This is a genomic window from Acetonema longum DSM 6540 (assembly GCF_000219125.1).
GTDB classification, from domain to species: domain Bacteria; phylum Bacillota; class Negativicutes; order Sporomusales; family Acetonemataceae; genus Acetonema; species Acetonema longum.
Genome location: NZ_AFGF01000102.1, coordinates 1 through 48,790 on the forward strand (window position 1 = coordinate 1; position 48,790 = coordinate 48,790).

Sequence of the window (48,790 nt, forward strand, 5' to 3'; positions counted from 1 at the left end):
AAGCGTATGCAAGACAGAGATTTATTGCGGCAGGCCGCAGCGGCCCGGATGTTATCTTATTCTCCTTATTCTGGCTATCAGGTAGGCGCAGCTCTGCTCTGTGAGGATGGTACGGTGTATACTGGCTGCAATGTGGAGAATATTTCCTACGGAGGCACTATTTGCGCTGAACGGACGGCTGTAGTAAAAGCTGTAAGTGAGGGCCGGCAAAAGCTTGTCAAAATTGCCGTTTCCGTATCCGGTGAGGAGCCAGGCATTCCGTGCGGCATATGCCTGCAATTCTTAAGCGAATTTGTGGATTCGGAATTTTGGCTGATTTGCGGCAATTGCCGGGATGAATATACCGCCTATTTGTTTAAAGAAATTATGCCCGCCGTATTCCGGTCTGCCGCCGTTCAGAAAGTGGGCGAATAGGGGCGGCGATCATTTTTATCATGTTGGAGGGGGATACTGTGGAATCGATCGCAAAACGCATTGATCATACCTTGTTAAAACCGCAGGCCAGCCGGGAACAGCTTGTCGCACTGTGCCACGAGGCCGTAACCTATGGATTCCGATCAGTCTGCGTCAATCCTTGCCGGGTGCGGGAAGCAGCCAAGCTGCTTAGAGGAAGTTCCACATTGGTTTGTACGGTCATTGGCTTTCCCCTGGGGGCTGCTACCATCCGGATGAAGGCGGCGGAGGCGCTGGAGGCAGTGGAAAGCGGCGCCGGCGAAGTCGATATGGTGATGAATATCGGCGCGGCAAAAGACGGCGACTGGAACTATGTGCAAGAAGATATTGGCGCGGTGGTACAGGCGGTAGCCGGCCGGGCGGTCGTTAAGGTGATCATTGAAACCTGCTTGCTGACAGAAACGGAAAAAAGACGGGCTTGCTCAGCCATTTTGGCGGCTGGGGGGGATTTTGTCAAAACGTCTACCGGGTTTGCCGGTGGCGGGGCAACAGTGGAGGATGTCCGGCTGTTAAGAGAGTGCGTGGGAGACAAGCTGCAAGTTAAAGCGTCCGGCGGGATCGGCAGCTACGAAGGCGCCCGGGCCATGCTGGAGGCAGGGGCCGACCGGCTGGGAACTAGCGCCGGCGTAGCGATTATGAACGGTGCTGCCGGCAGTAATGCTTATTAATACCGGAGAAAACAGGAGGGACTACGATGAGCGAGCTGTATCATGTTGGGCTGACACCGGAACAAGGGGCTAAGTATGCTATTTTGCCCGGCGATCCGGGACGGGTGGAAAAAATCGCGCAACTTTTGGAAAATCCTCAGTTTGTCGCCTGTCGGCGAGAGTATAAGACCTATGCCGGAACGCTGGCAGGGGAGAGGGTGCTGGTTACCTCGACCGGCATTGGCGGTCCGTCAGCCGCCATTGCTGTGGAAGAATTATATATGACCGGAGTACGGAATTTTATTCGTGTCGGCACCTGCGGCGGCATGCAGCACCAGGTAATGAGCGGCGATATGGTGGTGGCCACGGCGGCTGTCCGGATGGAAGGGACCTCGAAGGAATATGTGCCGATTGAATATCCCGCCGCCGCCGATTTTGATGTAACCTGCGCGCTGGTTGACGCGGCCCGGCATTTAAATAAACCCTTTCATACAGGGGTGGTTCAATGCAAGGATTCTTTTTATGGACAGCACGATCCCGGTCGGATGCCAGTCGGCGTCGAACTGCTCAATAAATGGGATGCCTGGGTTAAGGCCGGCTGTCTGGCCTCAGAGATGGAATCGGCCGCACTTTATACGGTGGCCGGCATATTGCGGGCCCGAGCGGGCTGCGTGCTGTCGGTAATTTGGAACCAGGAACGGGAAAAAGCCGGTCTGTCCAATGAGCCTTGCCATGATACCCAGGCGGCGATTGAGGTGGCGGTTGAAGCGATACGTATTCTGATTTCTTACAACAGGCAGGATAGTCAGTGACAGCGGGACCAATCTTTTTTCTAAAGTGGACATATGTCCTTTTTTTTGCAGCGGGCTTGATCATACAATGATAAGTAATAGAGGCAAAAACTAATCCACGGAGGAGGAGAAACGATGAGTAAGAAAGGCTTGTTTTGGCTAACTCTTATGCTGGCCCTGACCCTTGTGCTCGCTGGCTGTTCCGGCAAGCAGGATGCGAAAGCTCCTGGGACAGGCAATCTGATGGTAGGGATGGTAACCGATGCCGGAAGCATCGATGACAAGTCCTTCAATCAAGGGACCTGGGAAGGTATCGTAAAGGCCGGTAAGGATTTTGGCTTTACGCCGAAATATCTAAAGCCGGGCGGCACTACCACGGCTGACTATGAAAAGGAAATCGCCAACTTAAGCGATGCCGGCTACAGTTTGATCATAACCCCCGGCTTTAAATTTGAAAATGCTATTTTTACGGCTCAGGAAAAATACCCTGATAAGAAGTTTGTCCTGATGGACGGTGTACCCCGTTCCTCTGATGGTTCCAATGTAAAAGTGGGACCCAATACGGTGTCCATTAACTTTGCCGAACAGGAAGCCGGCTTTATAGCCGCTGTGGCCGGGGCACTACAAATCAAAACCGGTGAGTTCGGTTTTATCGGCGGTATGGAGATTCCGCCGATAAAGCGGTTTAACTGGGGATTCCAGCAAGGTATCGCTTATGCTAATGCCAACCTGGGGACGAAGATCACTTTGAAAGCGGAAAATGTAATTTACCAGGGTACGTTTCATGATGTGGCAGCCGGTCAGCAGTTGGCGGCTCAGATGTATGACAAGGGCGTCAGCGTTGTCTTTGCCGCAGCCGGCGGCGTAGGAACCGGCGTCATCAATGAAGCGGTGACCCGGACCAAGGCAGGTAAAGAGGTATGGATGATTGGTGTTGATGTTGACCAGTATGCCCAAGGCTACTACGATGCGGACAAAACCAAATCGGTTGTCCTGACGTCGGCGATGAAATGTGTAGACCAGGCTGCTTATGATATGGTGAAAGGCGTGAAAGAAGGGACTTTCCCCGGCGGTAAGACCCTGACCTTTGACGTGAAAAACAATGGGGTCGGGATTCCGGCTGCCAATCCTAATTTGACTGGGGATGTCACCACGAAGGTGAAAGAGGTCTTTGCCGGGATGCAAAGCGGCAAAATCATCGTAACCGATAAGGGAGACGGCCTGATTCGCTAAGTGAGTGAAGAAAAAGATCGATAATCCAAAGAAACTGATTCAGCGTAGAACAGGTCCGAACCGGAGAGAACGCGGCTTGCTGTGAGCGGCTCTTCTGTCCGGGCCTGTTTTTATGGATCATATATGAGTTACAAGGGGGTAAAGCGATGGAGTATGTCGTAGAAATGCGAGATATACGCAAGGAGTTTTTAGGAATTGTAGCCAATGATGCTATCACGCTGACTGTCCGCCCCGGTGAGATCCATGCGCTTTTAGGGGAAAACGGCGCCGGAAAATCAACCTTGATGAGTATTTTGTTTGGCCTCTGCCAGCCGGACCGCGGTAAAATCTTTATCCGCGGCCAGGAAGTGAAGATAGCTAACCCCAATGTGGCCAACGACCTGGGCATTGGCATGGTGCATCAGCATTTTAAACTGGTCCATAACTTTACGGTTACGGAAAATATCATTTTAGGGATGGAGCCGCAGCGGTTCGGCGCCGTTCATATCAAGGCGGCGGCCGAGCGGATTCAGGAGCTCTCCCGGCATTATGGACTGAATGTTGATCCCGCCGCTAAAATCGAAGATGTTTCGGTCGGAATGCAGCAGCGGGTGGAAATCTTAAAAATGCTCTACCGCAATGCCGAAGTGCTAATTTTTGATGAACCCACAGCTGTGCTTACTCCCCAGGAAATAACCGAATTAATAAAGATTATGCAGAATCTGGCGGCTGAGGGTAAGTCGATTATTCTCATCACCCATAAACTCAAAGAGATTAAAGCCGTAGCGGACCGCTGCACTGTCATCCGGCGGGGGAAGTATGTCGGTGTTGTTGATGTGGCGACTGCCAGCGAACAGACAATGGCGGAAATGATGGTAGGCCGGCAGGTTTCCTTTATCGTTCCCAAGGGCGAATACCGTCCCGGCAAGGTGCTGCTCAAGCTGGAAGGTCTGACTGTGCTAAATCATGCCAGGACGGCGGCGTTAAAAAGTTTTTCCTTGTCCGCCTATGGCGGGGAAATTGTTGGTGTCGCCGGAGTGGATGGCAATGGCCAGACTGAGCTGGTTGAGGCGATCACCGGGCTCAGAAAGGTCGAAACGGGGCATATCTGGCTTGACGGGAAGGAGATTACCAATTTATCGGTTCGCCAGCGCATTGACGCCGGGCTGGCCCATGTGCCGGAGGACCGGCAAAAGCGGGGGCTGGTGCTGGACTATAGCCTGGAGGACAATATCATCCTGGAAATTTACGGCCGGGAACCCTTTGCCAAGGGGTGGCTCTTGAACCGTCCGGCCATCCGGCAATATGCGCAGGAAGTTATGCAGCATTTTGATGTGCGGTCAGCTCAGGGCGTCGTGACGGCCGCCCGTTCGCTGTCGGGCGGCAACCAGCAAAAAGCGATTATCGGACGGGAAATCAGCCTGAATCCCCGGGTGCTGATTGCTGTACAACCGACCCGGGGACTGGATGTCGGCTCCATTGAATACATCCACCGGCGGCTGATAGCGCAGCGGGATGCGGGGTTTGCGGTGTTATTGGTATCATTGGATCTTGATGAAATCCTGAATCTGTCCGACCGGATTGCTGTTATTAGTCATGGTGAGCTGATTGGTACGGTGAATGCAGACCAAACCGATGAGATCAAAATCGGGCTGATGATGGCCGGAGTCGGCAAGGAGGGACAGGAAACATGAGTTTTCATAAGCAAAAAGAAGGGATTACGCTGCTGGCAACCATTTTGCTGGGTCTGGCGGCCGGTGCGCTGTTTATGATGCTTGCCGGACATGACCCCCTGTCGGGCTATAAATTTTTGTTCCGGGGCGGCCTGATGAATCTTGAGCGGGTGGGCAATACGCTGGCAACGGCGACGCCTCTGATTTTTACCGGTTTGTCGGTGGCTTTTGCCTTTAAGACCGGTCTGTTCAATATCGGAGCGGCTGGGCAGATGTTGTTCGGCGGGTTTTGCGCCACAGCGGTGGGGCTGACCTGGTCCCTCGACAAACCGGCTCTGCTCTTTGCCATGACCCTGACGGCCATGCTGGCCGGTGCTTTATGGGCAGCCTTGCCGGGCTGGTTCAAAGCCCGCTTTAATGTGCATGAAGTGGTTTCCACCATTATGTTTAACTGGATGGCCTATTGGCTGGTATATTACCTGGTACCGCTTTACTTTAAGGGTTCCTTTGAAACGGAATCCCGCAATATTCCGTTGGCGGCATCGCTCAGGACGCCTTGGCTGTCCCAAATGTTTGACGGATCTTATATGAATATCGGTCTGGTCCTGGCCTTGGCAGCTGTTGCGTTTTGCGCCTTTTTACTGCAGCGGACAACACTTGGCTTTGAACTGAAAGCGGTAGGATTTAATCGTTTTGCCGCCGAATATGCCGGCATTCACGCCGGCCGGAGCATTGTGGTATCGATGATGCTTGCCGGCGCACTGGCCGGACTGGGCGGCATGACCTTATACTGCGGCTATGCCACCAATATTCAGATTGGTGTATTGCCCTCTCAGGGAATTGACGGGATTGCCGTGGCGCTGTTGGGGGCCAATTCACCCTGGGGAGTGTTGGCGGCAGCCATCTTTTTCGGAGTGCTGTATTCGGGCAAAGGGTTCATGAACGCTATGACCAGCATCCCGCCGGAAATTGCCGATACCATCATTGCCACTATCATTTACTTTGCAGCTACCAGCGTACTGCTTGAGAAATTCTTGAGCCGGCTGTGGCGAAAACAACAAAGCGAGGAGGGCGCATAAGATGTGGGTGGTTGTTCAGCAAATCGCACCCTACGCAGTGGCTTATACGATTCCGCTGCTTATCACGGCTCTTGGCGGCCTGTATTCAGAACGAAGCGGCGTGGTGAATATCGGTCTGGAGGGACTGATGGTGGTCGGGTCTTTTGCCGGGGCTCTGACCATTGCCACCCTGCAGGGAACCATGCACGGCGAGGTGCTCTGGCTGGGCTTGCTGGCGGCTATGGCGGCTGGTGCGCTGTTTTCGTTCTTACATGCCTTTGCCAGCATCAGCCTCAATGCGAATCAGGTCATTAGCGGTACGGCGATCAACATGATTGCCGGAGCCTTGACGGTATTTGTCGGACGCAATCTAACAGGCAGCGGCAACATCCAGATTGTCGGTTTTACTCGTTTTTCCGTTCCGGGTCTCAGTGATGTGCCTGTCGTAGGCAAGCTGTTTTTTACTAACACCTATCCGACCACCTGGCTGGTGTTATTGATCCTGCTGATTTCCTACTATGTTTTGTATAAAACGGTATTTGGCCTGCGGCTCAGGGCTTGCGGCGAGCATCCTCATGCGGCCGATGCGGCCGGCATCAATGTGTACCGGATACGCTATCTTGCTGTGGCGATTTCCGGCGCCATGTCAGGTTTGGGTGGCGCCATTATTCTGACAACCTATTCCGGCGAGTTTAACGGAACCGTGTTTGGACTGGGCTTCTTGGCATTGGCCGCACTTATATTCGGCCAATGGAAACCCCTGGGTATTCTGGGGGCAACAGTTTTTTTTGGCTTTGCCAGCACCGTGGCGAATGTGGCGCAGGTCTCGCCCGTGCTTGCCCAAATACCGGGTCTTATCTTAAAGATATTTCCCTATGTGATTACCCTGCTGGCACTGGTGCTGTTCTCCAAATCCTCGCAGCCGCCGCGGGCCTCGGGTGAACCGTTCGAACATGGTAAACGCTGATCCGGCATAGTTGCTCTCCATAAAAAGCATCGCTAATGAAAATGGATGCCCTCAGGCGTCCATTTTTCATTTCTGCTTCAGGGAGCGTATCAATTGCGAACAGAGGACTATTTTTGTTGGAATATATTTTGGCCAAGGCAAATATCTATGTAAAGAAAGGACGGGAACAAGAATGGTTATGAAGCAGGCGGAAGGTCTTTTAGAGCAAACAATTTTCCCCATTTTGTCTTCTCGTATTGCCGGTCTTATTCGTTCGGTTCCGCCGCCTATGCTGGACCGAATGACCGAGATTCGCATTCGTACCGGCAAACCCTTGTGCATTCTGACCGAATCGTCCGATAAAATGCTGACCCCCGATGGGAGCGTGACGGTGGATCCGGCATGTGCCTATTACTGCAGCCGCGAAGATATCGCCAAATCCTTGCAACTGGTCAGCCGCAATTCGCTGTATGCTTATGAGCAAGAGCTTCAGATGGGCTATTTTACCGTGGAAGGCGGTCACCGGATTGGGGTAGCCGGACAGGCTATTTTAGAATCCGGCCAATTAAAAGCCCTGAAAAATATCAGTTCGCTGAATATCCGGATTGCCAGGCCGATACCGGGAGCTGCCAATATAATCATGCCGTATGTGATTCAAGGCCATAACAAGGTATATAATACCCTGATCATTTCACCGCCCCGCTGCGGTAAAACCACTGTGCTGCGAGATTTGACGCGACAATTGAGCAGCGGCGTAAGCCAGTACGGATTTGCCGGAGTGCAGGTGGGACTGGTGGATGAACGTTCAGAAATCGCCGCTTGCTATCAGGGAGTACCTACCGTGGAGGTAGGGCCTCGGGTCGATATTTTGGACGGCTGTCCCAAAGCGATCGGGATGCTGATGCTAATCCGGTCTATGTCGCCTCAGGTAATTGTGACTGATGAATTGGGCAGTGAGGAGGATGTGCGAGCGGTCAATGAGGCTTTGCATGCGGGTGTCAGCGTAATTGCCAGCATTCATGGCCAAAATGCAACGGATATACTGCACAGGCCTTGCAGCAGTGAGCTGATCCGTGCGAAGTATTTCGACAGATATGTGGTCCTTACCGATAAACCCCAAGTAGGTACCGTAGGGGATATTATCGCCGCCGCTACTGGGGAAATCCTCTACCGGCAGGCAAAGGGAGTGAAAGCATGTGGCTGAAACTGACGGGCAGTGTGTTAATCGTTGCAGCCGGTTCTCTCTTTGGCTTTGAATTAGCCAAACGATATATCGAGAGGCCGAAACAGATTCGTCAGTTAATGAATGGCATACGGTCCCTGCAATCTTATATTCATTATGCGGCTATGCCCCTGTCTGAAGCATTTTCCCAAGCTGCCAGAGGGGTGGCGGCGCCGGTTTCGGATTTGCTGACGGCAACAGGGGCGATCATGCAAAAGGATACCTACCTTACTCCTCAGGAAGCTATTACCCTGGCGGTAAAAGAAATGCGATGCCGACTGGCGCTGAATAAGGCGGAGGTGGACGATTTGATCCTGTTTGCCGCCAATCTGGGTTTCATGAACCGGGAAGAGCAGCAAAAATATTGCGGTATGATCCTGAGTCAGCTGGAAAAGTACGAACAGGAAGCGTTGAAAGTCAAAGAGCAAAACGTTACTATGTACCGGTATCTGGGAGTGTGCGGCGGATTAACGCTGGTGATTCTGATTCTGTAAAAGAAAGGAGCCTTGCATTGTGGGATTTGGCTTGGATTTGCTGTTTAAAATTGCCGGTGTCGGTATTTTAGTTTCAGTCTTCCATACTGCTTTAAAGCAGGCCGGAAAAGAAGATATGGCGCATCTGTGCACTCTGGCCGGATTTACGATAGTTCTTTTATGGGTGGTGCAGCTGCTGGGGAGGTTATTTAATACGGTGCAGGATGTGTTTAAGTTGTTTTAAGAGCTCGGAAAGTAGCGCATTTCGGCTTTCTGCCCGCTGCGGGCTTCATTTGCTTTACCCGAAACGCGCCTTACTTTCGGCTACTTCGCGATGCTTTGCATCACTTAGGAGTGCGGGGTATATTATGGAAATCCTTCAAATCGTCGGGCTGGGATTTGTAGTCACCCTTTTGATCTTGATCATTCGCCAGCAGCGGCCAGAATTAGCCGTCCAGTTAAGCCTGACGCTGGCAACTGCTATTTTCCTGTTGATACTGGCTAAAATTCAGGTGATATTAACCGTTTTCCGTGACCTGGCGGAAAAGGCCAACATCAATCAAACCTACCTTACCACCATGCTGAAAATTATCGGCATTGCCTATCTTACTGAATTTGGTTCCCAAGTTTGTAAGGATGCCGGTGAGGGTGCCGTAGCCGCTAAAATTGAATTTGCCGGTAAAATTTTGGTGATGACGATGGCCATTCCGATTATCGCGTTGGTTATAGACAGCATTGTCCGCTTGATCCCATAGGGACCTTTGAAAAGGCCTAGCATCTGGACCTTTTTGAACGGTCCCGGATGGAGGCCGTAGGTTGGCATGGATTCCTGCATTAAAGGTGGACTGTGATGAAAAATGTCATTGTCATAATAGTCATGTTGCTTTGTTTTTATGGTGGCAGCGCCGCTGCCCAGACGCCAAACGACGCCATTCAGGAAGAATTGTTTGAGGGGCTTTCGGTGGAGGCGGTGAACCGGTTTATTGATCAGATTAACCGGGAACTGAATCAGGATCTGCCTGGTGTCAACCCGGATACCCTTCGCAAAATCGCCGATCAGGGCCTTTCTTTGGATTGGAACAATCTATGGCGGGAGATCGGGCGGCGATTCTTCAGTGAAATTTCTCAAAACCTGAATCTGATGGGGAAACTGCTGTTTTTAGCTGTGTTATGCGCGCTGCTGCAGAATCTGCAGAGTTCTTTTGAATCCTCCACTGTATCGTTATTGGCCTATGGTATTTGTTTCATTTTCCTGATCACTTTGGTATTGGCGGCATTTTACCAGATCACTGCCGTTACCCGGAGCAGTGTGGAGTATATGGTTGGTTTTATGCAGGCTTTGCTGCCGTTAATGATGTCCCTTTTGGCCGGGGTGGGGGCCCTGACTTCCGCCGCTTTGTTTACGCCGTTTATGCTGTTTGTGATCAGTTCAGTCAGTGTGGTGATTAAAGATATTGTGTTGCCGCTGCTTTTTCTGGCGGCGGTGGTTGACTGTATTAACTACTTATCGGATAAGTATCGAATCAGCAATCTGGCAGGATTAATCAAACAAGGGGGCATGATCGTCCTGGGACTGACCATGGTGCTGTTTATCGGTATCATTACAGTCCAGGGAGTGATCGGTGGGGTAAGCGACGGGCTTACCCTGCGGACAGCAAAATTTGCCACGGCAACCTTTATTCCGGTAGTCGGGAAAATGTTTGCCGATACCGTGGAGCTGGTCATGGGAGCTTCACTGGTATTAAAAAACGCGATCGGCGTTTTGGGCGTGCTGGTGATTGCCACCTTATGCTTTATGCCGATTTTAAAATTAGTGTCCTTAATCGTGATTGTGAAAAGCACCGGTGCTCTGATTCAACCCCTGGGCGCGGAAAAAATGGCGCAATGCCTGGAGAATTTGGGAAACAATCTTTTGCTGGTTTTGGGAGCGCTTTTGACCGTAGCTCTCATGTTCTTTTTATCAATCACCATGATTATTGGAGCGGGGAATATTACGATGATGATGCGATAGGATGTGTAATAGATGGGATGGATTACTGACTGGATCAAGAATATTGTATTTGTTACTCTCTTTGCCACGTTTTTTGAATTGCTGCTGCCCAGCAGTAAGATGAAACAGTTTGTGCGGGTCGTACTGGGATTGTTCATCATGCTGGCCATCATTAATCCGGCGATAGAATTAGTGCGGGGAGGCTTTGAGGCCGATGACATTCCGGCTCTCGGTTTGGTTGAAACCAATGCGGCACAGGTTAATACGGCTGCTCAGGCCATAGTCAGTCAAAGGGAGAAACTGGCCAGGGATATTTATATACGGGATTTGGCGCAGCAAATCCAGGCGATTGCGGAAACGGTAGACGGCGTCGCCAAAGCAAAAGTCCGCCCGGTATGCGATTTTCCTGATAATGGAGTTGCCAACCTCAGGGAAATCAGGGTATATGTGCATACGGGCGCGCGGCAGAAAGGAACCCACATCAATGCCATTGTGATCGGTCAGACTGAAAGGCCCGGGAAGGCGGCCATATCGGAGCAGATAATTACTCGGATTCAAACCAGGCTCTCGGAACTGTATCAGGTAAAACCAGGGCAAATTACAGTAATGCCACTTGAGGAATAAGGAGGAATTTTGGTGAGTAGCGGCCAGTCATGGATAGCCGGGGCAAAAAAATTTGGTTCGGAATTGGCCCGGGCCGGTGTATGGAATTTTAAACTGATCGCCTTGGGCATTCTGGGAGTGGTTCTGATGTTGCTGGGAGGGATATTTCCGGCGGTTATGCAGCCGGCGCCCGCCGGACAGGAGGTTAAGCCTGGCGGACAGGCGCCTGCATCTGTATCCCGCGGTTTTGAAGAAGGACTTGAGGTCAAGCTGGCCAATTTATTGTCCCAAGTCAGAGGGGCGGGAGCTGTAGCCGTGAACGTTACTCTGGAAAGCGGCAATATGCAGGAATATGCTAAAAATGTGGTCAAAGAGACTAAAATAGTGCAGGAAAAAGACAATGCCGGCGGCATTCGATCTACCACTGAAAGCAAAGAAACGGAAAATATTCTGGTCAGCAGGGAGAATGGTATAGACCGGCCGGTGATGGTCCGGGAAACAAAGCCGGTGATCCGTGGTGTGCTGGTGATTGCTGAAGGTGCCGGCGATTCCTATGTTAAGGCCAATTTGACCCGGGCAGTGGAAGCCAGTCTGGGGATTCCGTCCTATAAAATAACAGTTTTACCACAAAGAAAGTGAGGGTGAGTCGCGTGATGCTGGTTATTGCCCTGAAAAAGATCCGAATGGCGCTGATTGCAATAGGTATAGTGGTACTGGGTATTTTGCTGTTTCAGTTAGTGACGTCTTATCAGAATCGGCTCCCATCCAAAGTGGACCGTACCAATGCCATGGAAGTGACTAAACCCATTGTCACCGAACAAGCTGTTATCGCCATACCTGATTTTTTTACCGAGTATCGTTTGGAAAGGGATAAGATCCGCAGCGAGCGATTTGATCTTTTGAAGGATATGATGAAAACAGCTCAAAATGAAGATGCAAAGCAAAAGGCGCAGGATGCGATCATGAAACTGGTATTAGAAAAGCAGCGGGAATATGAGATGGAAAATATGATTAAGGCTCGGGGGTTCCAGGATGCTTTAGTTTTAGTCCAGGACAACTCCGTCAATGCTGTTATCAAAACCGCATCCTTTTCCCGGGAAGATGTACTGCAAGTGGCCGATGTCATCAGGCGTGTGACCGGCGTAAAATCTGAGGATATTACGATCAGCGCCAAGCCTTAAAGCTTTAAGGCTTTTTTCTTCCAATTTTTCATATCGTCTAATTGAGGCTCGGATACCGGGATTAGGATGGATATTTGTAAGAATGGAAAAACTTTGATATAATATAAAAGCCATATACAGGCTGTGCTGTCCTGGATTGAGGGCAATTTATCCGAAATAAGGAGGTTAGCCGGTGGAAAAACGTGAACGCGTGGAAAAAACCGAACATAATGATGTTGGTTCGATACGGATAGCTGATGAAGTAGTTGGCATCATTGCCGGATTGGCGGCTATGGAAGTAACCGGAGTGGCCGGAATGAGCGCCGGCTTGGTGGGTGGAATCGCCGAAATGCTGGGCAAAAAAAATCTGTCTAAGGGAGTGAAAGTAGAGGTAGGGGAAAGGGAAGCCGCGGTCGATTTATTTATTATCGTTGAATATGGCGTTCGCATCCCTGACGTGGCTCTGCGCGTGCAGGAAAATGTAAAACGAGCGATTGAATCCATGACAGGGCTGGATGTGGTGGAAGTGAATATCCATGTGCAAGGCGTAGGCTTTATTCAGGACGGAAGAGAAGAAGATATCCGCGTACGTTAGAAAGGGGTAACAGCTGGCGATGGGCATCTTAGACCGGATCATTTTGACGATTTATACATTTCTTTTAACAGTCTTATCCCTGGGCGTAATTCTACTGTCATTACGCCTTATTCCTTTGCAATGGGTATGGACAAGCGTTGACCAGATCTATGGACATTGGGAAACCGGCCTGATGGGAGCAGTGTTCTTTTTAGTGAGCGTACGGTTGCTGCTGGCCGGTGTTCGTTCACAGCGATCCAGACATGCCATCCTGCATCATACAGATCTGGGCGATGTCCATATTTCGATTTACTCCATTGAAAACCTGGTGGAGAAAACGGCGCGTCGCATCCGGGGAATTCGTAACGTTAACGTTACGGTAGGATACGGCAAACAGGGACTGGAAGTGGATGTCAAGGCGGTGGTTAGCCCGGACAGCAATATTCCGGCAGTAACCCACGAAATGCAGCAGCAAATCTATGATGCGATTAAAAATACCGTAGGGGTAGATACTGTTGATATCAGAATCATTGTCAAAAATATTTCCAATGATTTTCGCTCAAGACATAGAGTAGAATAGGGGGATAACAGGTGGACCAGAGATTGTTTCAGGAACTGTGGAAGTATCACAGTGGGAAACTGGTGGGGGGTCTACTGGGATTTCTGCTGGGAATGTTTATCCTGTGGCTGGGCTTTTTCCAGACATTATTTCTTCTTTTTTGTGTCATTGTCGGATATGTCATCGGAAAGAGAATTGATGAGAAAGAGGATATTGCCGACATATTGGATAAATTGCTGCCGCCTGGGTACAGATAGAAAAGAGGGGAATTATGAGCCGGAGAAAGGCACGGGAAATCGCACTACAGACAATGTTTCAGATGGATTATAACACCGACGCTGACCCAAATGCGGCGCTGGACGCGGCATGCACCGAATATGAGCATGTGGCGGATACTACCAGAACTTACGCCCATGAGCTGGTTCAGGGAACAAAAAATCATTTGCCGGAAATTGACCGGATTATTGCCGGCAATTCGCCGGACTGGAAACTGGAGCGTATGGCCGGAGTGGATCGCAATATTACCCGCTTGGCGATCTATGAAATGAACTTTGGCAAGAGCCCTTTGCCGCCCAATGTGGTCATCAATGAAGCGGTTGAATTAGCAAAGTCTTTTGGCACCGAAGATTCAGGCCGTTTTGTTAACGGCATACTGGGCTCCCTGGCCAAAAAAGCGGCAACCTGATCCTATGGCTGATAAAATTGCCGGCTTTATCGGTATTGATACCAGCTGTTACACCACTTCCGGCGCTATTCTGGACAAGCAGGGCAACCTGTTGGCGGACGTGAGGATTCCTCTGCGGGTAAAGCCCGGCGGCAGGGGACTGGCTCAGTCGGAAATGGTTTTTCAGCATGTTCGCAACTTACCGCAAGTATTCTCTCAGTTGAAAGAAAGTCTGCCGGTCTCGGTTCGACCGGCGGCAATCGGTGTGACTGCCTGTCCCAGACCGGTTGAGGATTCCTATATGCCGGCTTTTCTGGCAGGGGAGAGTTGCGCCATGACTTTGGCGGCGTTGTATGAAACGCCGGTTTACCGTTTCAGTCATCAGGAAAACCACATTTTGGCCGGGATCTGGTCGGCGCAAGGGCCTGATTCGCCGCGATTTTTAGCCATACATGTCTCCGGCGGTACCACTGAAGCGGTTCTGGCCTCAACGGCTGGGCCCGGTTTTCAGATTGAGCCACTGGGAGAAAGTTTGGATTTGCATGCCGGGCAGTTTATTGACCGGATCGGGGTCGCGCTGGGATTGTCCTTTCCTGCCGGGCCTCATTTGGAAAAATTGGCTGCGGCATGCGAAAGTCCGGAGCTTGTCCCCACTGCTGTCATTAAGAACAATATCAGCTTTTCCGGACCGGAAAGCCATGTCCTGCGCCTTATTCAGAAGGGGTGCCGGCCGGAGGCAATTGCCCGGGGCGTAGAGCACTGTATTGCCGAATCGCTTTCCCTTGCAGCTCAGCGGGCGGCAGAGACGGCTGGGCTCAGCGAGGTACTATGGGTTGGCGGCGTTATGTCAAATCGCTATATCCGCCTGCATGTGGCGGCGCAGTTGTCTCAAGCCGGGATCAAGACCTATTTTCCGGCAAAAGAGTATAGTCCTGACAATGCGGTAGGAGCGGCTTTTTTTGCTTTGCGGCATTAACACGGCCTTCTGTCGTTGCATATGATATATCAGACAACGGCGGAGGTGGGGCGTATGCTGACTTATATCCTGGGTGGAGCCATCCTTGGCGCAATTATTGGATATGTGATTACTCCGGGGCACTTTTTCTGGTTCGTCTTGGGGGCGGCTTGCGGTTATCTTGTCCGGAAATATGGCGGATATAGGTTTTAATATCCTATTCTCAGACATTTTGTCTGTCTTTTTTTTTCGTCTTGGTATATGATTAGAGTAGCTTGAAAAAGCCAGCCTTACAGCTGGAAGGATGAATAAGCATGGAAATAATAACGGTTAGTGAATTAACCCGGTTTATCAAAAGAATGTTCGATGCCGACCGGCGCTTTGCTTCGGTTTTTGTGCGCGGTGAAATATCCAATTTTAAACGGCACTATTCCGGACACTGTTACCTTACCCTCAAAGATAGCGAAGCAGTCATCCGGGTCGTGATGTTTCGGAGCAAAGCCCAAAACATTAAGTTCGAATTGCGGGATGGACTGAAAGTAGTTATCGGCGGCTATGTTTCTGTTTTTGAACGGGACGGACAGTACCAGCTTTATGCTGAACAGTTGCTGCCGGAAGGAGTCGGCGAACTGAGTCTGGCTTTTGCTCAACTGAAGGACAAACTCAGCAAGGAAGGTTTGTTCGATGAAGCGAGAAAAAGACCTCTGCCTTTCTTGCCCAAAAGCATCGGAGTGATAACTTCGCCTACCGGAGCTGTCATTCGGGATATTATCACCGTAGCCAAACGACGCCACCCGGGAATTTCTATTTTATTGTATCCGGTCCAGGTTCAGGGTGCGGAAGCGCCGCCGCAAATCGTGCGGGCTCTTAAAATTATGAATGAACTTCAAGAGGCGGATGTTTTGATTGTAGGCCGCGGCGGCGGTTCTCTGGAAGAATTGTGGCCCTTTAATGATGAGCAGGTAGCGCGGGCGATTGCCGCCTCCCAGATTCCGGTGGTGTCGGCAGTGGGGCATCAGACAGACTTTACTTTGGCTGATTTTGCGGCGGACAGGCGGGCGGCGACACCTTCCCAGGCAGCTGAAATCGTTGTGCCGGACATCCGAGAGTTGTTTAAGTATATGGGTACCTTAACCCAACGCCTGGAATTGGGTATGGGGAATCTGACTGGCCGCCGCCGGCAGAGGCTGGAACAGCTCTTTGCCAGCCGGGCGCTGCAGCAGCCCCGGGAGTGCACGATTGCCGGCAGGCGGCAGGTGGTTGATCTCGAGTTACAGCGGCTGTTATCAGCCTATAGAGAGGCAACGGGGGAGAAAAAGCGGACCCTGGCCATAGCGGCGGAAAAACTCCATGCCCTTAGTCCTTTGGCGGTGCTATCCAGAGGATACGGCATTATTCGCAAGTGCAGCGGCAGTGAGTTAAAGCCGGTTGCCTCCGTACAGTCTGTTAATTCCGGCGACGCTGTGGAAATTATCCTGCAGGACGGTAAATTACAGGCTGAGATTAAGACAAAGTCGGATGAGGTGATACTATGAGCAGGGCGAAAAAGACAGATTGCAGCTTTGAAGAAGCGGTAACTCAGTTAGAATCCATTGTAAAACAATTAGAAAAAGGCGATTTGCCTTTAAATGAGGCTTTGACTTGTTTTCAGGAAGGGGTTGCCTTGTCCCGGTTTTGTTTTAAACAATTGGATGACGCTGAGCGGCAGATGGATAAAGTCATCCAGGAACTGAATGGAGCTATTATAAAAAAACCGCTTGCACTACAGGAGGATATGGAATGACTGACACGTTAAAAGAGTACTGCCGGCAAAAAGTCGCTTGCATTGATCATAAACTGGAACTCTTACTGCCCAAACAGGGCCAATATCCTCCGGTCATTCTTGAGGCCATGCGCTACAGTGTTTTTGCCGGCGGCAAGCGGATGCGGCCTGTTTTGCTCATGGCCGCCGCCGATGCAGTCAATGGCAGGGGGGAAGAATACACTCATGTGGCGGCCGGGCTGGAAATGATACATACCTATTCCTTGATTCATGACGACCTGCCGGCTATGGATGATGATGACTATCGACGGGGAAAGCCGACCAATCATAAAGTGTATGGTGAGGCTATGGCCATATTAGCAGGCGACGCCTTGCTGACTTACGCCTTTGAAGTCATGGGGCGTCAGCCGGACGTGCTTTCTGATGTATTGCTGCGGGTCATCGCCGAAATTGCCGCTGCTGTCGGCCCTCTGGGCATGGTAGGGGGACAGGCCATGGATCTTTTTTCCGAAGGAAAACAAATCGGTTTGCAGGAAATTGAGTATCTGCATAAGGCAAAAACCGGCGCGCTGTTTAAGGCTTCTATCAGGGCCGGCGCCATGCTGGCCGGGGCAGGGGAGGAGCAACTTCAGGACCTGACTCAATACTCCGACTATTTCGGCCTGGCTTTCCAGATTACCGATGATATTCTGGATGTAACCGGCAATCAAGCCGAGCTTGGCAAACCGGTGGGCAGTGACAGTAAAAATCAAAAAGCCACTTATGTTTCTCTTTATTCTGTGGACAAAGCCAAGAGCATAGCCGGCGAAGCTGTGGACGGCGCCCTGAATACTCTGAAATTCTTCGGGCCGGAAGCGGATATACTGCGCGATCTGGCTAAATATCTCCTTTCCCGCAATAATTAACAGCTGGGAGAGACTGCTGTCAAACCTTATTCTGATAACAAACAGCCGGATATGTTATAATAAATAAAATGGTGTTTTTCTGGTGAAAGCGAGGAAAGACGCGTGTATTCTATACTGGAAAAAGTTGATCAACCGCAGGATTTAAAAAAATTGTCGGCTGTGGAAACAGAGCGGCTTGCTGACGAAATACGGCAATTGATTATACATACTGTCGCCAAAACCGGAGGGCATTTGGCGCCTAATTTAGGAGTCGTGGAGCTTACTTTGGCGCTTCACCGGGTATTCGACAGTCCCAGGGATAAAATTGTCTGGGATGTGGGACACCAGGCCTATGTTCATAAAATTCTGACCGGCCGCCGTCAGCAATTCAACACGCTGCGTACGCTGGGGGGGCTCAGCGGCTTCCCGAAACGGAGCGAAAGTGAACATGATGCCTTTGGCGTTGGCCATTCCAGCACTTCCATTTCTGCTGCCTTAGGCATTGCTTTGGCACGAGATATTAAACAGGAACAGTATCAGGTATTAGCTGTCATCGGTGACGGCTCTCTTACCGGCGGTCAGGCCTTTGAGGCTTTGAATCATGCCGGGCAGTCAGGCACTAAGCTGATTGTGGTATTAAATGATAATGAAATGTCTATTGCAAAAAATGTGGGCGCCATGTCCGATTATCTGACTAAGCTTAGATCTGACCCTGCCTATTCGCGAATGAAGCGGGACATAGAGTATGTTTTGCGCCGGATTCCAGCCATTGGCGACAGTGTGGCCAAAACCCTGGAACGGGCGAAAGACAGCTTGAAATATTTCTTGGTTCCCGGCATGATTTTTGAAGACCTGGGATTTACTTATATCGGACCGATTGATGGCCACAATGTCGCCAAATTATGCGAGACCTTTCAGGCAGCTAAGGCCATAGAAGGGCCTGTGCTGGTCCATGTCATCACTCAAAAAGGCAGGGGATATGGCCCGGCAGAATCCAATGCCGATAAATTCCACGGAACGGGCCCTTTTTGCGTGGATACAGGCGAAATCATAAAAAACAGCAATACTGCGCCCACCTATACATCTGTCTTTGGTCAAGCTATGCTGGAAGTAGCCGGTCAGGACCCGCGCATTGTGGCGATTACCGCCGCCATGTCTGAGGGCACGGGATTAAAGAGCTTTGCGCAAAAATTTCCCCAGCGCTTTTTTGATGTGGGAATTGCCGAGCCTCACGCCGTAACGCTGGCGGCCGCCATGGCTTCCCAGGGGATGAAACCGGTTGTGGCCATCTATTCTACCTTTATGCAGCGGGCTTATGATCAGATTATCCATGACATTTGCCTGCAGAACCTGCCGGTGGTGCTGTGTTTGGACCGAGCCGGCATAGTAGGCGAGGATGGGGCGACCCATCAGGGGGTATTTGATTTATCCTATTTGCGGACTGTGCCGAATTTAACGGTTATGGCGCCCCGGGATGAAAATGAGTTGCGGCATATGCTGTATACAGCTATAAAGTCCGATTCTCCGACAGCCATTCGTTACCCTCGCGGCAGCGGGCGGGGAACAACTTTGGAGCCTTGCCGGACTGTCGATATCGGCAAGGCTGAAATCCTGAAGGAAGGAAAAGACCTGGCGCTGGTGGCTATCGGTTCCATGGTCGGGGCCGCGGAACAGGCCAGTGATATTCTAAGCCGCCAGGGGATTAGCGCCGGCGTGGTGAATGCCCGTTTTGTTCAGCCGCTGGATCAGGCCCTTTTGCAAAGTCTGGCCCGAAAGGTCGGTTTCCTGGTTACCATCGAGGATAATGTTTTAGCGGGAGGATTTGGCGCTGCGGTTGCGGAATATGTTAGTGACCGGCATTGGTACGGGGTCAAGCTGTTTAGGCTGGGGCTGCCTTCCCGATTTATCGAACATGGGAAACGGGATGAGCTGCTGGCCAAGTACGGGCTGAATCCTGAGGGCATAGCCCTCCAGGTGGAGCGGTTCTGGCAGGAGTTTGGCGCTAAATGACCATAAACGAGACAGAAAGCATAGAAAGCATGGAAGAGAAAGAAAACAGGCCGGTGAAAAAAGAAAGATTGGATATTCTTCTTGTGGAGCGGGGGCTGGCCCCCAGCCGCGAGAGGGGCAAGGCCTACGTAATGGCCGGTCTGGTATTTGTAAATGATAAAAAAGTAGAAAAAGCAGGCGCTATGATCGCTTCAGATGCCTTGATCCGGGTGGCCGGCGATAGTATCGGCTATGTGAGCCGCGGTGGTCTCAAACTGGCAAAAGCTCTGCAAGTGTTTGATGTTGATTTAAACGATAAAACGATGATCGATATCGGCGCATCCACCGGCGGCTTTACTGATTGTGCCCTAAAAAACGGCGCAAAGCGGGTACATGCGATTGATGTAGGATACGGCCAACTGGCCTGGAGCCTTCGCACCGATCCCAGGGTTATCAATATGGAACGTACCAATATTCGTACGGTCACCCTTGCCGATATTGGCGAGGCGGCAGATTTTATTTCCATTGATGTTGCCTTTATTTCCCTGCGCAAAGTATTGCCGGTGGCCAAAAATTTATTAAAAGAAAATGGTTGTATCATCGCCCTGATTAAACCGCAGTTTGAGGCCGGTAAAGAAAAGGTAGGGAAAAAAGGCGTCGTACGAGACCCTGAGGTACATATAGACGTGATTCAGACCATCGTTGATTTTGCCCGGCAGGAAAGTCTTCTTCCCCAGGGTCTCACCTTTTCCCCTGTTAAGGGCCCGGAAGGCAATATTGAGTATTTAGTCTATTTGCTGCAATCAGGGCAGGATCAGGTGGATTCGGCTTGTATCGCGCGGATTGTGGCATCTGCCGGTGAAGAACTTTCGTCTTGATGAGGAGGAGCAGCGTGCGGATTGGTTTGTTTCCCAATACTGGTAAACCTGGGGTAGAGAAAGTTCTTGCCCAAATCATTGCTCACCTGAAGGAAAAGAAGATAGAGTTTTTTTTGCCTGAGGAAAGTGCAGATCGTTTAGGCATGGCCGAATATGCCGGCAGTTGGGCTGATATAAAACAGGCAATCGGCATCGGCATTACCTTGGGAGGCGATGGAACCATCTTGCATGTGGCCCGGGACTTAGCTGCTGTCGGAATACCTGTATGCGGCATTAATATGGGGCATCTGGGCTTTTTAACGACGATTGAACTTTCCGAGACTCTTGCTGCTTTGGATAGAATTCTGCAGGGCGACTATTGGATTGAAGAGCGGTTAATGTTAGAGGCTTCGGTTTTGTCTGACGGCAAAATCAGGCAGGTTACTACCGCCTTGAACGATGTAGTGATCACTCATGGGAGGATCTCCCGTTTAATCCGCTTAAACGTAGCTATAAACCATGAATTAGTAGCCCGCTATCCGGCCGACGGTCTGATTATTGCAACGCCAACCGGATCAACCGGGTATTCCCTTTCCGCCGGTGGCCCTATTGTCAATTCGGGGCTGGAAGCCATCCTGATTACACCGATTTGTCCCCATACTCTGTACTCCCGCTCGCTGCTGATTACGGCGGATGAAACCGTTCAGGTAGACATGGCGCCTTCACAGCACGACATTACTCTGACGATAGACGGGCAGCTGGCCTGTGAACTTTGGCCTGAAGATGTGATCACTGTCGGGAAATCACCGTTTAAAGCCAAGTTTGTCCGGTTTAACGACCGCAGTTTTTATCAGACGCTGCAGCGGAAATTACGCCGGGGGGATATAGAGGGATGAATGTTGCCAATGCATTGCAAATGGCCCGGCAAATCTTGCTGCCTAAGCTAAAAGATGCTTCGGTTATTCTTGATGCAACTGCCGGCAATGGCAAAGATACACTGTTCTTAGCCCAAAATACCCCGCCGGATGCGGTGATCTGGGCTTTTGATATACAACAGACGGCTCTTGCCTCTGCTGAAACACATTTGCGGCAAGCTGGATTTTTTCACAAAGTCCGCTTTATATGGGATAGTCATGTTAATCTGTCGGAACACATTCACCAACCGATTGATGCGGCAGTATACAATCTGGGATATCTGCCCGGAAGCGATCATGGAATTACTACTGCGCCTGAATCTACCGTTTTATCCCTTGACCGCCTGATGCATCAATTAAATCAGTCGGGGTTAGTCGCCATTGTTGCTTACACCGGACATGAACCAGGTCTGGAAGAGCAAAAAGCCGTTCACGCCTTTTTGCAATCTTTACCGCAAAAAGATTTTGCGGTAGCTGGCTGGCAGATGCTCAATCAGATGAATAACCCGCCGATGTTATACGTGATAGAGAGAATAAGGAGGGATTGATTTGAAAGCTCTGCGGCATGCTAGAATTAAAGACATTATTGAAAATGCAGTGATTGAAACCCAGGAAGATCTGGCCGACGCCTTGCGCCGTGAAGGCATTGATGTGACTCAGGCCACGGTCTCACGAGATATTAAAGAACTGATGCTCATTAAAGTTCCCATTGGCGATGGTCGGTATCGTTACGCCTTTCCGCAGGAACCTAATATTTTGATATCACCGTCCCGCATGGAAAAAGTATTTCAGGACTCAGTGGTTACCATTAATTTCAGCGAAAACATTATCGTTTTGAAAACTTTACCGGGGTTGGCCCAGGCAGTAGCTTATACCATTGATAATGTAAAGTGGCCGGAAGTTATCGGGACGGTGGCAGGCGACGATGCCATTATGGTGGTGGTGAAACCGGCGGCGGCAGTGCCGGCGGTACTGGATAAATTCAACAATTTATTATAGCGGTTCGGGGGATGATTTGTATGCTGAAATCGCTGTCAGTAAGCAATTTTGCCTTAATTGATCATGCTAACATTGAATTTGCCGCAGGACTCAATGTGCTGACCGGTGAAACCGGCGCCGGCAAATCGATTTTGATTGACGCTTTGAGTACGATTCTGGGAGACCGGGCATCGGTTGAATCCATCAGAAGAAATTGTGAATATTTCCGGGTTGAGGCAGTATTTGAAGTAACGCAACATTCGCATCTTTATCCTTTGTTGGAAGAGCAAGGAATTCCTTTGGAAGATAATGGCCTGATCATTAACCGCCGTCTCAACCGCAACGGTAAAAATACGGTGGTGATTAACGGCTGTCAGGTTCCTATTGCTGTTTTAAAGCAGATCGGCGATCAGTTAGTAGATATGCACGGCCAGCATGAAAATCAGTCCCTGCTTCGTCCGGAATCCCATTTATCGATACTGGACCATTTTCAGGATGATATTATCAAAAGTCTAAATGCCTATAAAACGGTTTATCATGACTGGGTACAGGTTAGAGCGGAGCTTAGCGTTCTCATGCAGCAGGTAAAAGATGCGGCTCAGCGTTCGGAGATGCTCCGCTGGCAGGTGGATGAGATTTCCAAAGCCGCTCTTAAAACGGGTGAAGATGAACAGCTGGATCAGGAAATCAGGATTCTGGCTAACCGGGAGAAAATAGCCAACGCGACCCTGCGTTCCTATGCTATTTTGGCTCAGGGAATCAAGGGCGCCGGCGGCATCATTGCCGAAATGTCCGAGATCAAACGGGAATTAGACGGCGCTGGCCGTTATGACCCGGCTCTTGAGGAAAAAACCAGTGTCATTCGAGACTGCTTATATCAGTTAGAAGAGGTTGCCTCAGGCTTGCGCGATTATAATGATAAAATGGATTTTGAACCCAACCGGCTGAATACACTGCAGGAAAGATCCAATCAGATTGCCACCTTAAAGCGAAAATACGGGGCTTCCATTGATGACATACTGGCCAGCTGTGAGCAGGCCCGGACTGAACTGGCTGCGGTGGAAGATTTTGATCAGCGCCGGCTGCAACTGGAAACGAGACAACGAGAATTGGAAGCGGTGCTGTCTCAGCGCTCTGCCGGCCTGGATGAACTTCGGCGTCAGGCAGCTCAGGAGATGGCCCGGCTGGTTACCGGCCATCTGACCCAACTAGGTATGCCTAATGCGGTATTTATTGTACAAGTTACGAAACAGGATCAGTATACGTTCCATGGACAAAATGAAGTGCGGTTCTTATTCTCCGCCAATAAAGGAGAGGACCCCAAACCTTTGAGCAAAGTAGCCTCCGGCGGGGAACTTTCCCGGGTCGCCCTGGCCTTCAAAGCGGTTGGCGCTCGGCGGGACCGGGTGGGCACGATGATCTTTGATGAAGTGGATGCCGGGATAGGCGGTCTCACCGCCCAAATGGTAGGCGAAAAAATTGCGCTGGTGGCCGTTGACAAGCAGGTTTTGTGCATTACCCATTCGGCGCAGATCGCCTGCATGGCGGATCAACACATTTTTGTGGAAAAGCAGGAACAGGGAGAAGAGACCTGTACCATCATCAAAATTTTGGCCGAGGATGAAAGAGTTTTGGAATTGTCTCGCATGACCTCAGGTGATAATGTGACAACAGTGTCGCTGGATAATGCGAGACAAATATTGGATAAAGCCAGAGAAAAAAAGGATTTCTTATTAAAACAGGCGAAAGCGTAAGCTTTCGCCTGTTTTAATAAGAAAAGTGGCGATAATAAGCTGCCGAGTCAATCTTTGCATTATAATCCGGAATAATCCCGATTTGAATCGGGAATTTCTATTTTTGTGACTCTGTTTGCAATCAGTCCCGGCGAAATTAAAAATGCATAAAATGGGTAAAAATGTAATGAGGAGTGATCAAGGCGTTATGGCAATAAAACGACGGTCTTTGATTGGAATAGGCATGATACTGCTGCTTGTTACATTTTGTTTTTCGCCGCAATTTACGAGTATCTATAATATTCCGCCCACATTGAGAATCATCGAAGGCGAGACAGCTATTTTCACAGTCAGTTTTCCTTTGACAGTAGCCGTTCCCCGGGACTTGGAACAGGTGGTTCAGTTAAAATCGAATCCCCGATTTTCGGCAGACGGACTTTTAAATAGTCTTTCCCAACCGGTGACACTGGAGCCAATGAAGCGTGGAACAGCGAATGTGGAGTTCAAGTTATTGGGGATCATACCGCTGCGAACCGTAGAAGTCAACGTATTGCCTTCCATAAAATTATCCCCCGGAGGACAATCGATTGGCGTGGTGCTGCATTCTCAAGGCGTGCTTGTTGTAGGAATTTCACCGGTTAAGACAACAAGCGGACTGAAGGTTCCGGCCAAAGAAACCGGCATACTGATTGGCGACAGTATTTTAAGCATGAATGGAGTGCCGGTGCAAAATGATTCTCAGGTGGCTGAAATCATCGACAAGGCAGGACAAAAAGGGGAACAGGTGGCTTTACTGATAAAACGAGGGGAGCAACGCTTGCACTTTAACATAACACCCCAGTATTGCGAAGATACGAAACGACATCGCATCGGGCTATATGTCAGAGACAGCGCCGCCGGTGTGGGAACTTTAACCTTTTATGAACCGAGCACTTACACGTACGGCGCTTTGGGGCATGTAATCACCGATAATGACACGAATCAGCCCATTGATTGTCAGCAGGGAAAAATCGTCATAGCGACTGTTTCCGGGATTCAATTGGGGCGCAGAGGACACCCCGGTGAAAAGATCGGCATGTTTATTGAAGAGGACCAGACCATCGGCAATATCGAAAAAAATACGGCCTTCGGCATTTTCGGGCAGTTGGTGGAGCCCGTCAGCAATAACGTGTATCAGAATGCCATTCCTGTGGCATCCATGAGTCAGATCCAATTGGGACCGGCGGAAATGCTCACTGTGGTGGACGGGCAAACCATAGAGCCTTTCAAAATTGAAATAGAGAAGATCAATTTGCAGGAGGCGCCGGAAGCAAAAGGTCTGGTCATTAAGGTTACTGACGAGCGGTTATTGCAAAAAACAGGCGGCATCGTCCAGGGTATGAGTGGCAGCCCTATTATCCAGGACGGGAAAATTGTCGGAGCCGTAACCCATGTTTTTGTGCACGATCCTACTAAAGGGTATGGCTGCTTCATGGATTGGATGCTTATGGAAAGCGGCTTAATTCCTAAAAAAACCTCTCACACAGCGAGAAAACTATTTTCGTTTTCTCGCTGTTTCATTTAAAATAAATGTCGATAAATGTTGATAAATAACAAAAAAATAATTGTATTTTTTTACCATGCCAGGAAGGAAGTTACTGCTCCTTGTCGAATCATACTTACATAAGATAAACGGGGAGGGTATATGGCGTGATTAGAGAGAAAATCAAAGTCGCTGTCGCAGACGATAACCGGGAATTTGCGGATATCATGCAGGAATTCCTGACTCAACAGGCGGATATTGATCTGGTAGGTGTAGCTTATAACGGCGAAGAGATTTTATCTATCCTCAGTGAAAAGAAGCCTGATGTAATCATCCTCGATATAATTATGCCTCACTTAGACGGAATAGGAGTTTTGGAACGCATCAACGCTTCGATGGAAAAACGTCCTAAAATCATCGTGTTAACGGCACTGGGTCAGGAAAGCGTTACCCAGCGGGTAGTGGAACTGGGAGCGGATTATTACATCCTCAAACCTTTCAACATGGAAATCTTAATCAGTCGGGTGCGTCAACTGGCCGGCGCGATTACTTCCAGCCGGCCCAATGTAGCCCAAGCTATCAAAGCCCGTCCGATTGATGTTGAAGTGACCAGTATTATTCGCGAAATAGGCATTCCGGCTCATATCAAAGGTTATCAATACCTTAGAGACGCGATTATGATGATTGTGACCGAAATTGAGCTTTTAGGCGCGGTGACTAAGATTTTATATCCGATGATTGCCGAAAAGTATTCTACCACTCCCAGCCGGGTTGAACGGGCTATCCGTCATGCCATCGAAGTGGCCTGGAGCCGCGGCAATATGGAAATGATCAATAAAATCTTCGGCTATACTGTGAAATTGGAGAAGGGCAAACCCACCAATTCAGAATTCATGGCCATGATCGCTGATAAACTGCGGATGGAAATGCGGGCGTAAAAGAGATTGTTTTTCGAGGTAAAATAATAAAGCTCTCTGGTCGTTTAGCAGAGAGCTTTATTATTTAAACAGAAAAAGCTCGACAGGCAGGCTTTTTCTTGCTTTGAAAAACGGCAGCGGAGCAATCCTGTCGATGGCAGGATTTTTAGCGTCTAAACGGAATATTCTATAAAATATATCGACAGAAGAAGGTGTTTCTATGGCTCCGGAGCGAGTTACGATTTTTGTTGGAGAATTTGGCAGCGGAAAAACTGAGCTAGCCGTAAACTATGCGCTGTATCTGGCGCAAAACGGGCATAAAACCGCCATTGTAGATTATGATCTGGTGAAACCTTATTTTCGCACCAGGGAAAACCAGAGTCTGCTGGAACAAAAAGGAGTCTTTGTCGTTGCGCCGGAAAAGCGTCTGGCCCACACTGATTTGCCGATTTTGCCCCAGGATCTGACACGGATTCTGTATGATCCAACCTATCAGGTAGTCATGGATGTAGGGGGCGGCGAATCCGCTATTTCTCTGGGGCAAATCCATCAAAAGCTGGCGGAAGTCACCTATCAGGCTTTTTTGGTGGTGAATGCGCTGCGTCCCTTTACCAGTACGATAGAGGGCATTCGGGAAGTTAGAACAAAAATTGAAAAAGTAGCCCGTATTCAGATTTCAGGTCTTGTGTCCAACACTAACCTGGCTGATGAGACTAAGTTAGCCCATGTGGAGCAGGGTTTGAAGCTGGTGGAAGAAGCAGCCCGGCAAATGATGCTGCCGGTTAAGTGGTTGGTTGTCCCCACATGGCTGGCCGGACAGGTGAAGACGGATCATCCGATCTTTGAGCTTACGCCATATACAAAATATCCCTGGATGGAATAGGACATAGAGTGAATAAATTTTAGACGAACTGGTCTAAACCGGCATGGGCTGCATACATTTTACCAAGTATACGTAAGTATGCTAGGGAGGAAAGCACATGCTGGATCATATACGTTACGGTCTCAGTGGACATCTTCGCTCCAATATCGTTTCTTATTTTTTTATGATTTTGATTTTTGTCAGCGGGGTAGTTATTGGCGCTTTAGCGGTTAAAACCTTGCCTAATGAGCAAAAGACTGAGTTAGTCGGGTATCTGCAGGTTTTGTTTCAGGGATTAATCGGACAAAACGGCGGATGGGACCACCAGGATATGCTGGGGAATGTTCTCTGGAGTTACACCAAGATGATCGGCATACTCTGGATTCTGGGCTTTACGATTATTGGGATTCCCATTGTGTTGTTTATTATATTTACCAGAGGATTTATCGTTGGCTTTACCGTGGGGTTCCTGATTAACGAATATATTGTCAAAGGACTTATTTTTGCGTTGGTATCAGTATTGCCTCACAGCCTTCTTTCCGTTCCGGCAGTGATTATTACCGGCGTATCCTCGGTAGCCTTTTCCCTGATGCTGGCCCGGAGAAAACTGCGGGATCACGCCAGTTTTTTGAGTGAGGCAATCGGCTATTCCGCCGTGTGTTTTTTCATGCTGTTGGTGCTGTGGTTTACGGCTTTCATTGAAGTCTATTTGTCACCGGTTTTTATGAAGTTGATTGTGGCCTGGTTTTTTATAGAATAGGCAAATCATAATCATAAAATGTAAAGTATTTGAATAAGAATGGTAACAGGTTGGATTCAGCGATAATTTCCAGAAAAAACAAAACAAAATTCGACAGGAAAACAGGTAAGTTCATCTTGATGTAGAATACTTATGTATACATTAAATTGACGGAAATCCTTTCTGGAAAGTTTAGCGCGAAAAAAAGGGTGGGTAAAAATGGATAATTATGTTACGGAATTTATTAATTATCTGGCGGTTGAGCGGGGTTTGGCGCAAAATACACTGGAGTCCTACGGCCGGGATTTGCGTCAGTTTCAAACCTACTTACAGCATAGCCAAATTGATTTCATGAAAGACTTAAATCGCAGTACCATCCTTACATATTTGAATACTCTGCAATCGAAAGGCAAAGCCGTATCGACCATTTCCCGCAATTTGGCCGCGATCAAATCATTTTATCAGTATTTGGTCCGGGAACGGTATCTGGAGAAGGATCCTGCCGCTCACCTTGAATCTCCGAAGCGGAAAAAAAATTGCCGAAGGTGCTTACGATTCATGAAGTGGAAGAGCTCTTAAAACAGCCTAATGTATCCCTGGCAGCGGGGCTGAGGGATAAGGCTATGCTGGAACTGCTGTACGCCACCGGTATTCGCGTTTCAGAATTAATTTCGTTAAATATTTCTGATGTAAATTTGGAAATGGGCTATATTAAGTGTTATGGGAAGGGTTCTAAAGAAAGAATTGTTCCTTTGGGCTCCATAGCCGCTAAATGCGTTCAGGATTATGTCGCTAAAGGACGGCAAAAACTAGTCAGGACCTATGAAGAAGCCTCATTGTTTGTCAATCACCATGGCAACCGGCTAACCCGGCAGGGATTCTGGAAAATCATAAAGAAGTATGCCCAGGAAGCCAACATTCATAAAGAGATTACACCTCATACTCTGCGCCATTCCTTTGCCACTCACCTGCTGGAAAATGGGGCGGATCTCCGGTCGGTCCAGGAAATGCTGGGTCATGCCGATATATCTACCACCCAGATTTATACCCATGTTACTAAAAATCACCTAAAAGAGGTATACGATAAAACCCACCCCCGCGCCTAAGGGAGCCGTTGAAAAAGGCCCGTCTGTGTCACTTCAGCCTCCTGCGGGCGGGCGCTCGACGTATCCTGCTGCAGATGATGTCGCATAGGTTTTAGCATGAAGGAGAGACATTTAGTGTTTACGAGAGTCATCGTGATCGTTCTAGACAGTGTAGGGATCGGTGCTACGCCGGATGCTCACTTATATGGAGACAGCGGGACCAATACCTTGGTGCATATAGCGGAGGCCCGGGGAGGGTTGCTGCTGCCTGTTTTGGAGAGTCTGGGCTTGGGTTGTATTGAGGCCATACCGGGAGTGAAGCGGGTGAATTCGCCTAAGGCATGTTACGCCAAGATGGCGGAATTGTCAAAAGGCAAAGATACCACCAGCGGACACTGGGAAATAGCCGGCTATCCGGTTTTTTCCCCGTTCCCTATGTACCCTCAGGGTTTTCCGGCTGAAATGATTGATTCTTTTGTGCGCTTCACAGGGAAAAAAATATTGGGGAATAAGCCTGCTTCCGGGACTGAGATTATCCAGGAACTCGGCGCCGAGCATATGGTGACCGGCTATCCTATCGTTTATACTTCCGGCGACAGTGTGTTTCAGATTGCGGCCCATGAAGAGATTATCCCGCCGGAAGAGCTGTATGATATCTGCCGCATTGCCCGGAAAAAGGTATGCATCGGCCCTCATGCGGTGGGAAGGGTAATTGCCCGCCCCTTTGTTGGACAGCCGGGCCGTTTTACCCGTACTGCCGGTCGGCATGATTTCAGTCTGGAACCGGGTCAAACCGTGCTGGATAGTCTGAAAGAGCACCATTATACCGTGGTGGGGGTTGGTAAGATCGGGGACATTTTTGCCCACCGTGGTCTCACCGATTCATATCCGACCGTATCCAACTCCGACGGGATGAACCGGTTGCACGCGGTGCTGGCGGAGACTTCCCGCGGGTTGGTTATGGTGAATCTGGTGGATTTTGACAGCCTCTATGGGCATCGCAATGATGCTGCCGGTTATGCTGAGGCGCTGGAGGAATTTGACCGTCATCTGGCCTTACTCCTGCCCGCCATCAGGTCTACTGACTTATTGATCATTACGGCGGACCATGGCTGCGATCCCACTATGCCAGGCACGGATCATACCAGGGAATATGTTCCCCTGCTGGCGTTTAGCCCTGCACGGGAAACCGGTTTGGACTTAGGAATTCGGACAAGCTTTGCTGACATAGGGGCGACTATAGCGGAAATTTTTCATTTGCCGGGATTAGAATATGGACAGAGTTTTCTTCCGGCTTTCAAAGAAAATTGAAATTCCCATAAATTTAATATTTTTACTGAAGTTCTTGCATTGGCCGGGTTTACCCCGGCCTTTAATTTTTTGCTGTTTATTTTCCAGACTAAGTTTAGCTGCGGGTGGTTAATCTAAAAAAGAGATATGCCGAAAGTGAAAAGAAAGGAGTGTCGTATGTAATATGCGGCTTTCACACTCACTCTCATTCCCCTGGATAGCCTGCTTGATAATTTTTGCCGTTGTATGTAGTATAGGCAGTACTGTTCTGGCAGCCCCCAAAGCCAAAGACCGGTCCGGCGCTAATACCGCTGCAACTATTGCCACATCTGCCGAATCGGCAGTTATTCTTGATGCTAACGGCGCCATTTTATTTGAGAAAAACGCGCATAAGAGGCTGCCTCCGGCCAGTGTTACCAAAATCATGACTTTATTGCTGGCTGTTGAGGCAGTGGAGCAGGGCAAGATAAAACTCACCGACGAGGTAGCCGTATCGCACCAGGTTTGGCGGCAGGGAGGCTCTCAAATATGGCTGGAGCCCGGCGAAAAAATGTCGGTGAAGGAAATGATGACCGCAGTGGCGGTAGTCAGTGCGAATGATGCTGCGCTGGCCATTATGGAACACATATACGGCAACCAGCAGGCAGCTGTTGATGCCATGAATCTAAGGGCGACAGAATTAGGCCTGCAAAATACCCATTTTGCCAATGTGAATGGGCTGCCCATTCCGGATCATTATATGAGCGCCTACGATACCGCGCTGATTGCCAGAGAAGCGCTTCGATACCCATTGTATATGGAACTGGTCGGTATCAAGGAGCATTGGCTGAGAAACGGCAAGAATTGGCTGGTCAATACCAATAAACTGCTCTGGTGGTATCCCGGCGCTGACGGGCTAAAAACCGGTTGGACCGAAGAGGCTAAATATTGTTTTGTTGGAACTGCCAAACGGGATGGATTACGGCTAATTGCTGCTGTTTTCGCCACACCCGAACCCAGATCCCATTTACGGGAAACCATGAAATTATTCGACTGGGGATTTGCCAATTTCACAGCTAATTCGATCGTGGAACAGTTTGCCCCGATCCAGCGCATAAAAGTCAGCAAAGGCATGGATAAAGCGATCAATGTCGTTGCTGCCGAATCTTTATCCGTCATTTTACCTAAAGGCAAAAAGACAAACATGGAAAAGAAAATCACTTGCAGCACATGGCTGACCGCCCCGGTTATGAAAGGCCAGAAGTGCGGTGAAATGTTGGCTTTGCAAGACGGCAAGATAGTCGGTAAAATAGACTTGATAGCAGAAAAAGATGTGGCTAAAGCCGGCTTTACTAAGATTTTTACCGATAATGTCCTGGAGTTGTTTAAAGTAACGAAATAAAAGCTATTTCAAAAAGGGAGATTACTCCCTTTTTTATTACGCCAGAAAAGAGTTCTGCAATGCAGGCTTTTTTTTTGTCTGCCCACTTTTTCATTTTCATCCTTTTTAGCAGGAAAAAATTTCCTTACGGCGAATGATATAACAAAAAAGTTGGAGGGATCATGTTGAAAATAAACACGCTCATCAGGAAAGATTATTTGCTAGTACGCCTTGAGGGCGAGTTTGACGTACATGCTGTAGAACAATTCCGGCAGGTTATTGACGAGAGTATTGAGACCAGCGAGGTTAGAAATCTGGCTCTTAGCCTCAAGGGAGTTAGTTTCATTGACAGTTCAGGCGTTGGGGCCATACTGGGATGGTATAAAAAAATTCAGGCTTCTAACGGCGAAACCATCCTGATTCATTTGCCGGCTCAGGTGGAGCGAGTCTTGGCTCTTTCCGGACTTACGAAGATTATGAAGGTATATCCCGGCGAAAAGGATGCATTTGAAGCCGCAGTGGGAGGTTGAGCATGATGAAAAACCAGCTGAAGATGAGTTTTGACAGTCTCAGTGAAAATGTCGGAATTGCCAGAATTACAGCTGCCGCTTTTTCCAGCCAGGTTGATTTTACTCTTTCGGATATTGAGGAAATCAAAGTGGCCATCTCGGAGGCGGTTTCTAATGCCGTGATTCATGGCTATGCCGAAACAAAAGGGACGATCGAAATGATAATGACACTCTGTGACAATTACATAGAGTATGTCGTGTCAGATCAGGGCGCCGGAATTGCTGATGTGAATCTAGCCAGACAGCCTGCCTACTCATCCATGCCGGAACGTATGGGTCTGGGTTTTGTCTTTATGGAGTCGTTTATGGATGAACTGGAAGTGAAGTCGACTGTAGGTTCGGGCACAATGGTACGAATGATTAAAAAATTTGATGCCAAACCGGTTCATTAGGCGGGATATGTATGTTAGGAGATGAAGCGTTAAAAGAGTTGATTTCTCAGGCCCAGGCAGGCGATCAGCAGGCTAAAGAACAAATCCTGAACTCGAATATGAATTTGGTCAGAAGTATTGTCCACCGGTTTACAGGGCGGGGATACGAATGGGACGACTTATTTCAAATCGGCTGTATAGGGTTAATTAAAGCCATCGACCGGTTTGATTTGACCTATAGCGTGAAATTCTCAACCTATGCGGTTCCCATGATCATTGGTGAAATACGGCGGTATATCAGGGATGATAATCCGATGAAGGTGAGCCGCTCCTTAAAAGAGCTTGCCTATCGGGTGCACCGGGCGGAAGAGAAACTGCAGGCTGCTCTTGGCCGGGATCCCACTGTTACTGAGGTGGCCGCGGAGTTATCTCTGTCGGCTCAGGAGGTGATTGCCGCTGCCGAAGCCAATCTGCATCCTGCCTCCTTATATGAGCAGACTTATCGTGATGATGGCGATCCTATTCTGCTGCTGGACCAAATTAAGCACAGCGATCGACAGGAAGCTGACTTTGAAAATTTTGCTCTGAGAGAAGTATTGGCGCAATTACCGCAACGGGAACAAGCGGTAATCCATCTGCGATTTTTCCATGACAAAACCCAAGCCGAGATTGCCGCTATGATTGGTTTGTCTCAGGTTCAGGTATCCCGTATCGAGAAAAACGCCCTGAAAATGATTAAAGAATTATTACAGACCTCAGGTTAAAAATGAGGTCTGTTTATTTTAAAATTAGGGAAAACTATCGGTAAGATTATAGCTGGGGGGTGAGAGAATTTGACAAAAAAAGTGTATATCCTCCTAGGGATTTTATTGCTGATGGCTACCGGCGGCATAGCCTGGTATTTCTGGGATGAAGGCCCTCAGAAAGTCCCTGTGCGTTCTAAATCAGTCTGGTTATACCGGAATGAAAGCCCAAACGATTTTTACGCCTGGGTTCCGGAAAGGTATGATATTTCTATTCCGGCGCACACTATGCTTATACTTGAGTTATAGTAAGGAGGCAACAGTATGGCTGTCGTAAAAGTAATTGAATTAGTGGGCACTTCCCGTCACAATTGGACTGATGCGGTAGAAAATGCGGTGGTGGAAGCCGGAAAAACTCTCGATGACATTGCCGGAGTCGAGGTTACCAATTTTACGGCCAATATTGGTGAAAGCCGCATTACCGAATACAAAGCCAATGTAAAAATCGCCTTTCACGTTCATTAAAACTTCAATAAGGAGAGTGCTGAGCGCACTCTCCTTATGTCTTGAAAGGGTAGTTGCATGTTGACGATAGATTTTATTGCACTGCTGCTCACGGCATGCCTGGTAGGGTTTCGTTATCCTCTGTATGTTTGTTTCGCCGTTATAATCCACGAGCTGGGCCGTTTGATTGTGACTGTCTTTTTTCATGGTCAGATTGAGGCCATGGTGGTTGCCGGTGTTTTCAGCACTTCGGTCGTGAATAATATGACCCATGGCCTGAAGGGTTTGCTTATTGCCCTGTCCGGCCCATTAGCCAACTATTTGGCCTCCGGTATTGCCGGCGGCTCTGAGTGGGAAAAAACGGCGGATTTAGTTAATCCGGTTTCCAGTCTGAAATATCCCTTTGCAGTGATTCATTTACGTTTTGCGGTTTTATCGTTAGCAGTCAGTCTATGGAGTTTCTTTTTTTAATAGGAGGTGGAAAACCGAATGGACAAGCGTCGCAACATGCGCAGTATGAATGGCGCTGGAAATCAATCTCTTCAGCCGGGACAAAACCAAAATCAGCAGGGCGAGCAGAACCAGGCATTCAGTACTGACGCGAATCATGCTATTTTACTTGCCCTGCAGAATATCCAAAATCAAATTAATACGTTACAACAAGACAAGGAAAACAATGCGTCCAGCCAGGAAGCATCGAATGACCAACAGTCAACGCCCCAGCTCTTGCAGCAGTCTATGTCCCAGGATAATCACCAAGCAGCACAGCCTCCTCAGACTCAGACCGCCGGGGCTAACCAGGCGCTGACGCAGTTATTGCAGCAGATTTACGGTTCCCAGAACCAGTCTCAGCAGGGTGTGGAACAGTCTCAGTCTCAGGGAAACAATACCGGATCTCAGCCTGCTGCCCTGAAAAAGCAGGTGACAATGCAGACGGCTGCGCAGCTTCTGGCCGATACACAGTATGAGCTGGCCAATGAATTGGAAAATAGCCTGCAGAAATTGCGGCAGGTGATTCAGGATAGTGAGAAATTGGCCAATAAAATCAGTTCTTTATTAGGGGAAAATGAAAAATCGACGCCGTGAACATGCGGTGGAAGGATGAAAGCTTTGGCCGAAAAGGTAAAAGTCATTTTAGTGACTGACGGCGATCAAGTTGCGCAAAATGTAGTGGAAGATATTGCCGATTCGCTGGGGTTGCGCTGTATATCGGCATCAGGCGGCAACCCGACTCCCATATCCGGCGAGGAGATTATACGATTATTAAAGACCGTTCCATTTGATCCTGTCCTGGTCATGTTTGATGACAAAGGCCGCCGCGGTAAAGGCAGCGGGGAAAGCGCCCTCGAATACGTGGCATCCCATCCGGAGGTGGATGTGCTAGGCGCTATAGCTGTTGCCTCGAATACCAGCGGCATTCAGGGAGTGGAGCCGGATGCCTGTATCGATGACCGGGGGAAAATAGTAGAGAAGCCGGTAAACAAAAACGGGCAAGTGGAGAGTAAGGGATGCTCTCCCAGAGTGTTCGGCGATACGGTGGATGTGTTGAATTATTTGAACATCCCGGTTATTATCGGGGTGGGCGATATCGGGAAAATGGATCATGCGGATGATTTGCGCCGCGGTGCCCCCATTACCTATAAAGCAGTGGAAGAAATATTGAAACGGAGCGGGATTTTGCATGGCGGACAAGAACAAAATCAAACCGGACATTGACAGCAATATCAATTTACTGAAGGATATGCTGGGGGTAGGGGAAAGCTTTGACATCATTTTCCGGGAGTATAATGTTGGGCGAAAACGGGCCGCTTCTTTTTCCATCAATGGCATGGTGAATGATATTATCATCAGTAATGTGTTAGAGGACATGACTGCCTATCTGCAGCAAGATTTATCCATTAACACGATGCATAAGCTTTTCTATTCCCGATCCACTCATTCTCAGGCGAAATTGGTGGATAATATTGAAGACGCTCTTTTAAGCCTGCTGTCAGGGGAGTTCCTTTTCCTGCTCGACGGTGAAACCCAGATCATCGTATTAGATGCCCGTTCTTATCCAGCCAGGGCCCCCAGTGAATCCAACATAGAGAAAGTAACCCGGGGTTCACGGGACTCTTTCGTGGAAACCATTGTTTTTAACACCGTATTAATCCGTCGGCGGTTACGAGACCCGAATCTGCGCTTCAAAATCATTAAAGTCGGGGGACGGTCCAAGACGGACGTTGCCCTGTGCTATATCAAAGATATCACTAATTCCGCCTTGGTGGAGCAGGTTCAAAAGAGCCTTGAGTCTATCGTCATTGACGGTATTCCTATGGCGGAGAAAGCTATTGAGGAGTATGTCATCCCCGGCAGCAAATGGAATCCCCTCCCCAAAGTCCGTTATACCGAAAGGCCTGACGTGGCTGCAGTCCATTTGCTGGAAGGGCATATCTGCATTATTGTGGACACTTCGCCGAATATCATGATTCTGCCGGCCACTGTTTGGCATCATGTACAGCATGCTGAAGAGTATCGACAGAATGTGGTGGTTGGCACTTTTTTGCGGCTGGTTCGGTTGGGGGGCATTGCCATGTCTTTTCTCCTGCCGCCATTGTGGCTGGCATTGGTGCTGCAGCCTCATTTGCTGCCGGAAACTCTGGCCTTTTTAGGTCCCAAAGAATCCGGCATCATTCCTCTTGGCATTCAGTTTCTGCTGGCCGAGTTTGGGGTGGAACTGGTGCGGATGGCCACTGTCCATGTTCCTTCAGCCCAGGCTACAGCCCTTGGTTTTATCGGAGCGTTTATGCTGGGGGAATTCGCCACTAAAGTGGGCTTGTTCGCCAATGAAACTATTTTTTATATCGCCGTTGCCGTCGTCGGGACTTTTGCCACGCCCAGCGTAGAATTAGCTTTAGCGGTGCGGGTTTTCCGCATCGCGTTAATTATGATTGTTATGGCCTTTAAGCTGCCGGGATTATTGGCGGGATTAGCTGGTGTGGCTATTCTGCTGATCTTTACCAAATCGTTTGGGGTTCCTTACTCATGGCCGCTGATCCCCTTCAACTTTCTTGCTCTCAAAGATGTGGTTTTTCGGCTGCCCATTCCGGAAAAAGTGCTGCGTCCGGCCATGCTGAGGCCTAAGGATGAAGACCGGCTGGAAACAGGGGAACAGACAGGCGGCTCCGAATCGACTAAGAAAAAGCCGGACGGGGACAAGAAATAAGGCAGCCAGCCTGGCCGCCTTATTTTTTCGATTTCTTATTATTTACTTTTGTAAAAATCTCGTATGGTTCCTATACTCTCGTTTAGTTTGGCGATTTTCTCGATGACCCCTTCCTTGTTTTCCGCATCGACCGCATCGCTTAACTGGAGTATGGCCGAATGAGTTTTAGTAATTTCGTCGAAAATCCCTAGGCTTTCCAAGGCGGGTTTCGATTGTTTCCAGGTATTTTCTAATTCTTTTACTTTACTGCGGGCTTTGCCCCAGTCTTGATCGGCTACAAAAAAATCCACATTGCGCAGTTGATTGCTGATGGTCACAATGTCGGACAAGGGAGATAATTTGTAGGATCGGCCGATTTCACCGATGCTTGCCATAAAGCCATTTAAGCTTTTATAAACTGCTGCCGGATCTTTGGAATCTACTGCCTGATACAGTTTATCCAAGCCTTCTCTGGCTTTATCGACCCCTTTTTTCTCACCGATTAATGGCTGAGCCTGGTTCCATAAGGCCTCCAGCCTGGCTAACTCTCTTTCTGCCTGGGACCAGTTTCTTGCTATAATAAAAGAGAATACCGTACCTGCCGTCAGTTCTAGGTCATATAACTCCGACGGCGGCGGTTCAAACCGCTCCAGAACCGGAGGATTGGGTTTGGATACTGGCCCTTCCCCGGTCGGGCCAGTCTGGGGTTTTTGCGCCGGCGGCGCCAGGGAACAACCGCATAGCATTAGGAGAACCAAGAGACTGCCAGTCAGTTTTTGTCCAATATGCCGCATGAGTCAAATCATTCCTTTTTGTCATTTTTCTTGTTGCATCGTTATTGGCACTTGTTATATTTTCTCCGGTCTGCGGTGGGTTATGCGATGGAAAGATCGCTAAATCGGCAATGATATCTGTCTTTTTACTTGCCTATCAGAGGATAATATGCCAAAATGATACGAGGGAAGATTTAGTTCCAAGGTCTGAGGGTATTCTACCTACAGGGAGCAGGCCTGGAATTGAGAGCGTTTATTCATGTTATACAAGGAGGTAAGCCGTGTTTGGTTTCGATTCAGATATGATTTTTCGCATTCCTGCCTTACTGGCGGCGTTAACGATTCACGAATACGCTCATGCCAGGATGGCAGTCAGCCTGGGAGATCCTACGCCTAAGTATTTAGGGCGTTTGACATTAAATCCGGTGGCTCATTTGGACCCTATCGGGTTAATTATGTTGTGGCTCTTCCGGTTTGGTTGGGCCAAACCGGTACCGTTTAATCCCTACAATTTTCAAGATGTAAAGAAAGACACCATGCTGGTAGCTTTCGCCGGACCGGCATCCAACATTTTATTAGCGTTTACGGTGGCTGTTTTGATGGGGGGGATTTTGCCCCTCTTGGGAATAAGGTCCTTTGTTATAGACCAGATTCTCATTTGGACCTATCAGTATAATCTGGGCTTTGCGGTCTTTAATTTACTGCCGATTCCACCGCTGGACGGATCGAAGATCCTGGGAAGTCTATTACCCGGCAGGCAGGCGGAGTGGTGGGAAAGCATCGAGCAATATGCTCCCATGTTTATGATCGCCTTGCTGGCATTTGGCTTCATTGGGCCGATTATCAGTCCGCTGATTAACAGTTTACACCGGATCATTATGGGCATTGTTGGAATCATCTTTTAGCAGGAGGCTTGTATCTAATGAAGGGCAGAATCTTTAGCGGCATGCAGCCGTCGGGCAAATTTCATCTGGGTAACTATTTGGGGGCTTTGGAAAATTGGGTCAAGCTCCAGCATGAATACGAATGTTTTTTCTGTATTGTGGACTGGCATGCCCTGACATCCAGTTATGAAGATACCAGAAAGATTCCGCAGAATATCCACGATATGGCACTGGACTGGCTAAGCGCCGGACTGGATCCGGAACGCAATACTATCTTTGTGCAGTCTCATGTGAAAGAACATGCCGAATTGCATCTGCTGTTGTCCATGATGACTCCCTTGTCCTGGCTGGAACGGGTTCCGACCTATAAGGACAAGCTGCAGCAATTAGGCGCTCAGGGCAAAGAAATCAATACATATGGTTTTCTCGGCTATCCTGAGCTGATGACCGCCGATATTATTCTGTATAAGGCTGATACAGTTCCGGTAGGGGAAGATCAGCTGCCTCACCTGGAACTGGCCAGAGAAATCACCCGCCGTTTTAACAATTTATATGGCCCGATTTTTCCCGAGCCTAAGGCCAGTTTGAGCCAAGCTCCGGTTTTGCCGGGTTTGGATGGCCGTAAGATGAGCAAGTCCTACGGCAACGAAATCAGTTTTTCGGCTGGACCGGAAGAAATTCGGGAAAAAGTCCGGATGATGGTGACTGACCCCCAGCGGATTAAGAAGACCGATCTGGGCCATCCGGACGTTTGCACGGTATTTACCTTTCACAAGCTGTTTAATGCCGAACATGCAGTGCAGATCGAAAAAGATTGTCGCAGTGCTCAAATCGGCTGTGTGGAATGCAAGAAAAGGCTGGCCGAGCGTATGGTGGACATGTTGGCGGATGTCCATACCCGCCGCCTGGCATTAGAGCGAAACCCCGGACGTATTAAAGAAATTCTCGATTATGGGGCAGAGCGGGCCCGCAAGGTTGCTGCAGCGACGATGCAGGAAGTGAATAAGGCCCTGCATCTGATGGGGTGATGTCTGACTATAAAATAAGACTGGAAGTCTATGAAGGCCCTTTGGCCCTTTTACTCCATTTGATTGAAAAAGACCAGATCGATATCTATGATATTCCGATTGTCCAGGTAACAGAGCAATATATTGCCTATCTGAAAGCGTTACAGGACTTTAATATCGAGATCGCCAGCGAATTTTTGGTCCTGGCCGCAACCTTGCTGCAAATCAAATCCCGCATGCTTCTGCCGAAACAAGCGAAGGCTGACGTTGAAGAGGAAGAACTAGACGATCCGCGCCGTGAATTGGTAGAGAGGCTGTTAGAATACCGCCGCTACAAAGAGGCCGCCGGACAATTGGAGCTAAAACGCCAGGAGAGAGAGCAATTTTTTGTCCGTTCTCCCCAGTTCTTTTCTCCCATCGTAAACCTGCCGGTCGGATTGACGGTAGAAGACCTTTTGCAAGCATTAGCAGCGGTATGGGAGAGCACGATCCCGGAATTTGCGCTGATTTCCCGTGAGGAAATCAGCGTTCAGGAAAAAATGGCGGATATTATATATTTACTGCAAAAAAATGACGGGCGCATAGAGTTTGAGGCTACTCTGATCCGCAGCCATTCCCGCAGCGAACTGATAGCCGGGTTTATGGCCCTGCTGGAATTAGTGAGGCTGAAACGAGTCGCCATTCAACAATTGGAAGCCTTTGGGCCCATTTATCTTATGCTTAGGAGCGAATCTGACTAATGTTTTTTCGTCATCTGAAAGCGCATTTGGAAGCGTTGTTGTTCGCTGCCGGCGATCCTGTCCCAGTGGGGAAGATTGCTCAGATGTTAGAACTGGAAGAGCATGAGGCCCTGAGCCTGGTCGAAGAACTGCAGCAGGACCTGCAGTCTGAGGAACGGGGGCTGGCGATTGCAGAAATAGCCGGAGGATATCAACTGTGTACCAAAGCGGAAACTGCTCCGACGGTTGCCAAACTGGCTGAGATTCAGGATAATCGTCTTTCTGCGGCCGCTCTGGAAACCCTATCTATTATAGCCTTCAAACAACCGGTCACCCGCCAGGAAATCGAAGCCATACGCGGGGTCAAAGTGGACGGAGTGGTCAACACCCTGATGGACCGGCTGTTGATTAAGGAACTGGGGCGAAAAGATGTGATTGGCAGGCCGATCTTGTATGGAACGACCGATGAGTTTTTAAAATGTTTTGGTTTAAATACATTGGCTGACTTGCCGCCGATCCCAGAAATCCAGCCCCGCGGCGAGGAAGAGCAACCTTAGTGGAAGAGGTTGCTCTTTTTGTATATATAACAGTCTTTACGCCCACAATAAAGAGAAGCAGGCGGGGGGATAGCGGGGGATAAAGGTGCAGGCAGGCTGGTTTTTAATTGTTTTGCTGGTTACAGCCATTAGCGTCTGGCGAGGGATATGCAGGGTCAATTTGTATGTAGACCTCACTTACCGGCGGACAGAGGGAAATGACATCGTCGTGCTAAAAATATACGCTATGCGGGGACTCATTAGCTATACCATAGAAATCCCGGTGGTGAAGGCAGAGTGGCAGGACGAGCTTTTGTGGCTGGAATCGGAGATCAAGGGGAACAAAGGAATCGAGGCTAAGAGAAGCGTTGTGGAAAAACATATTATTCGCCGGATTCTTGATGTGATCTGGAATAAGCCGCGACTGGCCAAACGAATTGCGAAACGGATCTCTTGCCAGGTGGAACAATATAACACTTTTCTTGATCGCATTCATTCTCATGTGCATTGTGACCAATTTTATTGCAAAATTTGTCTGGGTATGGATGATTCCGCCACCACCTGTCTGCTCATCGGTTTTTTGCGGGCGCTTAACGGGGTACTGCTTGCCTGGCTGCGGCCGCTTATCCATTTTTCGACGGCGCCGGTAGTTCAGTTCGTGCCGGTATTTGGCGATCCCACTTTGGCTATCGACTTAAAATGCATATTCAGGATTCGACTGGGCAATGTTATTAATGCGATGCAAGGACTTCGATTGCAGGAAAGTTAGGAGGAAGAGCTGTGGCGGATCATCCGATTGAAAATTTGATGAAGACAACAATGGAAAGTATCAAAGAAATGGTTGATGTCAATACCATTGTCGGCGATGCAGTGGAAACACCCGACGGTACGGTCATTATTCCTATTTCCCGGGTCACATTTGGTTTTGCCGCCGGTGGAGGCGATTGCAGGCCTCAGGAGGAATCAGCCGACCATCATGAATTGTATCCCTTCGGCGGCGGCAGCGGTGCCGGAGTCAGTGTCAGGCCGGTAGGATTTCTGGTATGCTCTCCCGTATCGGGAATCCGATTTATGTCTGTCGAAAATAATGTAATTTACGAAAGAATGCTGGATTTAGTTCCTCAGGTGATGAACCGAATCGAGGACATGTTCAGTCGGCACGACCCGGTGGAGGACCTGGCCCGGACAGCGCAGGAAGTTAACTAGGGAAAGGGAACCCGTTGACAAAGACTCATCTGCGTCGCATCTGAACCTTTTGAACGGTTCCAGAATCGGGGCCGCAGATGAGCCTGGTGATAGATCCAAATATGAAACCGCACATTTGGAGCATGAATGTGCGGTTTGTTTCATATAGTTTTGTATAGTTTGGCGAAATGGGAAAGTTACTGGAACTGATTGAGATGTTCTTTAATTTGGGTGGCATGCAGCGCTTCGGCTTCTGCAAAATGCCGGAACATCTTTGAAACTTCCGGGTTATTGATTTGTTCGGCAAATGTTTGATAATCTCTTACCAGTTCCTGCTTTTGCGTTAGGGTATGCCGCAAGGTTGTTTTGATGTCGGTTGTTTCCATCATTTTCACCTCCTGATTGATAATAGTATTATTACCTGGCAGGCTGGGAATCATGTAACTGATTTGCATTAACTGACTTTTGACGGATCGTCAGTTATTCGATATAATTATCCATGTCCAAACTATAGGGAAAGGATTAACATGGTTTATGCATATCACATCGCGAATAGCGCGCAATATCTCCCTATTGTCCCTGACCGCTGCTGTTTTAATTCACTCTGTCTCCGCCGCGGCGCCCGCAATTCCGGACGTTACCGCCAAATCGGCGATATTGATAGAAGCTGCTACCGGCAAAGTGCTCTACAATAAAGATGCCGAAACTCGGCGGCCACCGGCCAGTACGACGAAAATGATGACTCTGATTGTGGCGCTTGAACACGGCAATTTAGATGATATGGTTACCGCCAGTGAAAAGGCGGCTTATACCGAAGGCTCTACCTTGTGGCTGCGGGAAGGCGAGCAGTTGAAAATGATTGACATGCTGTATGGTATCATGCTGATTTCAGGCAATGATGCTACAGTTGCCGTAGCGGAACATATCGCCGGATCTGTTGAAAAATTTAGCAAATTGATGACCGAAAAAGCGCATCTTATTGGCGCGAATAATACCAACTTTATCAATTCCAGCGGCCTGCCAGACCCAAATCATTATTCCACTGCTCACGATCTGGCCAAAATAGCTGCCTATGGTTACAGGAATCCATTATTTTCTAAAATAGTGGGCACATCGCAGGTTAATATCCCTTGGCCGGAACGGGAACAAGACCGGGAACTATACAATGAAAATAAGCTGGTCTGGCTGTACGAAGGAGGCAATGGAGTCAAAACGGGTTACACCGATGCCGCCGGACGCTGTCTGGTATCAGGCGCAAAGCGCAACGGCATCCAACTGATCGCTGTGGTGCTGGACAGTGAACGAATGTGGGATGATTCCATCGCCTTGCTAGACTATGGATTTGATCAGGTAAAAAGCCAGTTTTTTTGGCATGAGGGAGATATTTTAAAAAATATCAGAGTAAGCAACGGCAAACAGGATTATGTGAATGTTGCCGTTAAAGCTGATGTAATTGCCCCGGTTATCATTAAAGGCGGTCAGACAGAGTATGAAACTGTCGTGGATATTCCCATGCATATTGCCGCACCAGTAGCAGTGGGGCAAAAAGTCGGGACCGTTAAAGTAATGTACCAAGATAAAGAAATTGCCTCTGCTGATTTAGTGTCGGCGGAGAACGTAGAAAAGAAGTCGTTTTTTGCGACTCTCTGGAGCTCCATCCGGCAACTATTCGCTTTGCTGCTGCGCAGTATTGCCTAGATAATTACAACTAGCTGTGGCCTCGAATCTGGGACTGTTCAAAAAAAGGTCCAGATGCTAGATCAGAGAGACGCTCTGCGTCTCCGTACTGTGAAGAATTCAGATGACTTTTCACTGAGGAGAGATCATCTACTACTACCGCTCTCTGAAAAGTCATGAATTCTGATACAGCGCGACGAGGACGCGCGTGAGACTGTACGTTCGCAGGGTACGTCGAACGCGCGCCCGCAGGAGGCTGAAGTGACGCAGATGGGCCTTTTTCAACGGTCCCCTGTGGGTGGTGGTATTGTGGTCAACCACATCTGGTTCCTGTTTATGGTTGTAGGTATTGTTTATGCCGCCTGGCACGGGCAAATCGGCGTCGTGACCCAGGCGGCTGTTACCGCTGCCGAATCCGCCGTCGCTTTAGCCTTTAAGCTCATCGGGGTAATGTGCCTATGGCTGGGACTCATGAAAATTGCAGAAAGAGCCGGAATGATTCGGCTCTTTTCTGTCATTATTGGACCGGTAGTACGAATGCTTTTCCCTAGCATACCTCGCAATCACCCTGCGCTGGGCAATATTATCCTGACTTTGAGCGCCAATTTGCTCGGATTGGGCAATGCGGCAACTCCTTTTGGCATTAAAGCCATGCAGCAGCTGCAACAACTCAATTCCAAACCGGACGTGGCCACAGAGGCCATGTGCACCTTATTGGCCTTGTGCACCACCGGCTTTACGTTGATCCCAGCCACGATGATTGCCTTGCGATCGGCGGCAGGTTCGGCAGCTCCGGCAGATATTGTGGGAGTTACGGTCATAACCAGTCTGGTGGCAACCTTTGCGGCATTGACAGCTGATTTTGTTTGTCGACTGTTATTGACAAGAGGGAGGCGATAAGAGTGCATATTCTGAGTGAGCAGTTTTCGGTTTGGGCCATTCCCGGCTTGATCTTCATCATACTAGTGGTTGGCGTTGTCCGCCGCGTTCCGGTATATGAGGCATTTGTCGAGGGCGCAGCTGACGGATTTCAAACCGCCATCCGGATTATGCCTTATCTGATCGCAATGATGGTTTCGATCAATATTTTCCGCTTTTCCGGCGCGTTTGAAGCCTGTGTGAATGTTATACAGCCATTTTTGCGTCACGTAGGAATTCCGACAGATTTGGTTCCCTTGGCGATTATGCGCTCCCTGTCGGGAAGCGGGTCTCTGGGTATTGTCAGTGAACTGTTTCATACTTATGGGCCTGACTCGCTGGTGGGCCGGATTGCCTCTACCATATTGGCCAGTACGGATACGACGTTTTATGTCCTTACGGTGTACTTTGGCGCAGTGGGTATCCGCAATGCCCGCTATGCCCCCCTTGTCGGCCTGTGCGGCGATGCGGCGGGATTTATTACTTCGATTTACTTATGCCGATTATTATTTGAGTAAAAGATTCGGATTATAGCTTGACATTGCGAGGCTAAGGGCCGGTAATGTCAAGTTTCTTTTTAAGACAGAAAAAAGGTTCTGCAAAGCAATTTTTTTCCTGTTTAGACAGGAAGAAGCCCTGCAAAGCAGGCTTTTTTCTTGTTTGGCAGAGTGGCACTTTAGCGATCAGCGAATAGACTGTAAGTATGAAAAAGGCAAAAGCGTTTGTGAATTGGGGGAAATCCGTGGTTAAAGTGGTAGTCGTTGGCGGGGGCTGGTCAGGATGTGCGGCGGCGTGGGCTGCGGCGAAGGCGGGAGCAGACGTAGTGCTGCTTGAACGTACTGACTTGCTGTTAGGAACCGGGCTGGTTGGCGGGATTTTTCGCAATAACGGGCGTTATACGGCGGCGGAAGAAATTATCGCCTTAGGCGGCGGCGCTATTATTCATGGTATGGACAGTGTGGCCAGACATAAAAACATTTCCTTTCCCGGCCACGAACATGCGTCTTTATATGATGTGACCTTAATTGAATCGGTTATAAAATCTATTTTATTACAGCAAGGCGTAACCATCAGGACGCAAACTCGTGTAACAGATGTTATACGGTATGGCCGAAAGATTTACCAGGTCATGGCGGACGGCGGCGAAGTCATAACCGGCGAGGTATTTATCGATGCAACCGGTACAGCCGGTCCCATGGGCAATTGCCTAACCTATGGCAATGGCTGTGCCATGTGCGTTTTGCGCTGTCCCTCCTATGGCCCCAGGGTCAGTCTGACAGCCAGAGCTCAGGTGAAAGAGCGAATGGGGCAAAAGGCAGACGGTTCTTTTGGCGCCATGAGCGGTTCCTGTAAATTGCAGAAAGACTCATTGGCACCAGATGTACGCGCCGAACTTGAGAAATCAGGGGTTGTTTTGTTACCCATGCCGGAACGCTTACGGGAAAAGATCGCTTTAGGGAAAAAGGCCTGTACCCAGTACGCTATCCCTGAGTATCAGGCGACTCTGGTTCTCCTGGATACCGGGCATGCCAAGATGATGACATCTTACTTTGACCTGGCTGATCTGAGAACCATACCCGGCCTGGAATTAGCGCGTTTTGCCGATCCTTATGCCGGCGGCAGAGGAAATTCTGTGCGCTATTTGGGTATTGCTCCTTGTGATAATACCCTAAAGGTAACGGGTATGGATAACCTGTTTTGCTCCGGCGAGAAATCAGGCATTATGGTCGGGCACTCAGAGGCAATTCTGACCGGTTTGCTTAGCGGGCACAATGCAGTCAGACACTGTCTGGATATGGAGTATCTGGAATTGCCGCGGACGTTAGCCGCGGGAGATTATATCGCTTATGTTCATGAAAAAATGGATCAGCTGCAGTCTCTGACAGTACGATACACTTTTTCCGGCGCTGAATACTTTATGCGCATGAAAGAGCTGTCCCTGTATACGACCGACCGGGAGGCGATAGAAACGCGGGTGGCTCAAGCAGGTATGACCGGCATATTCAGTAAATGCCTGATATAGGGGGATGATCAATCATGCAAAAATTTGTTCCGTTGCGTTGCGTGGATATCCACACGGACCATTGTCCCTGCCTGTTGGCGGAAACAAACCACTGTTTCATGTGCAGTCATCTGCAGGGAAAGGAAGTTTGCGACTGCAACTGGACCGGGCAATGTTTACTGTATGAAAAGATCTGGCAATCGGTCAAACAAAAAAACCTCCGGCGGGAAGTTGAGTCTGCCGTGCATATCGTCCGCTATATCCCGCCGTCAACCTATCTGCTTGATTTAAGGGTAGATGCAATTATGGGCCAACAGCTTAGCCGGTTGGGGTCTTTCGTATTCATCCGGGCTTTGGATGATCCGGAGATATGCAGTTTTCCGGTGGGAATTATGGATATCAGCCACGATCCTGATACCGACAGCGATACTCTGCACGTAGCCATAGAAACAGTAGGACCGAAATCCAGCCGCATTTTTTTAAAGGATCAAGCCAAAATATCGGTCCGGGGGCCCTATTACAACGGTATTTTCGGGCAACCCTGGATTGAATCGATGAAACATGGCAAAATATTTTTGTTGGCGGGCGGCATCGGCCAGGCTTGCAGCATCATGATCGTCAGAACACTCATCGCCAGCGGCAATGACGTTACCGCTGTGATTGCTCCCGGCAAGGTCGGAGCTCTCTTTGTCGCAGACCGGCTGAAAAAAATGGGCTGTACTGTACTGACGGTTTCATCCATGCGGGATCAGGGGTTTGGTATTGTAGCCGAGGCGGCAGCCAACCGTGAAGTCGATTTAGTTGTCAGCGCCGGACCGGATACCATGCATCATGGCCTCATTGATCATTTGGGTGAAATCGGCTTAACGCTCCCTATGGCAGTAACCAATAATACAAAAATGTGCTGCGGTGAAGGAATTTGCGGCAGCTGTGTCCAAAAGACCAAAGATGGTCAATGGGTGCGGACTTGCAAAGCACAATTGGACTATCGCCAATTGGAACTGAGTTAAAAATAGTAGGATGATAGAATAGGAGACATCATGACAGAACGATTGCAGAAAGTATTAAGTCAGGCGGGAGTGGCCTCCCGGCGTCAGGCGGAGCAATATATTCTGGAGGGACGGGTTAGTGTCAATGGCAAGGTGATCAAAGAGTTGGGAACAAAAGTGACACCGGGCAAGGATCGTATCCGGGTAGACGGGAAAATCATCGGCGCGGAAAAACTGGTATACATTCTGTTATACAAGCCTAAAGGAGTAGTAAGCACCATGTCTGATCCTGAAGGCAGAAAAACAGTAAAGAGCCTGGTTGAGGATATTCCTGAACGGATTTATCCGGTTGGCAGGCTGGATTATAATACCGAGGGTCTGTTGTTAATGACTAATGACGGTGAACTGGCCCAGGCTCTCACCCACCCCAGCCATGAAATTGAAAAAACATATCTGGCCCGGGTGCTCGGTCAGCCGGCCGAAGAAAAGTTGGATCGATTGCGAATCGGGATACGTCTGGAAGACGGAGTGACCGCCCCGGCTAAATTAATCCTGCTGGAACATGACCGGGAAAAAAACATCACCCAGGTTGAGATTATCATCCATGAAGGGAAGAACCGTCAGGTCCGCAGGATGTTTGAAGCGATTGGCCATCCGGTGAATCAATTGAAACGGGTGAGTTTCGCCTTTTTGACCCTTCAGGGCGTAAGACGCGGGCGTTACCGCCATCTGACAACCGCAGAGGTACAGCAGTTGAAATCTCTGTCGCGATGACGATAGTATAATAAGTGTGATATAAGTGGTTTTTGTTTACGGCGTTTAACCGAGTCGGTTGAACGCCGTTTCTATCATACGTC

At 49.1% G+C, this 48,790-nt stretch carries 58 protein-coding genes and 1 pseudogene; 57 read left to right on the forward strand and 2 right to left on the reverse strand.

Annotation, left to right across the window (positions count from 1 at the left end):
* The 45 genes and pseudogenes from ALO_RS11250 to ALO_RS11470 form a co-directional block, all read left to right on the forward strand.
* A partial coding sequence (locus ALO_RS11250) for a cytidine deaminase (RefSeq protein ID WP_004095866.1) occupies positions 1-414 on the forward strand: 414 nt, incomplete at its 5' end.
* 20 nt (positions 415-434) lie between these two features.
* Positions 435-1,121, forward strand: coding sequence for a deoxyribose-phosphate aldolase (deoC, locus tag ALO_RS11255; protein ID WP_040293229.1), 687 nt, complete (start codon positions 435-437; stop codon positions 1,119-1,121).
* Between the two features lie 26 nt (positions 1,122-1,147).
* Positions 1,148-1,912: a uridine phosphorylase gene (udp, locus tag ALO_RS11260; protein ID WP_004095868.1), complete on the forward strand. Its 765-nt coding sequence runs from the start codon at positions 1,148-1,150 to the stop codon at positions 1,910-1,912.
* 114 nt (positions 1,913-2,026) lie between these two features.
* Positions 2,027-3,124, forward strand: a complete 1,098-nt coding sequence (locus ALO_RS11265; protein WP_004095869.1) for a BMP family lipoprotein — start codon at positions 2,027-2,029, stop codon at positions 3,122-3,124.
* Between the two features lie 146 nt (positions 3,125-3,270).
* Positions 3,271-4,797, forward strand: coding sequence for an ABC transporter ATP-binding protein (locus tag ALO_RS11270; RefSeq protein WP_004095870.1), 1,527 nt, complete (start codon positions 3,271-3,273; stop codon positions 4,795-4,797).
* The gene (locus tag ALO_RS11275; protein ID WP_004095871.1) at positions 4,794-5,855 is read left to right on the forward strand and encodes an ABC transporter permease; all 1,062 of its coding nucleotides are present in this window, start codon (positions 4,794-4,796) and stop codon (positions 5,853-5,855) included. Before ALO_RS11270 ends, ALO_RS11275 begins: the two co-directional genes overlap by 4 nt.
* A 1-nt stretch (position 5,856) precedes the next feature.
* The gene (locus ALO_RS11280; protein ID WP_004095872.1) at positions 5,857-6,801 is read left to right on the forward strand and encodes an ABC transporter permease; all 945 of its coding nucleotides are present in this window, start codon (positions 5,857-5,859) and stop codon (positions 6,799-6,801) included.
* Between the two features lie 172 nt (positions 6,802-6,973).
* On the forward strand, positions 6,974-7,984 hold the full coding sequence (gene spoIIIAA, locus ALO_RS11285) for a stage III sporulation protein AA (RefSeq protein WP_004095873.1): 1,011 nt from the start codon (positions 6,974-6,976) through the stop codon (positions 7,982-7,984).
* Positions 7,975-8,496: a stage III sporulation protein AB gene (locus ALO_RS11290; RefSeq protein WP_004095874.1), complete on the forward strand. Its 522-nt coding sequence runs from the start codon at positions 7,975-7,977 to the stop codon at positions 8,494-8,496. The genes spoIIIAA and ALO_RS11290 overlap by 10 nt, the downstream gene beginning before the upstream one ends.
* 19 nt (positions 8,497-8,515) lie before the next feature.
* Positions 8,516-8,719, forward strand: a complete 204-nt coding sequence (gene spoIIIAC, locus ALO_RS11295; protein WP_004095875.1) for a stage III sporulation protein AC — start codon at positions 8,516-8,518, stop codon at positions 8,717-8,719.
* Between the two features lie 124 nt (positions 8,720-8,843).
* Entirely contained in the window at positions 8,844-9,230 is a 387-nt protein-coding gene (gene spoIIIAD, locus ALO_RS11300; RefSeq protein WP_004095876.1) for a stage III sporulation protein AD, read from the forward strand.
* A gap of 95 nt (positions 9,231-9,325) precedes the next feature.
* A complete protein-coding gene (spoIIIAE, locus tag ALO_RS11305) occupies positions 9,326-10,486 on the forward strand; it encodes a stage III sporulation protein AE (RefSeq protein ID WP_004095877.1) in 1,161 nt (386 codons plus the stop codon).
* A gap of 12 nt (positions 10,487-10,498) precedes the next feature.
* Positions 10,499-11,089: a stage III sporulation protein AF gene (gene spoIIIAF, locus ALO_RS20900; RefSeq protein ID WP_004095878.1), complete on the forward strand. Its 591-nt coding sequence runs from the start codon at positions 10,499-10,501 to the stop codon at positions 11,087-11,089.
* A 12-nt stretch (positions 11,090-11,101) separates the two neighbouring features.
* Positions 11,102-11,707 carry a hypothetical protein gene (locus ALO_RS11315; protein ID WP_004095879.1) on the forward strand — a complete coding sequence of 202 codons (606 nt, stop codon included), beginning with the start codon at positions 11,102-11,104 and terminating at the stop codon, positions 11,705-11,707.
* A gap of 14 nt (positions 11,708-11,721) precedes the next feature.
* On the forward strand, positions 11,722-12,249 hold the full coding sequence (locus tag ALO_RS11320) for a SpoIIIAH-like family protein (protein ID WP_004095880.1): 528 nt from the start codon (positions 11,722-11,724) through the stop codon (positions 12,247-12,249).
* A 172-nt stretch (positions 12,250-12,421) separates the two neighbouring features.
* Positions 12,422-12,823 carry an Asp23/Gls24 family envelope stress response protein gene (locus ALO_RS11325; RefSeq protein ID WP_004095881.1) on the forward strand — a complete coding sequence of 134 codons (402 nt, stop codon included), beginning with the start codon at positions 12,422-12,424 and terminating at the stop codon, positions 12,821-12,823.
* A 19-nt stretch (positions 12,824-12,842) separates the two neighbouring features.
* On the forward strand, positions 12,843-13,382 hold the full coding sequence (amaP, locus tag ALO_RS11330; RefSeq protein WP_004095888.1) for an alkaline shock response membrane anchor protein AmaP: 540 nt from the start codon (positions 12,843-12,845) through the stop codon (positions 13,380-13,382).
* Positions 13,383-13,393: 11 nt separating this feature from the next.
* Positions 13,394-13,618 carry a DUF2273 domain-containing protein gene (locus ALO_RS11335; protein ID WP_040293232.1) on the forward strand — a complete coding sequence of 75 codons (225 nt, stop codon included), beginning with the start codon at positions 13,394-13,396 and terminating at the stop codon, positions 13,616-13,618.
* 14 nt (positions 13,619-13,632) lie between these two features.
* Positions 13,633-14,046, forward strand: a complete 414-nt coding sequence (gene nusB, locus ALO_RS11340; protein WP_004095892.1) for a transcription antitermination factor NusB — start codon at positions 13,633-13,635, stop codon at positions 14,044-14,046.
* A 4-nt stretch (positions 14,047-14,050) separates the two neighbouring features.
* A complete protein-coding gene (locus tag ALO_RS11345) occupies positions 14,051-15,001 on the forward strand; it encodes a Kae1-like domain-containing protein (RefSeq protein ID WP_004095894.1) in 951 nt (316 codons plus the stop codon).
* Positions 15,002-15,055: 54 nt separating this feature from the next.
* A complete protein-coding gene (locus ALO_RS22455) occupies positions 15,056-15,193 on the forward strand; it encodes a hypothetical protein (protein WP_004095897.1) in 138 nt (45 codons plus the stop codon).
* A gap of 101 nt (positions 15,194-15,294) precedes the next feature.
* A complete protein-coding gene (xseA, locus tag ALO_RS11350) occupies positions 15,295-16,515 on the forward strand; it encodes an exodeoxyribonuclease VII large subunit (protein WP_004095899.1) in 1,221 nt (406 codons plus the stop codon).
* Complete coding sequence (xseB, locus tag ALO_RS11355; protein ID WP_004095901.1) at positions 16,512-16,763, forward strand: exodeoxyribonuclease VII small subunit; 252 nt, start codon at positions 16,512-16,514, stop codon at positions 16,761-16,763. Before xseA ends, xseB begins: the two co-directional genes overlap by 4 nt.
* Positions 16,760-17,647: a polyprenyl synthetase family protein gene (locus tag ALO_RS11360; RefSeq protein ID WP_004095903.1), complete on the forward strand. Its 888-nt coding sequence runs from the start codon at positions 16,760-16,762 to the stop codon at positions 17,645-17,647. The genes xseB and ALO_RS11360 overlap by 4 nt, the downstream gene beginning before the upstream one ends.
* 102 nt (positions 17,648-17,749) lie before the next feature.
* The gene (dxs, locus tag ALO_RS11365; RefSeq protein WP_004095912.1) at positions 17,750-19,636 is read left to right on the forward strand and encodes a 1-deoxy-D-xylulose-5-phosphate synthase; all 1,887 of its coding nucleotides are present in this window, start codon (positions 17,750-17,752) and stop codon (positions 19,634-19,636) included.
* On the forward strand, positions 19,633-20,493 hold the full coding sequence (locus ALO_RS11370; RefSeq protein ID WP_004095920.1) for a TlyA family RNA methyltransferase: 861 nt from the start codon (positions 19,633-19,635) through the stop codon (positions 20,491-20,493). Before dxs ends, ALO_RS11370 begins: the two co-directional genes overlap by 4 nt.
* Before the next feature lie 14 nt (positions 20,494-20,507).
* The gene (locus tag ALO_RS11375; RefSeq protein ID WP_004095922.1) at positions 20,508-21,368 is read left to right on the forward strand and encodes an NAD(+)/NADH kinase; all 861 of its coding nucleotides are present in this window, start codon (positions 20,508-20,510) and stop codon (positions 21,366-21,368) included.
* Positions 21,365-21,934: a tRNA 5-(aminomethyl)-2-thiouridylate-methyltransferase MnmM gene (gene mnmM, locus ALO_RS11380; protein ID WP_004095924.1), complete on the forward strand. Its 570-nt coding sequence runs from the start codon at positions 21,365-21,367 to the stop codon at positions 21,932-21,934. The genes ALO_RS11375 and mnmM overlap by 4 nt, the downstream gene beginning before the upstream one ends.
* 1 nt (position 21,935) lies before the next feature.
* Complete coding sequence (gene argR / locus ALO_RS11385) at positions 21,936-22,385, forward strand: arginine repressor (protein ID WP_004095926.1); 450 nt, start codon at positions 21,936-21,938, stop codon at positions 22,383-22,385.
* 20 nt (positions 22,386-22,405) lie between these two features.
* The gene (gene recN, locus ALO_RS11390) at positions 22,406-24,118 is read left to right on the forward strand and encodes a DNA repair protein RecN (RefSeq protein WP_004095928.1); all 1,713 of its coding nucleotides are present in this window, start codon (positions 22,406-22,408) and stop codon (positions 24,116-24,118) included.
* A gap of 187 nt (positions 24,119-24,305) precedes the next feature.
* Entirely contained in the window at positions 24,306-25,661 is a 1,356-nt protein-coding gene (gene spoIVB / locus ALO_RS11395) for a SpoIVB peptidase (RefSeq protein WP_004095930.1), read from the forward strand.
* 125 nt (positions 25,662-25,786) lie between these two features.
* Positions 25,787-26,557 (forward strand): sporulation transcription factor Spo0A, encoded by a 771-nt coding sequence (gene spo0A, locus ALO_RS11400; protein WP_004095932.1) that lies wholly within the window; start codon positions 25,787-25,789, stop codon positions 26,555-26,557.
* Between the two features lie 199 nt (positions 26,558-26,756).
* Positions 26,757-27,419, forward strand: a complete 663-nt coding sequence (locus ALO_RS11405) for a P-loop NTPase family protein (protein WP_004095934.1) — start codon at positions 26,757-26,759, stop codon at positions 27,417-27,419.
* 97 nt (positions 27,420-27,516) lie between these two features.
* Entirely contained in the window at positions 27,517-28,158 is a 642-nt protein-coding gene (gene spoIIM, locus ALO_RS11410; protein ID WP_004095936.1) for a stage II sporulation protein M, read from the forward strand.
* 198 nt (positions 28,159-28,356) lie between these two features.
* Positions 28,357-29,243: pseudogene (gene xerD, locus ALO_RS23920) on the forward strand (site-specific tyrosine recombinase XerD).
* A gap of 114 nt (positions 29,244-29,357) precedes the next feature.
* Positions 29,358-30,533: a phosphopentomutase gene (locus ALO_RS11420; RefSeq protein WP_004095938.1), complete on the forward strand. Its 1,176-nt coding sequence runs from the start codon at positions 29,358-29,360 to the stop codon at positions 30,531-30,533.
* A gap of 163 nt (positions 30,534-30,696) precedes the next feature.
* Positions 30,697-31,893: a D-alanyl-D-alanine carboxypeptidase family protein gene (locus tag ALO_RS11425; RefSeq protein WP_050807004.1), complete on the forward strand. Its 1,197-nt coding sequence runs from the start codon at positions 30,697-30,699 to the stop codon at positions 31,891-31,893.
* Between the two features lie 161 nt (positions 31,894-32,054).
* Positions 32,055-32,402, forward strand: coding sequence for an STAS domain-containing protein (locus tag ALO_RS11430; RefSeq protein ID WP_004095944.1), 348 nt, complete (start codon positions 32,055-32,057; stop codon positions 32,400-32,402).
* A gap of 5 nt (positions 32,403-32,407) precedes the next feature.
* The gene (spoIIAB, locus tag ALO_RS11435) at positions 32,408-32,833 is read left to right on the forward strand and encodes an anti-sigma F factor (protein ID WP_004095946.1); all 426 of its coding nucleotides are present in this window, start codon (positions 32,408-32,410) and stop codon (positions 32,831-32,833) included.
* An 11-nt stretch (positions 32,834-32,844) separates the two neighbouring features.
* Positions 32,845-33,576, forward strand: a complete 732-nt coding sequence (gene sigF / locus ALO_RS11440; RefSeq protein ID WP_004095948.1) for an RNA polymerase sporulation sigma factor SigF — start codon at positions 32,845-32,847, stop codon at positions 33,574-33,576.
* 303 nt (positions 33,577-33,879) lie between these two features.
* A complete protein-coding gene (locus tag ALO_RS11450; protein ID WP_004095950.1) occupies positions 33,880-34,080 on the forward strand; it encodes a dodecin family protein in 201 nt (66 codons plus the stop codon).
* Positions 34,081-34,137: 57 nt separating this feature from the next.
* The gene (locus ALO_RS11455; protein WP_004095951.1) at positions 34,138-34,530 is read left to right on the forward strand and encodes a hypothetical protein; all 393 of its coding nucleotides are present in this window, start codon (positions 34,138-34,140) and stop codon (positions 34,528-34,530) included.
* An 18-nt stretch (positions 34,531-34,548) separates the two neighbouring features.
* Entirely contained in the window at positions 34,549-35,145 is a 597-nt protein-coding gene (locus ALO_RS11460; RefSeq protein WP_004095952.1) for a hypothetical protein, read from the forward strand.
* A gap of 15 nt (positions 35,146-35,160) precedes the next feature.
* Positions 35,161-35,775 carry a stage V sporulation protein SpoVABEA gene (gene spoVAEA / locus ALO_RS11465; protein WP_004095953.1) on the forward strand — a complete coding sequence of 205 codons (615 nt, stop codon included), beginning with the start codon at positions 35,161-35,163 and terminating at the stop codon, positions 35,773-35,775.
* On the forward strand, positions 35,741-37,264 hold the full coding sequence (locus ALO_RS11470; protein WP_004095954.1) for a spore germination protein: 1,524 nt from the start codon (positions 35,741-35,743) through the stop codon (positions 37,262-37,264). Before spoVAEA ends, ALO_RS11470 begins: the two co-directional genes overlap by 35 nt.
* Positions 37,265-37,302: 38 nt before the next feature.
* Here the strand turns inward: ALO_RS11470 and ALO_RS11475 are convergent, their stop codons facing one another.
* On the reverse strand, positions 37,303-38,037 hold the full coding sequence (locus ALO_RS11475) for a DUF4363 family protein (RefSeq protein ID WP_004095955.1): 735 nt from the start codon (positions 38,035-38,037) through the stop codon (positions 37,303-37,305).
* Positions 38,038-38,297: 260 nt separating this feature from the next.
* On the opposite strand from ALO_RS11475, the gene ALO_RS11480 reads away from it, so the two are divergent.
* The 6 genes from ALO_RS11480 to ytfJ all read left to right on the forward strand — a co-directional run bounded on the left by ALO_RS11480 (position 38,298) and on the right by ytfJ (position 42,368).
* Positions 38,298-38,921 (forward strand): site-2 protease family protein, encoded by a 624-nt coding sequence (locus ALO_RS11480; protein WP_004095956.1) that lies wholly within the window; start codon positions 38,298-38,300, stop codon positions 38,919-38,921.
* Between the two features lie 17 nt (positions 38,922-38,938).
* Positions 38,939-39,928, forward strand: coding sequence for a tryptophan--tRNA ligase (trpS, locus tag ALO_RS11485; protein WP_004095957.1), 990 nt, complete (start codon positions 38,939-38,941; stop codon positions 39,926-39,928).
* Positions 39,928-40,647 (forward strand): segregation and condensation protein A, encoded by a 720-nt coding sequence (locus ALO_RS11490; RefSeq protein WP_004095964.1) that lies wholly within the window; start codon positions 39,928-39,930, stop codon positions 40,645-40,647. The genes trpS and ALO_RS11490 overlap by 1 nt, the downstream gene beginning before the upstream one ends.
* A complete protein-coding gene (gene scpB / locus ALO_RS11495) occupies positions 40,647-41,183 on the forward strand; it encodes an SMC-Scp complex subunit ScpB (RefSeq protein WP_004095966.1) in 537 nt (178 codons plus the stop codon). Before ALO_RS11490 ends, scpB begins: the two co-directional genes overlap by 1 nt.
* Before the next feature lie 85 nt (positions 41,184-41,268).
* Complete coding sequence (locus ALO_RS11500; RefSeq protein ID WP_004095967.1) at positions 41,269-41,931, forward strand: DUF2953 domain-containing protein; 663 nt, start codon at positions 41,269-41,271, stop codon at positions 41,929-41,931.
* A gap of 11 nt (positions 41,932-41,942) precedes the next feature.
* Positions 41,943-42,368 carry a GerW family sporulation protein gene (gene ytfJ, locus ALO_RS11505; RefSeq protein ID WP_004095968.1) on the forward strand — a complete coding sequence of 142 codons (426 nt, stop codon included), beginning with the start codon at positions 41,943-41,945 and terminating at the stop codon, positions 42,366-42,368.
* 176 nt (positions 42,369-42,544) lie between these two features.
* Here ytfJ and ALO_RS11510 read toward each other — a convergent pair whose 3' ends face one another.
* Positions 42,545-42,736 (reverse strand): ferritin family protein, encoded by a 192-nt coding sequence (locus ALO_RS11510; protein ID WP_238528261.1) that lies wholly within the window; start codon positions 42,734-42,736, stop codon positions 42,545-42,547.
* Between the two features lie 145 nt (positions 42,737-42,881).
* On the opposite strand from ALO_RS11510, the gene ALO_RS11515 reads away from it, so the two are divergent.
* The 6 genes from ALO_RS11515 (at position 42,882) to ALO_RS11540 (ending at position 48,707) form a co-directional block, all read left to right on the forward strand.
* Positions 42,882-44,045 (forward strand): D-alanyl-D-alanine carboxypeptidase family protein, encoded by a 1,164-nt coding sequence (locus ALO_RS11515; protein WP_004095970.1) that lies wholly within the window; start codon positions 42,882-42,884, stop codon positions 44,043-44,045.
* Between the two features lie 288 nt (positions 44,046-44,333).
* On the forward strand, positions 44,334-44,924 hold the full coding sequence (locus tag ALO_RS11520; protein WP_040293252.1) for a nucleoside recognition domain-containing protein: 591 nt from the start codon (positions 44,334-44,336) through the stop codon (positions 44,922-44,924).
* A gap of 2 nt (positions 44,925-44,926) precedes the next feature.
* A complete protein-coding gene (locus tag ALO_RS11525) occupies positions 44,927-45,460 on the forward strand; it encodes a spore maturation protein (RefSeq protein ID WP_004095974.1) in 534 nt (177 codons plus the stop codon).
* Between the two features lie 224 nt (positions 45,461-45,684).
* Entirely contained in the window at positions 45,685-46,965 is a 1,281-nt protein-coding gene (locus tag ALO_RS11530) for an FAD-dependent oxidoreductase (RefSeq protein ID WP_040293238.1), read from the forward strand.
* Between the two features lie 14 nt (positions 46,966-46,979).
* A complete protein-coding gene (locus tag ALO_RS11535; RefSeq protein WP_004095977.1) occupies positions 46,980-47,954 on the forward strand; it encodes a hypothetical protein in 975 nt (324 codons plus the stop codon).
* A gap of 30 nt (positions 47,955-47,984) precedes the next feature.
* Entirely contained in the window at positions 47,985-48,707 is a 723-nt protein-coding gene (locus ALO_RS11540) for a pseudouridine synthase (RefSeq protein ID WP_004095979.1), read from the forward strand.
* The last annotated feature ends 83 nt before the right edge of the window (positions 48,708-48,790 follow it).

What these genes read in the sequence shown, in the direction of transcription:
- deoC (WP_040293229.1), top strand. Translation starts at nt 435, where the DNA reads ATGTTGGAGGGGGATACTGTGGAATCGATCGCAAAACGCATTGATCAT.
- udp (WP_004095868.1), top strand. Translation starts at nt 1,148, where the DNA reads ATGAGCGAGCTGTATCATGTTGGGCTGACACCGGAACAAGGGGCTAAG.
- ALO_RS11265 (WP_004095869.1), top strand. Translation starts at nt 2,027, where the DNA reads ATGAGTAAGAAAGGCTTGTTTTGGCTAACTCTTATGCTGGCCCTGACC.
- ALO_RS11270 (WP_004095870.1), top strand. Translation starts at nt 3,271, where the DNA reads ATGGAGTATGTCGTAGAAATGCGAGATATACGCAAGGAGTTTTTAGGA.
- ALO_RS11275 (WP_004095871.1), top strand. Translation starts at nt 4,794, where the DNA reads ATGAGTTTTCATAAGCAAAAAGAAGGGATTACGCTGCTGGCAACCATT.
- ALO_RS11280 (WP_004095872.1), top strand. Translation starts at nt 5,857, where the DNA reads ATGTGGGTGGTTGTTCAGCAAATCGCACCCTACGCAGTGGCTTATACG.
- spoIIIAA (WP_004095873.1), top strand. Translation starts at nt 6,974, where the DNA reads ATGGTTATGAAGCAGGCGGAAGGTCTTTTAGAGCAAACAATTTTCCCC.
- ALO_RS11290 (WP_004095874.1), top strand. Translation starts at nt 7,975, where the DNA reads ATGTGGCTGAAACTGACGGGCAGTGTGTTAATCGTTGCAGCCGGTTCT.
- spoIIIAD (WP_004095876.1), top strand. Translation starts at nt 8,844, where the DNA reads ATGGAAATCCTTCAAATCGTCGGGCTGGGATTTGTAGTCACCCTTTTG.
- spoIIIAE (WP_004095877.1), top strand. Translation starts at nt 9,326, where the DNA reads ATGAAAAATGTCATTGTCATAATAGTCATGTTGCTTTGTTTTTATGGT.
- spoIIIAF (WP_004095878.1), top strand. Translation starts at nt 10,499, where the DNA reads ATGGGATGGATTACTGACTGGATCAAGAATATTGTATTTGTTACTCTC.
- ALO_RS11320 (WP_004095880.1), top strand. Translation starts at nt 11,722, where the DNA reads ATGCTGGTTATTGCCCTGAAAAAGATCCGAATGGCGCTGATTGCAATA.
- amaP (WP_004095888.1), top strand. Translation starts at nt 12,843, where the DNA reads ATGGGCATCTTAGACCGGATCATTTTGACGATTTATACATTTCTTTTA.
- nusB (WP_004095892.1), top strand. Translation starts at nt 13,633, where the DNA reads ATGAGCCGGAGAAAGGCACGGGAAATCGCACTACAGACAATGTTTCAG.
- ALO_RS11345 (WP_004095894.1), top strand. Translation starts at nt 14,051, where the DNA reads ATGGCTGATAAAATTGCCGGCTTTATCGGTATTGATACCAGCTGTTAC.
- ALO_RS22455 (WP_004095897.1), top strand. Translation starts at nt 15,056, where the DNA reads ATGCTGACTTATATCCTGGGTGGAGCCATCCTTGGCGCAATTATTGGA.
- xseA (WP_004095899.1), top strand. Translation starts at nt 15,295, where the DNA reads ATGGAAATAATAACGGTTAGTGAATTAACCCGGTTTATCAAAAGAATG.
- xseB (WP_004095901.1), top strand. Translation starts at nt 16,512, where the DNA reads ATGAGCAGGGCGAAAAAGACAGATTGCAGCTTTGAAGAAGCGGTAACT.
- ALO_RS11360 (WP_004095903.1), top strand. Translation starts at nt 16,760, where the DNA reads ATGACTGACACGTTAAAAGAGTACTGCCGGCAAAAAGTCGCTTGCATT.
- ALO_RS11370 (WP_004095920.1), top strand. Translation starts at nt 19,633, where the DNA reads ATGACCATAAACGAGACAGAAAGCATAGAAAGCATGGAAGAGAAAGAA.
- mnmM (WP_004095924.1), top strand. Translation starts at nt 21,365, where the DNA reads ATGAATGTTGCCAATGCATTGCAAATGGCCCGGCAAATCTTGCTGCCT.
- recN (WP_004095928.1), top strand. Translation starts at nt 22,406, where the DNA reads ATGCTGAAATCGCTGTCAGTAAGCAATTTTGCCTTAATTGATCATGCT.
- spoIVB (WP_004095930.1), top strand. Translation starts at nt 24,306, where the DNA reads ATGGCAATAAAACGACGGTCTTTGATTGGAATAGGCATGATACTGCTG.
- ALO_RS11405 (WP_004095934.1), top strand. Translation starts at nt 26,757, where the DNA reads ATGGCTCCGGAGCGAGTTACGATTTTTGTTGGAGAATTTGGCAGCGGA.
- spoIIM (WP_004095936.1), top strand. Translation starts at nt 27,517, where the DNA reads ATGCTGGATCATATACGTTACGGTCTCAGTGGACATCTTCGCTCCAAT.
- ALO_RS11425 (WP_050807004.1), top strand. Translation starts at nt 30,697, where the DNA reads ATGCGGCTTTCACACTCACTCTCATTCCCCTGGATAGCCTGCTTGATA.
- ALO_RS11430 (WP_004095944.1), top strand. Translation starts at nt 32,055, where the DNA reads ATGTTGAAAATAAACACGCTCATCAGGAAAGATTATTTGCTAGTACGC.
- spoIIAB (WP_004095946.1), top strand. Translation starts at nt 32,408, where the DNA reads ATGAAAAACCAGCTGAAGATGAGTTTTGACAGTCTCAGTGAAAATGTC.
- sigF (WP_004095948.1), top strand. Translation starts at nt 32,845, where the DNA reads ATGTTAGGAGATGAAGCGTTAAAAGAGTTGATTTCTCAGGCCCAGGCA.
- ALO_RS11450 (WP_004095950.1), top strand. Translation starts at nt 33,880, where the DNA reads ATGGCTGTCGTAAAAGTAATTGAATTAGTGGGCACTTCCCGTCACAAT.
- ALO_RS11455 (WP_004095951.1), top strand. Translation starts at nt 34,138, where the DNA reads ATGTTGACGATAGATTTTATTGCACTGCTGCTCACGGCATGCCTGGTA.
- ALO_RS11460 (WP_004095952.1), top strand. Translation starts at nt 34,549, where the DNA reads ATGGACAAGCGTCGCAACATGCGCAGTATGAATGGCGCTGGAAATCAA.
- spoVAEA (WP_004095953.1), top strand. Translation starts at nt 35,161, where the DNA reads ATGAAAGCTTTGGCCGAAAAGGTAAAAGTCATTTTAGTGACTGACGGC.
- ALO_RS11470 (WP_004095954.1), top strand. Translation starts at nt 35,741, where the DNA reads ATGGCGGACAAGAACAAAATCAAACCGGACATTGACAGCAATATCAAT.
- ALO_RS11475 (WP_004095955.1), bottom strand. Translation starts at nt 38,037, where the DNA reads ATGCGGCATATTGGACAAAAACTGACTGGCAGTCTCTTGGTTCTCCTA.
- trpS (WP_004095957.1), top strand. Translation starts at nt 38,939, where the DNA reads ATGAAGGGCAGAATCTTTAGCGGCATGCAGCCGTCGGGCAAATTTCAT.
- ALO_RS11490 (WP_004095964.1), top strand. Translation starts at nt 39,928, where the DNA reads ATGTCTGACTATAAAATAAGACTGGAAGTCTATGAAGGCCCTTTGGCC.
- scpB (WP_004095966.1), top strand. Translation starts at nt 40,647, where the DNA reads ATGTTTTTTCGTCATCTGAAAGCGCATTTGGAAGCGTTGTTGTTCGCT.
- ALO_RS11510 (WP_238528261.1), bottom strand. Translation starts at nt 42,736, where the DNA reads ATGATGGAAACAACCGACATCAAAACAACCTTGCGGCATACCCTAACG.
- ALO_RS11515 (WP_004095970.1), top strand. Translation starts at nt 42,882, where the DNA reads ATGCATATCACATCGCGAATAGCGCGCAATATCTCCCTATTGTCCCTG.
- ALO_RS11535 (WP_004095977.1), top strand. Translation starts at nt 46,980, where the DNA reads ATGCAAAAATTTGTTCCGTTGCGTTGCGTGGATATCCACACGGACCAT.
- ALO_RS11540 (WP_004095979.1), top strand. Translation starts at nt 47,985, where the DNA reads ATGACAGAACGATTGCAGAAAGTATTAAGTCAGGCGGGAGTGGCCTCC.